The sequence below is a fragment of the Streptomyces sp. NPDC013455 genome, from assembly GCF_040632975.1.
Lineage (GTDB): Bacteria > Actinomycetota > Actinomycetes > Streptomycetales > Streptomycetaceae > Streptomyces.
Map to the genome: position 1 here is coordinate 115,343 of NZ_JBEYCX010000011.1, position 56,734 is coordinate 172,076.

The following is a 56,734-nucleotide window of genomic DNA, read 5'->3' on the forward strand; positions in this document are numbered from 1 at the left end:
AGTGCCGCCTCGTACTCGCCTGCCGCGTGCAGCACGACGGCGTGGGCGTACAGGAGGAATCCGTACGCCTGGGTCTCGCGGCTCCGGCTGTTCTCGCCGGCCCCGCCATCCTGGAAGGGACGGAGCGCCTCGTCCACGATGGCCTCGGCCCGCGACGTCGAGCCCTGTTCGAGCAGGGTCTCGGCGAGCCAGGGGATCACTGCGTACTGGTGCACCGGGGTGCGGGCGGTGGTGGCCAGACCGAGGGCCGCGTTCAGGTCGTCGGCGGCCTCCGCCAGGTCGCCGCGCTGCAGCCAGGCGAAGCCCCTGAATCCCCGCAGGGCGGACAGCGACAGCAGCGAACCCGTGGCGCGGGCGTCCGCGATGAGCGCGTCGCACACGGTCAGTCCCTCGTCCTGGTCGTGCACGACCAGGGGGAAGGCCGCGTTCATGAAGAGGAAGGCGCCGCTCGCGGCTGCCTGGCGCACCCGTGGATCGGCGAGGATCCGGCGGGAGTGCGCCACACAGCGGGGATCGCCCGCGTAGGCGTCGCAGACCGCGATCAGGCAGTCGAGGGCGAGGGACCCCAGGGTCCCCGTCGGGGGCAGGGCCCGTAGCCGGGGCAGTCGCTCCAGCAGTCCGGTCCAGCCCGGTGTCACCAGGGGCACGGCCAGCAGGATCGCCTCCAGCGTCCTGCGCAGGTCGTCGTCCTCGGCGGGCAGGCTCTCCAGGGCCTCCTCGACACCTGCGACGGTGTGGGCGGGGTCCCACATCCCCACCAGGTAGACCAGTTCGCGGATGGTGGCCAGCCGCCCCCGCGTCCGGGGATCCTCGGCGAGTCCGGCGGCCTCGTCCAGGTAGCGCTTGGCTGTGGGCAGGTCGATCAGGAAGGCGGCGGTGCCCGCATCGGTGAGCAGGGTGAAGCGCTCCGCTCGCGGCGGCGGCTCGTCCAGGGCGCGGCGCAGATAGGCGAGGGCGGCTTCGGCGGACCCGGTGGCGAGCGCCTGCCGGGCGGCTGCGCGCAGGGTGGTGACGGTGTCCGGGTCCATGGCGGGAGGCACGCGCAGCAGGTGCTCGGCGACCTGCTCGACGCGGGCTCCGGCCGCGTCGAGGAGGGCGGCCGCCCGCGCGTGCAGGTCGGCGAGCTGGGCGGGCGGGGTGGTGCGGTGGACCGTGGCGCGGACGAGGGGGTGTACGAAGTCGAGCGGCGCGGTGGGTTCGCACGGCACGGCCAGCAGGTGGGCGGTGTGGAGGTCGGGGAGGTGGCGGCCCAGGTGGACGGGGTCGAGGCCGGCGAGGCGTGCCGCGTGCGCCGGGTGCGCCTGGGGGGCGAGCACGGCGACGGCCCGGGCGAGGCGCACCGCCTCCGGCGGGAGACGGCCGAGTTCCCGTGCCACGCGGCGTTCCAGCGCCCGGGAGCCCAGGCGCTCGACGTGCGGCACGGTGTCCGCCGCGGGCGGCAGGCCCTCGGCGACCAGGGCGCGGCAGAGTTCGGCGAGGAGCAGCGGGTTGCCTCCGGTGGCCTCGTGGCAGGCACCGGCGAAGACCGCGTCCGGTTCGTGCCCGAACCAGGCTTCCAGTGCCCGGACGGCGGCGTCCGCGCTCAGCGGCCCGGGATGCAGGATCGTGCACTCCTGGTCGGCCAGCAGCAGGTCGATCAGGTGCTGGGCGGCGCCGGGTTCGTCGGGCCGCAACGCGGTGACGACCAGGAGCCTCAGGTCGGCCAGGCGCGGCAGCAGGTAGGCGAGGAACCGCAGCGAGGCCTCGTCGCCCCAGTGCGCGTCGTCCAGGATCAGGGCGACCGGGCGCTCCTGGCAGAGGTTGGAGGTGAGCCAGAAGAGGCTGTGCAGGACGGCGAACTCGCCGGGTGCGGCGCCGCGGGTACCGGCCGCGCGGCTTCCGGCTGCGCCGTTGCCGGCCTCGCCGTCTTCTGTTGCGTGTTCGCCGGTTCCGGCCTCGCCGCCTTCTGTTGCGTCCTCGCCGGTTCCGGCCTCACCGCCGTCGGTCGCGTCCTCGCCGGTTCCGGCCTCGCCGCCGTCGGTCGCGGCTCCGCCGTCGGTCGCGGCTCCGCCGTCCATCACGGCCGTACTCAGGACGGCCCCGGCCGGTCCGGCCGCGCCCGCGAGCCACCGTTCGCGCTCGGCCGGGGAGCCGCAGTGCAGCAGCGGTTCGTAGAGCTGCCGTACGAGTCCGAGGGAGTAGTCGCGTTCCAGTTCCGTCCCTCGGGCCGACAGCACGCGCAGACCCGCCTCGCGGGCCAGACGCTCGGCCTCCTGCAGCAGTCGGGTCTTGCCCATGCCGGCCGGCGCGGAGATCGCGAGGAAGCCGGGTGTTCCCGCCAGCGCGTCGGTGACGCCTTGCCGCAGCAGTGCAAGGTCTTTGTCCCGGTCCAGCAGGACACCAGCCATGCGCCCATTATGGGCTGGGGCCGAGGTGGAGGCAGGGCTGGGGCCCGGGTGCCGGGGTCGGGGCGGCGAGCCAGGGACAGGGGCGGGGCCGGGAGGGGACGGGCCGGAGCCGGGGGCCGGGGCGGGCCGGAGCCGGGGGCCGGGGCGGGCCGGAGCCGGGGGCCGGGGCGGGCCTGAGCCGGGGGCCGGGGCGGGCCTGAGCGGGGGGCCGGGGGCCGGGGGCCGTACCCAGGTTGGCCGGACGCGGGTCGCGGGCGCGGGAGCTCGGCACGGCTCGAGCGGAAGGTTGAGTAAGAGTTGCTGGCCGGCGCCCGTTCCGGCGCCCCTACGTTGGACCCGACGGCCGGCCGCCGTGGGCGTTCTCGACCGAGAACGACCGCCCCGGAGAGTGCTGCCCCTTCCCACACCGCGCGTGGTGCACCCGGTGTGCTGCACCCCGCGGTGCCGCGCGAGAAGGGGACTGTGTCCGGGCTTTGCCGCGCCTGCCCATGTCCCCTCGATTCGCCCCTCCCCTCGTCCCATCCCTCCCCCCGCCACTTCCGCACCTCGGAGACCGCGGGCACCGCCCCACTCCTGGAGAGAACCGTGTCCCCTCATTCCTCCTCTTCGACCGGCGTCGGCACACCCGGCCCCCGGCCCGCACCCCCCACCCGGAACACCATGGGCGGCGCAGGCGGCCGGCGCGGTCACGGTCCCTCCGGTCTGCGACTGGCCGTCGTGATCGCCTCCGCGCTCGCCGTCGTCCAACTGGTCGTCGTAATAGCCTTCTCGTGGCCCAACGCCCGGTCGGCGCCCCACGATGTGCCGGTGGTCATCGCCGGTCGGAGCCAGGCAGCGGCGACCGTCGCGGACCACATGGCGAAGGCGAAGCCCGGCGCGTTCGACACGACCACGGTGAGGGGGGAGGACGAGGCCCGTGAGGCCCTCCTCGACCGCGACGCCTACGCGGCGGTCGTGGCCGATCCGGCCGGGCCCAAGGTGCTGGTCTCGTCGGCGGCGAGCGCGGCGGTGACCGCCGCGTTCACGCAGATCGCCGCCGAGATCGAGGAGCGGAGCGGCAAGCCGGTCACGGTGGAGGACGTCCGGCCCGCCCCGGAGAAGGACCCGCGCGGCGCGGCCTTCGCCTCCTCACTGCTGCCGCTGGTCCTCACCGGCATGATCGGCGGCATCCTCATCGCGCTGAAGGTCACCGGCCTGCGCGACCGGCTGGTCGCGGCCACCGCGTTCGCCGTGGTGGCGGGGCTGTGCACCACGGCCGTCGTGCACGGCTGGATCGGCGCCCTGGACGGCGACTACCTCGCCGAGGCTCCGGCGGTCGTACTGATCGTGTTCGCCCTCACGGTCACGCTGGCCGGTCTGGGCTCGGCCCTGGGCCACCGCGGCATCGGACTGGGCGTCATCACCGTCCTGCTGTTGGGCAATCCGCTGTCCGGGGTGTCGACGGCACCGGAGATGCTGCCCGAACCGTGGGGTGCGCTCGGCCAGTTGCTGCCTCCGGGCGCCGGTGCCTCGCTGCTGCGCTCCGCCGGCTTCTTCGACGGCGCCGGTGCGGCCGGTCCGCTGACCGTGCTGCTCACCTGGGCCGCGCTCGGACTCGTCCTGCTCTGGGTGGCCAACGCCCGGGCCCGCGGTGCGAAGCGCCTCACCGCCGTCGGCTGACGGATCCGACCGCCCTGTGCCCGCGTCCCGACCGGACGCGGGCACACCCGTCTGCCCTGCCGTCCTCAGCCACGGGGGCCTGGGACGCAGGCGTGTTCGCGTACGGAGCACCTGCACCCGTACGAGGTCTGGGCAGTCGGCGTCAACGCGTGGGTCCGGAAGTGGCCGGGAGTCGGACTTCCAGCACGACTGCGGTGCCGGCCACGGTCCGGTCTTCGTGCATGGTGATCCGTTGGCCGGGCTTGACGTGCCGCCAGTGAGACGGGGTGAGAGGGACGAGGCGGACGGTGGCCCGCCCCCCGGGCTCCAGAGAGGGCATGTCTTCGACCCAGAGCCTGGCGATGTTCACCGAAGCCTCGCCGCCGGCCGAGACGTTGCCGATGTCCCACATGGGCCGCAGAACACCGTGGGCGGGAACGGGCGTCCTGCGTCGCGCCTCTGCGGCCGCACGGAGCGTCAGGTCCGCTCGGACCATCCCGTTGCGGACCTCGGAACACCGCCAGTGGCACCAAGCCGCGCTCCGTTCGAGGCGGAGCTGTTCAGCCGCCTCGGCAAGCTGCTCCCAGAAGGTCAACGGCAGGGTCTGCCCGTCCCCGAGTTCCTCCAACAGGCTCAGGGCGATCTGCCATTCGTCGTGGGCCAGGTAATCCCAGACGTCTCGTACCGTGATGTCGTTCACGGTGGCGACATCCTCCGGCACCAGGAGGGAAGCCGATTCGAGCAGCTCGATGACGTCCATCTGATCATTGTCGACGACGTGCCTGACCGCGGTGCAGGAGCGGTGAGACGGTCGGGACCCGTGGTGAGCCGTGGCCGAGCTGTCGTACCACTTGGCGCTCCGGCTTCGGGGGTCGGCTGCCGGCCGAGAGGACTTCGAGCTCGACTCGATGCAGGCGGAGGAGGGGGCCCCACCACGCCGCGACCCCGCCGCCCCGCCCGAGAAGGGCTTGACGACGGGGTGGCGGGGTGGGTGGGCCGGTCGAGCGGCAAGGTCAGGCCTCGGCGACGGCCGGCTCGTCGTGGGTGGCCGTGGCCGGCGGGGCGTCGGTCCGCGCTCCGGGCGCGGACCGGCGGCGCCCCGCCAGAGCGCAGCCGAGACAGCTGTGGTGCCCCGCCATCGAGTCCCGGACCCGCCAGTCCCATTCGGCGCGGGGCCGCGGACCGCTCGGCTTGCCCCAGCCCGTCAGGTGCAGGACCCAGGTCACGAGGACGGCGAGGACGACGATGCCCGCGCCGCCTCCCAGCGCCGCCACCGAGTCCAGGCACAGGCCGGCGCCGGCGACGGCACTTCCCAGGATCGCGATGGTGGTGCCGGTCCATCCCGCGACCGTGTGGCCCATGTCGACTTCGCCGTGCGCGCTCATGCTCTTCCGCTCTCCGCTCGTTCCCAGTGCTGGTACACGACGCTCTCATCGGTCTGCGGGTGGCACATGAGTAATTCGTGCTCTGCCGGGACCGGCTCCGGTGCCTGCTCCGGAGGCGGACGGGCGGCGCGAACCGAGCACGCGGACCGGTCGGCGCGAACCCTGCACGCGGACCGAGCGGCGCGGACCGAGCAGGCCGACCGAGCACGTGGGCCCGGAGCACGGTCATGCCCAGCGCGCCGACGCGGTGCCGCGGCGCCGGCAGGAGGCTGCGGCCCGCGCCCGGTCTCCGTGCAGCAGGAGCCGGGTGCTGTGCGCGCCGGGTGCTGTGCGCGCCGCGGCCCGCGCCGGCATCCGTCTCACAGTCCGGGATCGAACGCGGTGAGCCGTTCGCGGGCTGCCGCCAGGTGTTCGGCGGGCAGCGGGACCGCCTGCCGGGCCACCGTGTCGATGTGCACCCCGGTCACCGCCGTGACCGCGCACACCTCACCGCTGACGGCGTCCTCCATGACATGGCAGAACCGCAGGGACGTGGTCCCGGTGGACATGACGCCGGAGCGCACCACCACGACGTCGCCCGCGTGCACCTCGCGCCGGTAGGAGATCCGCTGGTCCACGGCGACCATGCCGCGCTGCCGCTCCCGCAGGTGGGCAGGGGTCAGCCCGATCGTCGCGAACAGCTGCCAGGTCGCCTCGTCGAACTTCCCCACGTACCACATGACGTTCATGTGGCCCATGTGGTCGCAGTGCCACGGGTAGACGGTTCCCCGGTAGGTGATCTCCAGGTCGGACACGGTCATCGGCTCCTTCGACGGGTTCATCCGGACAACAGCCGGCGCAGGTCCCTGCGGTCCGAGGCGCCGACTTTCTGATAGACGCGGTACAGGGTGTTGCTGACGGTGCGCGGCGAGACCACCAGCCGCTGGGCGATCTCCTTGTCGGTGAGCCCCTCCGCCGCCAGCCGCGCCACCGTCCGCTCCCGCGACGACAACGCCGCCGGGTCGCCCAGGAAGTGCAGGGCCGGTGTGATCACGTCACCGCAGTGCCGCAGCAGCGCCCGGGCCGTCACGGTCGACGCGGTGGCCGCGCGTTCCCTGCCGGCCCGGCGCTGCAGCCGGGCGAGTTCGGCGTATCCCTCGGCGGCGTACAGATGCGCGCCGGCGTCCGCCAGGGACCGGCAGACCCGGCCGAGGAGCTTGGCGTCGCCCGAGGAGACGGCCCGCGCGTAGTGCAGGCGGCTGCGCAGGTACGCGCCCTGCACGGGCAGGTCTTCGGCGGCGGCCGGGTGCCCGGGCAGGCCGAGCCGGGCGATCTCGTGCAGCAGGAGGACGGCGTCCCCGTGGCTGCCGGCCTCGAGCGCCGCGTCCACGGCGGTGTGCAGCAGGAGCCGGGCCCGCTCCTGCTCGCCCCGCCGGTGGGCCTGCCACGCTCGGGCGGCGGCGAGTTCCGCGCCGTACGGACCCTCGCCCGGGCCCTCCGGCAGGCCGTCCGCCCGGCCGTGCCACTCCGCGGCGAGGCAGTGCACCGCGATGGTGGTGTGGATGGCGGCCCGGATGTGCCAGGGCCGCCAGGCGGCCTGGTAGGCCGGGGAGAAGGAGAGGTAGGAGAGGGCCTCGCGGATCCGGCCGCGTTCCAGGAGGACGACCCCGAGGGTGAGGCCCCGCCGGGCGTCCACCCCGACCCGGTCGCACCGCAGGGCCGTCCGGTACTCACGCGAGAGGATGCCCTCGGCCTCGTCCAGGCGGCCGGCGTAGAGCTGGGCGAGCGCGTGCGCCTCCTCCACGGCGTCCGCCTCGAAGATGCAGCAGGGTTCCTCGCCGGGTCCGCGGGCGCCGGCGCCGGAGCGGAAGTCCGCATAGAGGTCGAGGGCGTCGTGTGGCCGCCCCATCCGCCCCAGGGACCCCATGGCGACCAGGGCGGACTCGGCGCGGCAGGGCGATGAGGGGTCGTGCAGGACGCTGCGCGCATGGTCCAGCGCTTCGGTGAAACGCCCGTGGAAGGCGGCCGCGAGCGCCGCGAAGGCGGAGCGCTGGGTGCCGGTCAGGCTCCGTGCGGCCCGGTCCGCCTCCTCCGGCCGGCCCTCGAAGAGGGCGGCGCGGGCCTGGACGGGGGCGAGCCGGTGCAGGTGCTCGGGGCGGTCGGCCGACGCCTTCTCGACGAAGGCGCGCAGATCCGCGAAGGCGCCGGCGGCGAACAGGGCGCGGGCGTGGAGTTCGGCCGCCTCGGGGCCGGGGTGCCCGTCCCAGGCGGCGGCGGACAACCGGATCGCCGCGGAGACGTCGTGGTCGTGCAGGGCGCACCGTACGCCGTCCCACAGCAGGTCCTCGCCCGGGAGGTCGCCGGAGTCCAGGTGCCACAGGGCCAGGCGTACCCGCTCGGCGGGTGACGCATCCTCGCGCGGCACCGCTCTCGTCCAGGTCCGCAGGTAGTGCCGGCGACGCAGCGGGCCGACGTCCTGACGCAGCACGTGACCGACATACGGGTGGGCGACGGCGGCCGAACGGGCGGTCCGCGGCACCGGTTCGGCCCGCGGGTCGGAGACCCGGACGAGCGCGGCGTCCTCCAGAGCGAGCAGGGTGTCCGCGCGGACGATGCCCTCCAGGACGTCCAGACGCGCCGGCTCCGCGAGCGCGATCAGCTCCAGCGCCCGGCGGGCCTCGTCCGGCAGGCCGGCGAGCTGTCGCGCGACCAGTTCCCGCAGCGCGTGCGAGACGGGCACTCCGTCGCCCAGCCGCCAGAGACGGCCGTCCCGCACGATCAGGTCCCGCGCGAGCGCCGCCCGCACCAGTTCCCGCAGCAGCAGCGGGTTGCCGTCCGCCATGGCGGCCAGCCGTACCACCCCGGCCTGGGCGAGCCGGTCCCCGAGCAGTGCGCTCGCCAGGCGCCGGGTGGAGAGCACGTCCAGCGGGCCCATCTCGACGCGCGTCAGGCGCTGGTCCTTCCACAGCGAGTGGAGCCACGGGGGTGCCTCGGCGCTGTTCATCACCAGGAGGAGTTTGTGCTCGCGCCGATGGGTCAGCTCGCGCAGGTTGTCGGCGGCGTCCGCGGACAGCAGGTGGGCGTCGTCGATCCACACAACGCGCGGGCGGGACGTCCCGGTCCGCAGCAGGCGCTGCACGCCGCTGATCACCGCGGGCGGGGACAGCCGCTGCACGGACCGCACCGCACCGCCGTCCCCGCCTTCGCCCCGGGAACCCGGTCCGGGCGCGCCGGTCACGGAGGACAAGGCGGCCACGATCTCCTCGCCTAGGCGGGTCTTGCCGGCGCCGGGCGCCCCGGCGACCAGGACACCGGCCGGTCCGGCGGCGGACCGGAGCACGCGCAGGGCCGTGCCGAGTTCACGGTCGCGTCCCACGAATACGGGCCGTGGGACCGGGATGAGCTCCTCGGTTTCCGCGAGGTGGCACGAGGCTGTGCGGGAGGCCGGGTACGCGGATGAGGCCATGGTGATTCCCCAAGCGTCGGATGGTGCTGAGCGTGTCTGGAGTCCGTCGGGCGCCTGCGGTCGATGCTCCGGCGCCGGCCGCGTGCTCCGCGTCGGGGCAGCACCCCAAGGTTTTCGTCGGAGCGCCAGGGGTGGGAGCGCCGGCCACGCCTTCACGACGAGCGACAGCGCCAGGGTGCCGGTCGGGACGCTCAGCGGGCGAAGACGGTGCTGGCCAGGGCCACGTGGACGGCGGTGCCGCCGAGGATGCTCAGCAGCGCGTTGCGGCGCCACAGGTGCAGGCCGACGCTGACGGCCAGGGCGATCAGCGGGGCCGCCGCGCGCGTGTGGGTGAGGGGGAGGTCGCGCAGGCAGTAGACGACCAGGATCAGCATGACGCCGGCGGGCATGCGGGTGCTGAGGTACTGGACGGTCGTGCTGTTGCGCAAGGGTACGAGGGCGGCGAAGGGCAGGGCGCGCAAGCCCCAGGTGACGGCGGCGGCGACGAGGACGGCGGCGATGACGTAGGGCGTGTCAGGCATGGCCCGGCTCCCGGTGGGTGGTGACGTGGCGGGCCAGGAGGCCGGCGGTGAAGAGGGCGAAGGCGGCCAGGAGCATCTGGCCCGGGAAGAGCAGCCGGGCAGCCAGGGCGCTGAGCAGGGCCAGCGCCGGGGTGGGCAGGTCGCCGCGCAGATTCCGTACGGCGTCGAGGGCGAGGACGGTGAACAGGGCGGTCAGCGCGAAGTCCAGGCCGGTGACGCTGTCCGGGAGGAGGGAGCCGAGCAGGGCGCCGGCGGTGGAGCTGCCGGCCCAGTACAGGTGCAGGAGGAACTGGAGCCACAGGATGCGCCGACCGGGCCAGGAACGGGCCTGCTCGTCCGTGGTCAGGGCGTACGCCTCGTCGCACAGGGCGTACGTGCTGTACGCCTTGCCCACGCGGCCGTTCACGCGGTGCAAGGGGAAGGACAGCGCGTAGAAGACGTGCCGGACGTTGACCATGAAGGCGGACAGGGCGATGGCCGCCAGCGGGGCGGCGGCGGTGACCAGTCCGATGAGCAGGAACTCGAACGATCCGCCGAAGGCGAGCGCCGCGGACAGCCCGGCCCACCACCACGGCAGCTCCGACTGCGTCACCAGTGCGCCGAAGGCGAGCCCGAGCGGCAGGAACGCCAGGCCCACACCGAGCGAGTCCTTGAACGCCGCGCGGGCCTCGGACCGCGTTGCGGGTCCGGGGGCGGCCGGCACGGATTCGGGGGCGGCCGACACGGGTTCGGGGGCGGCCGGCTCGGATTCGGGGGCGGCCGGCACGGACTGAAGCCGACCACCGGTAACGGCGGATCGTGTTCCCATGCGTGCAATTTTAGGTAAGACTTAGCATTATATGGTTGCGAGTTGTGGCGCTAAACTCCTCTGATGAGCAATGAACCGACCCTCGATGCCGTAGATCACGAAATTTTGTTTCAACTGCGTCAGGATGGACGGCTGACCAACGTCGAGCTGGCCAAGCGGGTCGGTCTGACCCCGCCGCCCTGCCTGCGGCGCGTCAAGCGGCTGGAAGAGGCCGGCGTGATCGCCGGGTACCGGGCCGTCATCGATCCCGAGGCTCTCGGCCGCGGCCTGCAGGTGCTGATCGACGTCGAGATCTACGCCCAGGACCGCAGGAGCTTCGAGGAGTTCGAGGACACCGTCGCCGCCTACGAGGAGGTCATCGAGTTCCGCCGCATGTACGGGCGCCCCGACTACTTCATCCGCGTAGCCGTCGCCGACCACGCCGCCTACGAGGCCTTCCTCACCGGCAAACTCAGCGGCCTGCCCGCCATCCGGCGTATCGAGTCCCACCTGACCATGAAGGCCATCAAGACCAGCGACTGATGCCTGTCCGGCGAGAGGATGCCTCACGTCCCGGCGCGCCGGAACTCACGGTTTGCGGGTTACCCAGAGCAGTTCCGCCGGCCAGCGGTGTGCCCAGTCGGGTGGGTCGGTCTCGTTGTAGCCGTTGGGCGTTCCGAGTTCGGGCCGCGGCTCGATGAGGTCGTCGATGATGAGACCCGCGCCGCGCAGGATCTTGACCCAGTCGCCGTAGGTGAGCTGATAGCTGGTCGCGCCGTCGTCTTCGGCGATGGCGGTCAGCCCGAAGTAGTCCTTCTGCAGCGTCGTGGTCACCCGGCCGGCGGCTTCGTCGTAGCAGACTTCGAACCATGGGCTGGCGACGTTGAACACCAGGCGCCCGCCTCGGCCCAAGACGCGTGCGGCCTCCGGGACGGCCAGGTGCGGGGGCGCCCAGCTGAGCCCACCGAAGTCGCAGAACACCAGGTCGAAGGTGTCGGCGGCGAAGGGGAGTTGTTCGGCGGCGCCTTGCACCAGCGGGTAGCGGGCCGCTCCCATTGCGTCGGTCGCTGCGGCGAGTTGGGCTTCGGACAGGTCGAGCCCGATCACGGTGGCGCCCTCGGCGGCGAGCGCCCTGGACCACTGGCCGGCGCCGCAGCCGAGTTCGAGGACGCGCTTGCCGGTGACGTCGCCCAGGGCGTGCAGGTGCGCGTCGGGGATGGAGTACATGCCCCACAGCCGGGGTGTGGCGCCAATTTGTGGGTCGTGCTCGTGCTGGTAGGCGCTGCTGATCCGGTTCCAGAGCCGCCGGTTGGCGGGGATGCTGTCCACGTGCCGACTCCAGCACTGCCTGCCGGCGGCGGTCAACACGATTTAGGCACTGGCCGGCCCTCGCCTCGGTCCGGCCCTCGCCTCGGTCCGGCCCTGGCCTCGGTCCGGCCCTGGCCTCGGTCCGGCCCGTGATCCGCCGGACGAGGCCTGGAACGACGCCGGGCAGCGGCGGCCTGAGCACCCCCGGCCGGCGGGATGTCATGGGGTCGGCATCCTGACCGAGCACGATCACCTCGATGTCAGACAGAACGGGTGCCCGGCCGGATCGGTGAGCACCCTGCTCTGGTCCCCGTTCGGCTGGTGGTCCGGCTTGCGCGCCCCCAGCTTCAGCAGGCGAGCCTCGGCCTCGTCCAAGTCATCGACCTGGAAACACAGGTGGAGTTGCTGGGGAACGGTCTGGTCGGGCCAGGTCGGTGCCCGGTAGCCGTCCACTCTCTGGAAGCCCATGAAGAGCCCGTCCTCCCGGTTGAGGCCCGCGAAGTCGGCGTCCGACCTGGGATGGGGGACGAGGCCGGTGGCCTGTTGGTAGAACGCCGCCAGAGCCAGCGGATCAGGACAGTCGAGCGTTATCGCTACCAGGTTCATCTCCATGGGCACAGGCACCTCCGGGCTGATTGGCGGACGGTCGTGAAGGAAGCTCGCACAGCACCGTTTCACGGTTGCCGACGGCCACGCACGACGTTTCAGCGCAGCGGGCCGCTGCCTCAGGGGACATGCTGCGATCGGGGCGTGCGGGGGCTGTCCCCCCCCCCGATCCGATCAGCCATGGGTGAGCGCCTCCTGGCGGACGGCGTCCTCGGCCTCGGTCACACGGCCGATGATCCGGTAGGCGATCGAGAACTGCAGCGGCCGCAGCTCCTCGAACTCCTCGGCCCTCTCCGTCTGCCTGGTCACGCCGGCTCCTCCCCCGCCCCGCCTGCCACGGACACCCGCATGGCCGTCACCTTCCTGTCGTCAGCGTCTGCCTTCACCTCCTGAGACAAGAGGGCCGGTCGATCTGTGACATGGGCGGCGAGATCTGCGCTGCACTCACCGGGCCCGAGAGGCTCCCCAGCCCATCGGGCGCATGGGGGCGGTCGCGGCGCTGGCAGCGCACCGACAGGCATCCTGGGACAAGATGGACGTAAGGGACGGCGAACTCGTGGAGGCGCGGTGATGCGGAGCAACGCCGGGGACGACGAGGTGGCTGGTCGGGAACCTGACGAGTACGACGGGGAACTCGACGCCGAGGACATCGCCGAGTACACCGAACCCGAGCCGTACGACTACGAGCCGGAGCCGTACGACAGGCCCGCCACGGACCGCGAGGGCACGGTCGCGCCCGGCGGTGGGACAGCCGGTGTCCCTGCGACGGCCGCTGCGGACCCCGACGTCTTCCTCGACGTTCCGGTGCTGAAGGTCGACGAGATCGACTTGGACGTCGAGGATCTGCGCGCGCATGTCTCGCTCCAGGCCGAGGTGCTCGACCTGGTGAAGCTGAACGTGGGCGCCGACGTGTCGCTGGGCCGCGTGCACCTGGGCATCTCGGGCGTGGAGGCGCAGGCCCAGCTCAGGGTGCGCCTCGACAACGTCGCCTCGATCATCAACCGCGTGCTCACCACGCTCGACCGCAATCCGGAGATCCTGCACGAGTTGGCGCGCGGTGTCGGGTCCGCCGTGCAGGACATCGGTGGCGGAGCCCGGCAGGCCGTCGGGGAGCTGGGTACGGGGGCCGGAAGGGCCGTCCAGGATGTCGGCCTGGGCGCTCGTGCCGCGGTTCAGGACGTCGGTCGCGGCGTCGGCTCGGCGGCTGAGGACCTCGGCCGCGGGGCCGGAAGCGCCGTCCGGGACGTGGGCGCCGGGGCCGGACGCGTGGTCGAGGACGTCGGCGCCGGGGCCGGACGTGCCGTGGGGGACGTCGGCGCCGGGGCCGGACGTGTGGTGGGGGACGTCGGCGCCGGGGCCGGACGCGTGGTGGAGGACGTGGGCGCCGGGGCCGGACGCGTGGTCGAGGACGTCGGCGGTGAGGCGGTCCGGGTGGTCGGCGAGACCGGTGCGGAGGTCGGTGACACCGCCGGCCAGGTGGTCGAGAGGGCTCCCGGCGTGACCGAAGCGGCGGGCGAAGCGGTGCGGGACGGCCGTCAGGCCGTCGGGGACGTCCCGGACTCGGCGGGTGGCGTCGCGCGCCGCCCCGAGCCGGCCGGACGGGGCGCGGTCCGCGAAGCCGGGGACCCGGGCAGGCGCCGGCCTGTCCGAAGTCAGGAAGGCACCCGTGCCCGACGCCGCGTGCGCACCGAGGACGGGAAGCCCGCACCCCGGCCCCGCCGCCGCACCGCCGAGGAGCGGGAGGAGCCGCCCTGAACGGCAGGTGCGGCAAGGGAGAGCCAGGCGTGGGACATATCGTTCCGGTCGACGGTCCGCGCCGAGCGCCTCCGTTTCACGGACGAACCCAGGACCGCCGTCCGCTTCTCCGGCACCGGAGAACGGGAGTCGACGAGCCGCAGCGACCGGACCCGCCTTCCCGACACGATCGTGCCCGGCCGGGAGTACCGCGACGTCACCGTCTCCTATCGCCTCGCCACTCGGCTCACCAGGCCGGAAAGCTGACCCCAGCGGCGCGCGCTGAGGACCGCGGCCCCCCGCGGGACGTGGCGCACCGCAGGCATCCGCTGCGCAGCCGGCCGGTGAGCGCGCGGCTCGGCACCCCGGCCGGGCCGAGCCCGGCCCTCTGCGACCGGCGCGAGCGTTGGCGCGGTCCCTCCTGTCGAGCTGACCGGATGCGGGGCCGCGCTGACCGGGGTGGCGGATCGGGGCCGATCGCCGGGTGCGGGGGGGGGGAGGCTGATCGCGGTATCAGGTGAGCGGACGGGTGATGAGCACTCGGAAGTCGGTGGTGCTCATCTCCTGCTGCATGTCCAGGCCCGGGGCCGGTGCGCTGAGCGTGGGCAGGTGGAGGGCTTCGGCGTCCGAGCGGGGGAAGTCGGATCGGGCGAGGCCGAGGGTGAGGTGCGGCCAGTAGCCGTCTTCGGCGATGTCCAGGCGTTGGGTGATGTCGGTCTGGATCTCACGGAGCTCGGCGGTGTGGTCGACGCCGAGGCGTACCTGTTCGCCTTGTTGCACGAGGTCGTCGCGGTAGTGGTAGTCCGGGTTCTTCTGCAGCTGCCAGCTGCCGTGCCGCACCTCGCCGGTCAGCCGGATGGTGGGTGTGGGCCAGGTGCGTGAGCTGATGACGGCCGCCGCGTCCGCCAGGCGCCCGGCGTCCGCCTGGTGCATGAAGCCCAGCGTGATGTGGAGGTGTTCGCGGGCCTGGGGGTCGATGAGGTCGCGGTGTTCCTTCTGGAGATCGACCAGGGCCTGGACGAGGTCGGAGGGGATGCGGAGGCTGAAGAAGATGTTGACCGTTGCACTGCTCGCCATGGAGGGGGTCCTTCCGGGCTCGGTCGGCGTGTGTCGGTGCCGTGGCCTGCGTGGCCGGGGCTCAGCCGGCGCGTTCCGACGGCGTCGCCCGCGTGGCCGGGGGGTCAGGTGAGGTTCTTCTCCAGTGCGGTCAGGTAGCTGTGCATGAAGTGGTCGCGGAAACCGTCACCGACGGGCGCGAACGGGTCCGCGGTCAGTCCTGCCGCGCGGTCGAGCAGCCCGCCGACCACCGGCATCGCATCGCGGACCTTGCCGTGGGAGTCGATGTAGCGCAGCGCGTCCACGTGGGTGTAGGCGGGCTCGGGCGGCATCTGGGGGACGATGTCGTTGTTGTTCACGAACCGGTACATCCGGCCCTTGAAGCCCTTGTTGTAGGCCTTGGCCAGGGTGGCGTCGCAGGTGCGGGGCTGGCCGTAGGTGTAGACGCCGTCGGCCGCCAGGCGCGGCTCCTCCAAGTACATGCGGGCGCCGGCGAGCATGGCGAGCGCTCCGCCCAGGCTGTGCCCGGTGAACCAGACGGTCTGCCCGTTGGTGCGCAGTTCGTCGTGGGTGTTCTTCACGTCGGGCCAGATGGACTCCAGCGCCTCACCGAAGCCGTCGTGGACGTAGCCGGTGCCGGCCGGACCATGCCGGGGCGGGGTCGTGGCGTCGGAGAGCCAGTCCTTGATCTGCTGCGGCTCCGTGCCGCGGAACGCCGTGACGATCATGTCGTCGCTGGCCATGGTGTAGGCCTGGGTGTCCTGCAGCGGGAACGGCGGGGTGAACCGTGTCTGGTGGTGCCGGACGGTGTCGAACCCCCACTGCCGGGCCTGCGCCTCGATGGTGGGCTCGTCCTTGTAGGCCAGGTCCGAGGCCAGCGCGAGCCAGTAGGCCCGCTTGAGGCTGTAGCCGGTGGAACGGTGATCAATCTGGACGGGAACAGCCATGGCGGCATCCTCCTGGCCCGGTCCGGGCATCGACCGGCCGGCCACTGCGGCAGTGGCCGGCCCTTGAGCGGAACGTGGACTCGTCCGAAGGCCTGTGCCTCCGGCACTACAGCCCTTCCACCCCGACACGCCGACGGCCTCAGGGTTCACCCGGATGGGGGTCGTAGGGCGTGGTCGGTCCGGCGGTTGTCGGGGGCCCCGGCCGCCCCTCCCGGGGCACGCCGAGACGGGCGACCGCTCGCGTCGTCGCGCCGCCTCCGCGAGTCCGTGGCCTTTGCCTACCCTTCTTGGTCCGGGGCTGCTTGGGGGAAGGAGTGCCGAATGCTTTCCAGGGAAGTGCGGCTCGAGTCGATGGAGCGGGTGAGTGTCCGGGTGAGCCGTCATCCCGGGGCGACGTTGTTCTCCATCGTGAAGGACGTCTTCGCCGACCGGCTCCACGGAGTGCCGGAACACTGGCGGAAAGCGGTGCGCGCGGCGGTTCCCGCGCACGCGGCCGCCGTCGTCGGCCCGGTGCTCGCCTCGCGCGATGCGTGGCTGCCCGACCGACTCGCGCTGATCGGCGATCTCGGTGCCTCGGCCATGCCCGAGGTCCTCACAGGGTTGGCCGAGACGGATCCCCATCAACTGGCCGAGGAGGTGGCTGCGTTCCACTCCCCTGCGGTCCCGAGCGGCTGGCGGCCGCTCATGGACGATCCGGTCGCCTTCCTCCGGGCCTACCGGCTGGTCGTCGAGGCGGCCTGGGAAGTGTTCGCCCCGTTGTGGCGGCACGCGGATCCCTACTTGGGCCGGGAGGCGGAACGGATCGGCTTCGCAGCCGTGACGGGCGGACTCGACGGACTGCTGACCGGTCTCGACAGCAAGGTCCGTTACGAGGAAGGTGTCCTGCGGCTGCCCCACGGCTGCCCCAGGCACCTCACCCGTCTCGGTGGACGGCCCCTGGTGCTGGTGCCCCTGGCTTCCGGACACCGGGCACGGATGTACGGCGCCGACCGCGAGGACGCGCTCTGGATCGGGTATCCGGTTCCCGGGTTCGACCACATCGCGGGTCGCTCCCGCCCGGGTTCGGCGCCGCCGGCCGGAGCGCCCGACGGGCTCACCGCGGTGCTGGGCGAGGTCCGGGCGGAGATCCTCAAGCGATTACCGCACTCACCGACCGTCAGCGAACTGGCCCGCCACCTGCACCTCGGCGTCAGCACCACGACGTACCACTGTCAGCACCTCGCAGCGGCCGGACTGCTGCTGCGTGAGCGTCATGGCCGGGAGGTGCGGCTGCTGCCCACGGAACGGGGAGTCGCGCTCGTACACCTGCTCACGGCACCTTTCCCGCGCGCACCGCGCCGGTGATCGCCGGACGCCTGGCGTCTGGCCTCTGCCGTCTGCCGTCTGGCCTCTGCCGTCCGGCGTCCGGCGTCCGCAGCGGAACACGCGGTGCGGAGCGCGTCCCTTTCGAAGATCGTCGAAATGCCTGGGCAACCGGCGGCGGCCGCACGAGGATGTGCGTGATCGCACTCACGTGCACGTCAACTTCCAGGAGGGGCTATGAGATTGCGTGCTGTCACCGGACGGCTCGGGGCCGCCGCCACCACGGCCATGGCCATAGGGGCGCTGGCCCTCACCGGCACGCCGGCGCAGGCGTCGACGACCGCCGGAACGGTCCACGGTTGCCCGTCCGGGGCATTCTGCATCTACCCGCAGAACGCCGGGTGGAACAACGACCGCCCCTCGTACGTCTACTGGTCCGGCGTCTACAACCTCGACAACCAGATCGGCAACCACACGGTCTTCAACAACCAGACGGACGGGTGGGTCGTCGACCTGTGCATCGGGTCCGACGGCAACGACTGCCGTTGGTACATGATCGAGGGCGCGTACTCGACTCTCGACCTCACCAGCATCAACTCGGTCGTCCTGCGCCCGTGACGCGCCGCCTGGCGAGCCCCGCCCGACGGTAGGCCGTATCGCGTTCTCGCGGGCCCCCAGCCGGTCGTCGCCTGCGAGAACCACGGCCGTCGACCGGTGGCCCGGAACGCGCGGGGCTGCCTCGCCCGATCACCTGTGGGCGGGGGCGAGGCCGCCCGTGCCGGCAACTATGCTCCCGTCCATGAGCGATGCGGGCAGCGACAACAGCGGCAGACGGGTTGTCGACGGGCGGTTCGAGCTGGAGAGACGGCTCGGCGGTGGGGGCATGGGAACGGTCTGGCTGGCCCGGGACCTGGTGCTGCACCGGGGCGTGGCCGTCAAGGAGGTCCGTCCGCCCGACCCGGATTTCGCCGAGTACGACCCGGAAGCCGCGCGGATGCTGCGGGAGCGGGTCCTGCGGGAGGCCCGGGCGCTGGCCCGGGTCGACCACCCCAACGTGGTGACCATCCACCACATCGTGGACGGCGGCCCGGGGACCTACCCCTGGATCGTCATGGAACTGGTCACCGGTGGTTCCCTGGCCGATCGTCTCGCCCGCGGGCCCATGGACCCGCGGGAAGCCGCGCTTCTCGGGCGCGAGGTACTGGCCGCCCTGCGCGCGGCGCACGAGGTCGGCGTCCAGCACCGCGATGTGAAACCGGCCAACGTCCTCCTGCGTCCCGACGGCCGCCCCGTGCTCACCGACTTCGGTATCGCCGCGATCCGCGAGTCGACCGCCCTCACGGCCACCGGGTCGATCATCGGCACCCCCGACTACATGGCGCCGGAACGCGTCTCGGGCCACGAAGGCGGCCCCTCCTCGGACCTGTGGTCGCTGGCGATGATGCTCTACACCGCTGTGGAGGGTCATCACCCGCTGCGCCGGAACACGACGCTCGCGACGCTCGCCGCCGTCCTGAGCGAAGAGATTCCGCCACCGGTCCGGGCGGGCGCGCTGACGGACGTCCTCACCCTGGTCCTCGTCCGCGACGCCGCGGCGCGCCCCGACGCCGCGGAGCTGGAGCGGATGCTGGACGCCGCGTCCCGCGAGGCCGTCACGCCCACGTCGTACCCACTGCTCCCCCCGCTCGGCGGACAGCGTTCCGTCCCCGGGCCGCAGACGTCTGCGACACCGCCTCCGGGCACCGGGCCGGCGGTGCCCGGCGTGCCTGCGCACGGCGACACGACCGGGTCGGAGGGTTTCGGTCCGGCACCCGTGATGGTTCAGGGACCCTACGACAGGCGCCCGGGGCAGACCGTGTCGCCCGGCACCGGCCCGGGCACCGCACGGCCCGGGTCCACCACCGTGGCGGTACGCCGGAGCCACCGGCGCTGGATACGGGTCGGCCTGCCCGTCGCGGGAGTGGCGCTCGCGGGCACGCTCGTCTGGACGCTGCGGCCGGACGGAGGATCCCCCGCCTCCGGCGCGTCCGGCCCCTCGCGTTCCGCCGGCGCCACCGCTGGGGCGACGCCGTCCGGCGGGTCGTCCCCCTTCTCGGCCTCACCGGCCGGGAAGGAACGGACCGGCGGCGCCGACATGCTGACACCGGCGGGTATCCGCACCGCCGTCCAGGCGCTGAAGAAGGAGACCGGCAGGGACCGCTTCGGAGGGCTCACGGTCTATCCGGAGTACGTCTCCGCCGACCTGATGGTCAAGGGCAGCGACACCAAGTACGACACCTACACCTACCGTCCCGGGCAGGCCGTCCAGAAGGGCATCATCAGCTCGACGCTGTTCCCGGGCGACAAGCCCGTCACCCTCGACGGCTTCGACTGGGACGTGGTGCCGGCGCTGCTGCGCGACGCCGAGAAGAAGCTGAACGTCGATCAGGTGACCACCCGCTACCTCGTTCTGCGACTGGCGGACCCCGACTTCGGTACGCCCGACGGAATGGCCGTGTACCTCAGCAACGCCTACAGCGAGACCGGCTACCTCCAGACGGACACCAAGGGCAAGGTGGTCAGGGTCATGGCCAACGACAAGTGAGGGCGCCGGCGCCGCTCCGACCCGGCTCACGAGGACCGGCGGGGCTCCGGCCCAGCCCGATGGCCGGCGTCTCACCGGCACGACGTGACGTGTTCACTCGTCAGGATGACGCGGCGACTGACGGTCCGCGGGTCCGGGCAGGCATCGGCTGACCTCGGCTTCTCTCGGCGATCGGACGATCTCATGCCCATGCGCACCACCACTGCCGCCGTCACGGCCAAGGGCCACATCTTCGCCATGCTGGACGTGGACGGCGACGGTGTGATCTCGCGGCAGGAGTACCTCGCTCGTCCCGCACGCGCGGCGGCGGTGCTCGGACGGAACGGGGACGATCCTCTGGTGCTGGCCGCGCTCGCGGCTCACGAGCGGGTGTACACGTCCATGGACGCGGACGGCGACGGCAAGGTGACCTTCGACGAGTACGCGGCGTGGGCGGGCGCCGGCGCTTTCGACGACGTCTGCCGGCAGGCGCTGGGATCGCTGTTCGACCTCGCCGGCACCGAAGTCGACGGCACTTTGAGCCGACCGGAGTTCGTCCGGCTGCGTGTGGCCCTCGGCAACCGCGCCGACCACGCCGAGAAGGCGTTCGACGCGCTGGACACCGACGGCGACGGGCGTATCGACCGCGAAGCGTACCTCGGTTCGATCCGCTCCTACGTGATCGACGGCGCGTCCCCCATGGCCGAGACCCTCCACACCGGCGACACCCGCTGAGACGGACGCCGGACCGGGAGGGAGCCGCGGGCTCGAGCGGCAGGGAGACGGGAAGCGGTGCCGCTCCCCCGGGGCCGCCCTGTTCGCGCGTGCGGCTTCTCGCCTAGAGTCGGCTGTATGACGCAGGCACCGGCCCGGGACCGCGGCGCACGGTCCCGCGACGCGATCCTCGACACCGCCGGCGAGCTGATGTCGCGGTACGGCTATGCCGCCACGTCCATTTCCATGATCTCCACCGCGTGCGGTCTGCCGGCCAGCTCCCTCTACTGGCACTTCGGCAGCAAGGACGGGATCTACGTCGCGGTGCTGGAGCGCGCCAGGACGGCGCTGCTGGCGGCCCTGCCCCCGGCCGGGGCGCAGGGTGCCGACGTGGGGCGGCGCCTGAACGCCTTCCTCGTGGAGGTCGAGGGGGCCTTCCGGCGCCACCCGCACGGTCTGAAGCTGCTGCTGGGGCTGGGCATGGTGCAGCAGGACGCCAGCGCGGCGGCCGTGGCCGAGGTACACCACTACCGCAACGCGCTGGTGGCCTGGGCCGAGGAGTCACTGAGCGCCGTCTTCGGGCTGGCCGACCGCCCGGAGGTCGCGGAGGAACTGGCGCGCTTCACCCTTCGGATGGCGAGCGGCACCGCCGTCGCCCGCTGGTTCGCGCCGGACACCGTCCTGGACACCGGTCCGCTGCACGTCGCCCTGCTGGCGCTCGCGGCTCACCACGGCGTTCCGGTCCACGGGGCCCCGGGCGGGGGCGCCGGTCCAAGCTGACGTACACGTACGGCACTCGGCGGGGCATCCCCGTGCGCGCTCGGCGGACCGGCCGGCCGCGCTCGCGTCGTGCGGCACCGTCCTCGCAGGTCTCCCCCGCGAAGTGCCTGCGGGAAGCCGGAATGTCATGACGCGTGCTCGTAGGCGCCGATGTCGCAGGCGGCGCCCTGCGGGCGGGCCACCCCGCGCTGATCGGTGGCCGGGCAGTCGGCCGCCGCGTCCAGGGCGGGGCTGCCCGGCAGCAGCGCGGCGGTGTCCGTGGGGCCGCCGTTGTCGGCGAGCGGACCGATCAGCGGCGTACGGCTGGGCAGGTCGCCCGCGGCGGTGAGCCGGCAGCTTCCGTCACCGTCGATGTTGTGGCCCTGCGAGGCGATGGTGGCGAACGCCTTCTTGCAGTCGGCGGCCTCGCCGTCGACGGTGTTGCCGGCGACGACGGAATTGCGCAACGTCAGTCGGCCCAGCGGCAGATCGATGACGTCGGGGAGCGGGAAGGGCAGGCTGTCGAGGTAGGCGGGCGCGATGTTGATGCCGCCTCCGCCGTCACTCGAACTGTTCCCGGTGACGGTCGAGTTGAGGATCTCCACGGGGCCCCGGCCACGGATGTCGATCCCGCCGCCGTAGCCGGCGAGGCTGCCGGGGCGGTCGCCCGGGTTCGTCACCCGGTTGCCGGCGACCGTCGAGTTGGTGACGGTTCCGGTGTCGTCGAACCGGATGCCCCCGGCCTCTCCGGCGACGTTCCCGCTGACGGTGCTGTCGATCAGGTCCAGGTGCGAGCCGGGGACGTTGAAGATGCCGCCGCCGTAGCCCGCGGAGTTCCCGGTCACGGCGACCCGGCGCAGCGTCATGTGGTGTCCGTTGGCGATGCCGCCGCCCCCGGTGTCGGTGATGGGCAGTTCGCGCTCCTTGGCCGTTCCCCCGGTGATCGTCAGATCGGACAGCCGGGTGTCCGCCTGCATGCGGAAGGCGCGGTCCAGGTGGTTGGCGTCGATGACGGTGGTGCGTGCGCCGGAGCCCCGGATCGTGGTGGGCGCGCTGACGTTCAGGTCTCCCGTGGCCGGGTCGGGGTGCTCTCCGACGACCTTGTCGGGATCGGGCGGGACGGTCAGCCGGTAGTGGCCCGGGGGCAGCGTGATGGTGCTGCCCGGGCGGGCGTTGGCCGCCATCACGGCGGCGCGCAGGCTGCATGCGCCCGTCGTGGTGCGGCACAGGCCGTCCGACGGGTCGGCATCGACCGCGTCGGAGGTGGTGTCCACGGTGAACTCCGCCGGTTCGGCGGCCGCCTCGGCGACGGCTTCGGCCCCGGGGGCGGCGAGTGCCGCTGCCGTGGCCAGGACGACGACGGTGAGTGCCGCGGGGCTGGTGCGGACGTACATGAGTGAGCTCCTTACGGCGAGGAAGGGAGGCGGAACTCGGCCGGCGCCGGTGACTTCCTGCGTGCAGAGGTGCGACTCGTGCGCGGGAGGCGGCGCCGGACGGCGTCCGGTGGGACGGTCGAGCGGCGCGGCCGGCCGGGGCGGGCCCGGCGGGATGCGAACGGCACGTGAACCGCCCGCAGTCTGTAGGGAGCGTTCCATTCAGGGCGGACCGTGTCTACCGGCCGGTAGGGGAATGGCCGGATAGGGCCGTGTCCACACACGGGGAGGCCCCCGGCCGTCTCGTACGGCCGGGGGCCTCCCCGTGTCCTCGACCCGCTCGTCTGCTCGACCGGGGCAGCGGTCAGCCGCCGCTCGTCTGCTCGACCGGGGGCGGCGGTCAGCCGGGGTTGAGGAGGCCGGCTCCCACGACGGCGCGGCCGAAGGGGCTCGCGAGTTCGGCCAGACGGTCACAGTCGGCGTCGCCCAGGGCGGTGTAGGCGGGCAGGGCCAGTCGGTCGGTGCGGTCCTCGATGTGCGCGCGCAGCCGTACGCCTTCCGCGCTGAGCAAGTCGCCGTCGAGCAGGTTCCGTTCGCGCAGTCGCTCCACGGTCGCGGCCCACCGGTCCTCCGGCCAGGCGCGGCTCGCCTTGAGGAAGTCGACGGGGACCTCACCGGTGGCGGCGTGCAGGACCAGGGCCTCCAGGCCCCCGACACCCTCGCTCAGCAGGCACGCCACATGGCCGTCCCCACGGAACTCCCTGAGCAGCGTCTGGGCGTGCCACAGCCGCAGCACCGGCTCCTCCGGCCACGGCAGCGCGGCGTGCGCGGCGAACAACGGGCGGCCCTGCGCGTGGTCGCAGGCCGCCTCGGCCGCCCGGCGGGCCAACGCCAGGACGTCGTCCAGATGCGGCAGTTCGTGGATGCCCGCCCGCCGCAAGGCTTCGCCCGCCGCGGCGTACCGCGCGTCCAGCACCCGCTGCGGCGTCGTCACGTCCCAGGTCCCGGCGACCGACCGGCGTACGACGTCGGGGTTGAAGTTGTAGAAGGTCGAGATGACCAGCTCGGGGGAGGCTTCGCCGAAGGCGGCGCTACGCGAGGCGAAGTACCCGGCGCGTCCGCCGAGTCCGAGCTCCGCGTACCGTCGCTTCGCCTCGGGAGCGAAGTAGATCATGGCGTGGACGGGCTCCAGGCGGCGCCAGGCCGCACGCGCTGTCTTCATGGGTCACCTCTTCGGGGGGTCGTCGAGCGGTGTGTGCGCCGCGGTCGCGAACTCGTCGTGCGTGCGCAGGTGTTCCAGCAGCAGACCGCTCAGCGTTTCGGGTGCCTCTTCGGGGACCCAGTGGCTGACGCCCTGGAGGATCTCGAACCGGTACGGCCCGTCGACCCACTGCCGGGTATCCCGGGCGGCGGCCGGGCCGAAGGCGCTGTCCTGCGTGCTCCACACGTACAGCGTGGGCACGTCGACGACGCCGATCGGACCGTCGGGGCGGCCGGCCCGGTACCAGTTCAGCGCCGCGGTGAGAGCGCCCGGCCGGGACAGGTGCCGTACGTAGGCCTCGGCACTGTCCCGGGGGACCTTGCCGGCGTAGAACGCGCGGAGTTCCTGAGCGTCGTGGGCGAGCATGCGCTCTTCGGTCGCGGGTGTCTCGCGCCAGTCGATCATGTAGCGCGAGCGTGCGCGCTGGTCCTGGTCGGTGCGCAGGGTGGCGGCCAGGGCGCCGGGGTGAGGGGTCGAGACCACGGTCAGGGTGCGCACGCGGCCGGGGTGGGCATGCGCGGTCCACCAGGCCACCGCGCCTCCCCAGTCGTGGCCGACCAGGTCGAACGCCGCCCAGCCCAGTTGCCCGGTGATCGCGATGACGTCGTCGACGAGGTGGTTCACGCGGTAGTCGTCGGGCCGCTGGGGGCGGACGCGAGGCGAGTATCCGCGCTGGTCGGGCGCGACCACCCGGCAGCCGTGCGCGGCCAGTGCCGCGATCTGCCGTCGCCACACCAGTCCCGTCTGCGGGAAGCCGTGCAGGAGCAGCACGGGGCGGCCATCGGGCGGACCGGCCACCAGCGCGTCGAACACGCCCGCGGCCGTGGGAATGCTCAGCTCGGTCACGACCCACCTCTCATACCGACTGGTCGGTAGCCTCCAGGCTCCGGTGACCGGTTGTCAAGGTCGCGAAAGGGCCCCGGCCAGCCGGCGACGAGCATCCTCCGACCTCGCCGGCAGCCGGACCGAGCGCCGGCGACCGCCTCAGCGTGACTGCTCGTGCCGGGTCAAGGCGGCCACCAGGGGGTGGACCGTGTCGCCGGCGGAGTCGGTCCCGTGCGTGTCGGCGGCCTGGGAGGCGGCGGCCTCGGCGCTGCGCGGGAACATGCCCTGCTCGTATGCGGTGAGCGCGGCCTCGACGTCGTCGGGGTGCGCGGCGAGGGCCTGGCCGAGTTCGGCGCCGTCGAGCATGGCCAGGTTGGCGCCTTCACCGTTCGGGGCCGCGAGGTGGGCCGCGTCGCCGATCAGGGTCACCCCCGGCACCCGCTCCCACCGGTGCCCGGCCGGCAGGGCGTACAGGGGGCGCAGGACCGGCGCGACGTCGCTGTCGGTGATCAGCGCGGTGAGCTCCGGCGCCCAGCCCGCGAACTCCTGCGCGATCCGCGCGGTGGCCGCGGCGGCGTCGGCGAAATCGATGGCGGTGAACCAGTCCCGCGGCTCGGACAGCCCGATGTAGGCGTGCAGCGTGTCGCCCTTTTCCCGGTGGGCGAAGAGCTCCCTGCCCGGTGTGAGCGCCATCATCGACCCGCCGCCGACCGTTTCGGCGGCTTCCGGATGCCGGGTGTCGGCGTCGAACAGGTACGTCTCCACGACGGACTTGCCGGTGTACGCGGGTACGGCGGTGGTGAGCAGCGGCCGGACCCGTGACCATGCGCCGTCCGCGCCGACCAGCAGGCTGGTGACGACGGTGCTGCCGTCGGCGAACGTCACTTCGTGGCTGCCCTCGCCGAGGGTGCGGGTGCTCCTTGCCTTGTGCCCCCACCGGACGGTGCCGGCCGGGAGTGAGTCGAGCAGGACCTGCCGCAGCTCGCCGCGCATCACCTCGGGGCGTCCGCCCGTGCCGTCGTCGGCTTCCTCGAACAGGACGGTCCCGTCCGTGTCGAGGACCCGCATCGCCTGGCGGCCCTCCAGGACGAGGGCGTGGAACGCGTCCGTCAGGCCGGCCGCTTCCAGAGCGAGCTGCCCGTTGTAGTCGTGGATGTCGAGCATCCCGCCCTGCGAGCGCGCAGCCGGGGACGGCTCCGCCTCGTGGACCGTGGCCGGTATTCCGTGGACGTGCAGGACGCGGGCGAGCGTGAGGCCGCCGAGTCCGGCGCCGAGGATCGTGACGTCGGTGAGCATGAGGGCTTCCCTTCGGATCATGGACCGCCGACCGCCCCGGCGCTCACGCCGGGGTGCCGTCGCGGTACGCCGGGACGATGTGATGCCGGTGGCCGGTGCCGGCCGGCTCCGGCCACCTCCAATGTCCCGGCCGGCGCCGACAGACCACCGACAGATCACCGACCGCCGCCGACAACCACCCGACACCGGCCCCGGCCGTACCGACGGCCTCACGCGCGGGCAAGCGGTCCGGGCGGGACGCCGCCGGGCCGGCCGGCCCCCCCCACCCCGCGTGGCTCGGTCCGTTCCGCGCCGACGCCCCGCCCCCCACCGGGCCGCGCCACCGGGCGACGGCGAGCCGTGCGACGGGTGCGAGGATGTGCTGCCGTGGCCGCCGGGTGAGGAGTGGCCGCGAGTCGGGCCCGGGAGGGATGTGGGGATGGGTACGGTGCGGCTGGACGAGCTGTTCCCCTCTGTGCGCGTCCACCTGCCGGCCGGAGCGCAGATGGACGCGGATGCTCTGGCCGAGCCACAGGCGGTCGTGGCCGTCGCGATGCTGCTGCGCCGCGTGCAGTTGCGGCTGAGCAGGTCGGCGCGCGACCTGGAGCAGTTCACCCATGCGCTGTTGGGCGACATCGAGCGCCTGGAGACAGCCGGGCACAAGGTCACGGAGCCGGCGCGGGTGGTGCTGGCCATGCTGGTGTGCTGGGTTCCGGCCCGGCGGGGGTTCGAGTACGCGCAGCCGCTGGTGATGTGGCGGTGGCTGCACAGTGCGTTCGGTCCTCCGGTGCCCGCGGACGCCGTGGACGCCGGGATCGATCTCCGACCGCTGGACCGTGCCCTGCGGGACGAGGGTTTCGGGGTGGTGGCGCACACGGCCGTGGTCATGCTGGCACCCGTGCTGTTCTACCTGAACAACAACGCTCGGTCGGCGGATCACCTGGCCGAACGGCTCAGCCCGGTCGTGTTCGCCGTGTGCCGGGAAGATCTCGCCGAGGGCCCCGAGCCGAGGGTGGAGGCGGCGGCCCATCTGGTGACCTATCTGCTGCGGCACCGGCGGCACGGGGAGGCCCGCGTACTGGGCCACCAGCTGGAGACGTGCCTGCACGAGCATCCCGACCGTGCCTCCGCCGGTGGGCTCGCGGTCCTGCTCGCCGGTGCGCGGCCTGCGATCACCCGGCGTCGGCCGGTGTCGATCGCCCGGTGGGCGCTGGACCGCTTGCGGGTGAACCCGTTCACCACGCTGTCCTTGAAGACGATCCTGGCGGCAGGGATGGACACCGGGGAGCGGGCCCGGTTCTTCCCCGAGGTCCTCGCCCAGCTGGAGGCCGTGGCCGGTCTGGTGGAGGAGGAGCAGGTCGCGGCGCAGCTGTCCCGGGACCGGGGCACGTTGCTCTCCATGACCGGGCCGCTGGTGCACGCGCTGCTGCGGGAGGGTGATGACGAACGCCTGATGCAGTGGCTGTCCGTCTGGCACGGGGTCGCGGCGGGCGACCGGCGCCACGACCGGTGCGTCGTTCTCGCCGCCGGGGGCAGCCGCGCCTGGTACCGGCCGCGGACGGCTCCCGAGGGTGACGGCGAGGTGCCGCTCGCGCGGCTGACCGCAGCGTTCAACGCGGCCCTGGGCCGCAGTCTCATATCGGACGGACTGACCGACGCCGCGCTGACCGTGCCCGCCACCGGCCGCCTGGACGGCGCGCACGCTCCCGAGCTCGAAGCAGCGCTGGAGGCCTACCTCGACACCGCCGACCTGGAGCGGTTCGCCCGTGCCGAGCACGCGAAGGCGTTCGTCTCCCTGCTGCCGGCTCTGACACCGGTCCAGGCCCTGCTGGCGCGTCGGCGGGGTCCGGTGCCGCCGCTCGCCGTCAGCCTGCGCGCGCCGCTGCCGGACCGGCCTGTCGGATCCGTTCAGCTGTGGTGCGGGGAGGCGCCCTTCACGCGTGCCGAGGCCGACGTGCTGGAGAAGGTCTTCTCCTTCGTGGGCATCCGGTGCGACGTCGTGGGCCCCGACGAGGTGACCGGGAAGAACTTCCTGGCCGCGTACCAGCAGGACGAACACGACGTCATCTGGGTGGCGGCGCACGGGCGGCACCCGCTGCTCGACCCGGACGACTCCGCGATCGCGCTGGGTCCCACCGAGCAGGTGCCGCTGGACGAGCTCGTGACCGCGTCCGTTCCCGTCAGGGCCGAGCGGCGCCTGCTCGTCCTCAACACGTGCGACAGTGCGGCGGCCAACGCCCAGGGGCCGTACGACGACTTCGGCCTGGCCCGCTCGGTCGCGGGACCGGGGCAAGCCGTCATCGGGCATCTGTGGCCGGTGCCCGGCGGCGCGGCCGTGGTCTTCGGTGCGCTCCTGGCCTGCGAGCTGGCCGACGGCAGCGGCTTCGGCGAAGCCTTCGCGGCGGCGCTGTGCGCTTTGCAGGAGGGGTGGCACGACCTGGCACGCCGATTCCAGGACCGCGGTATCGGTGCCGAGGTCGCCGAAGCCCTGCACGATTTCCGCGACCCCACACTCCTGGAGTGGGGCAGCCCCGTATTCCTGGAGTAGCCGGCCAGTCCGGTGCTGCGCGGGCGCCGTCCCCATGGTGTTACGCGTGCAATCCTTGAACGGGAAACAGCCACGCGCCAAAGGGTTCACCAGCTGGGTGGCGACACTTACCCAGCGGTCGTTGACGGGGCAAATACCGGAGACGTCGCAGTAAATGGTTGACTAGCTCGGGGGGTTGTGATAAAAGCGCGCACGGGTGTTTACTGTAAAGGATTGTTCAACATGACATAGGACGTCATGACCGGGGGTCTCCATCATGATGCGAAACGTGCGCGCGCGAGCGTGGATGGAAATCGTCGCCGCTACTGTCAGCGGGATCCTATTCATCGTCACCCTTCTCTGGCGTGACTGGATCGAGCGTCTTTTCGGCGTCGATCCCGACATGGGAAGCGGCGCGCTGGAATGGACGATCGTCCTGGTCGCGCTGATTGCCACGGTCGGCTTCTCCCTGCTCGCACGCAGCGAATGGCGCAGGGCCGGGGCGCCCCGGACCGAATGAACGACTCCGGCGGATCCTCGGGGTCCGCGGCCTGTCCCGGACACCATGACATCCCGACCGAGGAGGCTCCCCATGCCGAACGAACCGCGCAGCAGCCGGGAATACGAAGCCGAAGACGCGGCCCTGACCCAGGCCGGTCCGGCGCAGTCGCACTCCGACCTCGAGGGGGCACCCCGGTCCGCGGTCCCGCCCGAGGACCGGCAGCGGATGCTCGACGAGCGTGAACAGAGGTTCGCCGGGCGGCGCAAGCCCATGGGGCCCACTCCAGGCGGGACACCCGAGAGCATTCCGGAAGACGTCAGTCCCGACGAACAGCCCAGTACCACGCCGGAACCCGACGAGCCGTAGGCCCGCCGCGATGATGCGACATCCCTGAAGGACGGCAGCCATGGCATCAGTTCGCCTCATTCAGAACATCGGCCTGGACGACCGTGCGACGGGCACCCAGACCAGCACCATCAACGAGACCACCGCCGCGGCGGCCGGCGGTGAAATCTTCGTCACCGGCAACTGGTTCGCCAGCCGCAGTACCACCACCGGCAAGGACTGGGAACTGGTCGACCCCTTCTCGGTCCTCCCGTCCGCAGCCGGTGGGTTCTGCTGCGACCAGATCGTCCTGCACGACGCCGGCCGCGACATCTGGATCTGGATACTGCAATACATCGTGCGCGACGACACACACACCGGCGTCCGCAACAACGTCTTCCGGGTCGCGGTCTCCCCGGGAACCGATCCAGCCACCTTCCACTGGTGGGACATCGCCCCCGTCTCACTGGATCCCGCATGGACGGACCTGTGGTTCGACTACCCGGATGCGGCGACCAGCGCGAACCACCTCTACCTCACCTTCAACGCCTTCGATTCCGCCGACGACTGGCAGCGGGCCTTCGTCTTCAAATTCCCCCTGGACACCCTCCGGTCGGGGAACTCCCTGGGCTACCAGTGGTGGTCCACGACGCAACTCGGTTCGCTGAGGCTCACCCAGGGGGCGGGCGGCAGCATGTTCTTCGCCGGCCACAACAGCGGCACGGTCCTACGGGTCCACGGCTGGCCCGACGGCTCGAACACCATCGGTTGGTTCGACGTCACCGTCAGCCCCTGGAGTGCCGGGCCCTACCGCTCTCGGGGGCCCGACGGCAAGGACTGGCTCGCCAAGCGCGTCGATTCCAGGATCACCGGCGCCTGGGTGAGCGGGACCCGCGCCGGCTTCCTGTGGACCGCCGCGGAACGCGCCGGGCGCCCGGTGCCGTACGTCAAAGCCGCGGTCGTCGACGTCACGACGCAGGCCCTGGTCGAGGAGCCGGACATCTGGAACCAGCAGTCCGCCTACGCCTACCCGGCGGCATGTCCCAACGCCCAGGGGATCATCGGTGTGAGCCTGTTCCTGGGCGGCGGTCCCGTGCACCCGAGCCACGTCGTCGGCTTCCGTGACGGCGCCGAATGGCGTCTGGCCTTCACCCGTCACAGCACGCAGGGTCCGGACACCGGCACCTGGGGCGACTACCTCACCTGCCACCGGCACCACCCGGCGGAGTCCGAGTGGGTGGCCTCCGGTTACACGCTCCAAGGGGGCGGGGAGCGCAGATTCGTGGAACCGCAGTACGTCCACTTCGGCATCGGCTGATCCCGCCCCCGCCCCGGGTGGGACCGCGGAGCTGCCACGAGCGGGGCGGTGGCGGTCGCGTCGGCGGACGGGATCCATCGACGGGATGCAGTCGGCGGACGGAATCCACTGACGGGATTCACTCGGGTGGTCGTGCGGGCGGGCGCGCGGCCGCGGTGTACGCGTCCCAGTCCGCGCGGCCGCCGGCCCCCAGCACACCCGTGTCCGCGCCGAGTTGCGTGCCGGAGCGGGCCATCAGCTCATGACGCGTGATCCGGCCGACGAGCGCGGGGAAGAGCGGCCGCAGCGGCTGGCACCAGCGCAGCCACGGGGGCGCGTAGATGTAGTGGGACCGGTGGACGATCCCGGTGGTGAGCCAGTCGGCCACCTGCGCGGGTGCGTGCACGCGGCGCGCGAACCACGGCTGGTGCCGGCGCAGTGCGCGCAGCACGGGATGGTCGTCGATGCCGCTGATCATGTCGGTGCCGGTCCAGTGCAGGTAGGCGATGCCGACGCCGACACCCTCGGGGGCCACCTCGCCGCGCAGTGCCTGCGCGAAGGATTCCGCACCCGCCTTGGACGCGCAGTACGCACTCATCATGGGCGCGGAGCCGAACGCGGCGGTGGAGGCGATCTGCAGGAAGTAGCCACCGGTACGGGTCAGCTGCGGCAGGAAGGCCCTGGCCGTGTTGGCGGATCCGACCAGGTTGACGTCGATGACCCGCTGCCACAGGTCGGCCGCCGTCCGGCTGAAGGGCCCGCCGACGGCGATGCCCGCGTTGGCGACGACCACGCTCGCGGGGCCGAATCGCTCGGCGACCTGCTCGGCGGCACGGTCCAGCGCGGCGCGGTCGGTGACGTCTGCCTCGACGCAGACAGTCGGGGACGGCAGCGCGGCCGCCGCTCGGTGCAGGGTCTCCGCTTCACGGCCCAGCAGGGCGACCCGCATGCCGGTGCGGGAGAGGCGGCCGGCGAGCGCCTCACCGATCCCGCGGGCCGCCCCGGTGACCACGGCGACGCGTCCGCGCAGCGGACTCCCGCGACCGCCGGCCTCTGCACCGGTGCCTGCCATGGCCGTCCTCCGTCCTGGATGCGGGCGCTCTTCCGTCTCCACGTTCGCACTGCCGTCCCACCCGCGCGCGTCACGCTGATCGCCCCCGGTGCTCCCCGGGATGCGCACGGCGCGTGCTGCCGCGAGGGTGGACAGGAAGCGTCACCGCCGTCGCGACCGACCCGGAGAGTGTGACCATGAACAAAGCGCAGCTCATCGGCATGACGGCGCGCCGCGCCGCCGAGCTCCCCGGCGGCCGGCAGCTCGCCCCGGAGGACATCGACCGGGTCCTGGAGACCCTCTTCGGCACCGTGGAGCACCCCGGGACCATCGCCGAGGCGCTCAAGGCCGACGAGACGGTCGACCTGGGCAGCTTCGGCAGCTTCCACACCGCTGACGGCACGGCCGCTTTCCGACCGGGCAGGGCGCTGTCCGAATACCTCCAGGACCAGGTGGGATGAGGCTCGCGGTGCGCGAGCCGAAGCCGTGCGGCCGAGCGCACCGAGATCTCCCGGCAGTCCCCGGCCCCGGGACCGGCCCGCACGGTGGCCGCCAACGGACCGGTTGGGCGGGGTTGGTTCAGGGTCGTACCGGCCAGGGCATCGCGACGACTTCAGTGAAGGACTAGTAAATGAAAATGATTATCGCTAGCGTGTGGGCGCGCGGCCCCGTCCCTCCCCGCGGAGGGTTCTCCGGGCTGCCCTGACGTCTGAACCGCCGCACGAAAAGGGGAGTCGTGGCTCATCTGCTGATGGTCGAGAGCTGGGTCGGGTCGATGAGCAGACTGCTGCCACGGGCGATCCGGGAGGGCGGGCACGAGTTCACGTTCCTCACCCGCGACCTGCACCACTACCTGCGCTCGGCCCCCGACGGAACGGCGCATCCGCTGCTCGGCGCCCGCAACCTGATCACCGCCGACACCAACGATCCCGACACCCTGCTGCCGGAGATCGAGCGGCTGCACGCGGTACTGCGCTTCGACGGCGTGCTCACCTCCTGCGACTACTACCTCCCGACCGTGGCCCGGATCGCCGAACGGCTGGGGCTGCCGGGCTCGCCCCCGGCTGCGGTGCGGGACGCCTGCCGCAAGGACGCCACCCGACGTGTCCTCGCCGGCGCGGCAGTCGCCGGGCCGCGCTTCGCGGTGCACGAGGAGTGGGCCGACATCGCCCGGGCGGCACGGGAGATCGGCTACCCGCTGGTCGTCAAACCGGTCGACCTGTGCGCGGGCATGTACGTACGGCGCGTGGACGACGAGGGACAACTCGCCGCGTGCGTACGGGCCCTGGCCGGCTTCCCCGTCAACGCCCGCGGACAGCGCCGACAGCCCGCCGTGCTGCTGGAAGAACTGCTGGACGGCCCCGAGGTGAGCGTCGAGACGGTGTCGCACGCGGGCGCGGTCCACGTCGTGGGCGTGACCGACAAGAGCATCGGCGGAGCGCCCGCGTTCATCGAGACCGGCCACATGTTCCCGGCCGCTCTGCCGGCCGCCGACGCCGAGGCCGCCGCGCAGACCGCCCTCGCCGCGCTCAAGGCCCTCGGCCTGACCGAAGGCGTCGTGGCGCACACCGAGGTCAAGCTGACCTCCGCCGGTCCGCGCGTGGTCGAGGTCAATCCGCGGCCCGCCGGGAACCGCATCACCGAACTGGTCCGCCACGTGACCGGCATCGACCTGGCGGCGGCCCTCGTGGAGGTGTCCCTCGGCCGCGCGCCCGACCTGCGGGGCAGGGACACGGGGCTGCGCAGCGCGGCCATCGGCTTCCTCGTGCCGGAGACCTCGGGCACGCTCGAGTCGCTCGGCGGTCACGGGCTGCCGGACGCGCCGGGTCTGCTGGAGGTGCAGCTCGCCGAGCCCGGCGGTCGGGTGACGGCGGCGGGCAGCAACAACGAGTATCTCGGGCACGTCATGGCGGGTGACGCCGAGGGCCTGGGCGCCCGCGACCACGTCGAGGCCCTGCTCGACGAGCTGCGCTCCACGTTGGTGATCCGATGAGCGCCCCGGCCGGCACGGCCCGCCGGGCCGCGTTCGCGACCCACGCGTCGTACGACGAGCTCGTCGCGCACGTCCGCGCCGGTGGGCTGGGTCCGGATCCGGCCACGCAGCGGATCGCCGTGGCCTTCACCACGCGGCAGAGCGTTCGGCACGACGGGCGCGCTTCCGGCTACCGCAACGAGGTGCTCAGCCTGCGTCTCGCCAGGGCCGTCGGCTCGTGTGCGGTCGAGCCCGGCGCACTGCCCGACCGTGCGGTCGAGGACTGCGTCGGCGCCGATGTGGCCCGGCTGCTGGAGCATCCGCTGCTGCCGGTGCGGGTGGCCGCGCTCGACGCCTATCTGATGCACGTCACCCCGCACACGCCCGGCAACGGCGCCCGTCCCTTCCCGCTGCCCGCCGGGACATCGCTGGAGAGGTCCCGGGCCCGCGCGAAGGCCGTCGTCGAGCTGCTCGACCTGCCGACGAGCGCGACCGTACTGGTGGTGGGTGTCGTCAACTCCCTGCTCGAAGCGCTGCGTTCGCGCGGGCTGCACTACGTGCCCTGCGATCTCAAGGGCGGGCTGACCGAGTGGGGCGAGACGGTCGTCACCGACGCCCTCGCGGCCGCGGAGCCCTGTGACGCGCTGCTGGTCTCCGGCATGACCCTCGGCAACGGCACCTTCGAGCCGCTGCGGCGGCACGCGCTGCGGCACGGCAAACAGCTGGTGGTGTTCGCCCAGACCGGCAGCGCCGTGCTGCCGCGCTTCCTCGGCCACGGGGTGAGCGCGGTGTGCGCGGAGCCGTACCCCTTCTTCTGGCTCGACGGCGGTCCCGGCACCGTCCACCGCTACGGCGGCCCGTGTCCGGAGGGCGGTCGATGACCACCACGGTCGTACGCCCGCTCGCCCGCCCGGAGTTGCTCGCCCTGCTCGGCCGCACGCCACTGGTCCGCATCACGTCCGACCTGCCCGGCCCGCACCCGGGGTTCTGGGCCAAACTCGAAGGGCTCGCGGCGGGCGGCATGAAGGCGCGGGCCGCCGTGTCGATGCTGCTGGGCGCCCGTGAGCGCGGCGAACTGCGGCCCGGCGCGCCGGTGGTGGAGTCCACCTCGGGGACGCTCGGCATCGGGCTGGCGTTCGCGGGACAGGCCCTCGGCCACCCCGTCGTGTTGGTCGGCGACAGTGAACTGGAGCCGTCCATGCGGCAGCTGCTGCGCGCCCACGGGGTGCGGCTGGAGATCGTGGACCGCCCGGCGGCCCGGGGCGGCTGGCAGGCCGCGCGCCTGGACCGGCTGCGGGAGCTGCTCGCCGTCCTGCCCGGCGCGTACTGGCCGGACCAGTACAACAACCCCGACAACAGAGCCGGTTACGCCTCCCTCGCCGCCGAACTCGTCGATCACTTGGACCACCTGGACATCCTGGTGTGCAGCGTCGGCACCGGCGGCCACAGCGCGGGCGTCATCGGCCCGCTGCGCCGCCGCTGGCCCGCGCTGCGGCTGATCGGCGTCGACTCGACCGGCTCCACCATCTTCGGCCAGCCCGCCCGGCCCCGGCTGATGCGTGGCCTGGGCAGCAGCATCCATCCGCGCAACGTCGCCTACGACGCCTTCGACGAGGTCCACTGGGTCGGCCCGGCCGAAGCCGTGGACAGCTGCCGCCGGCTGGCCCGCGACAGCTTCGTCAGCGGCGGCTGGAGCACGGGCGCCGCCGCCCGGGTCGCCGCCTGGGCCGCCCGCGTCCACCCCGGCGCGGTCGTCGCCACCGTCTTCCCCGACGGCCCGCACCGCTACCTCGGCACCGTCTACGACGACGACTTCGCCGCGGCCCACGGCCTCGACCCGGCCACGGCGGCCACCCGCCCGGTCCAGATCGCGCACCCCCGCGCGGCCGAGGCCACCGGCTGGGTGCGCTGCACCCGCGTCACCGACCCCCTGACGGCCGTACCCGACCCGGAAAGGACCCCGTGAAGGCCAGCCTGCGCACCGTACGCCTCGAACTCCAAGAGCCGCTGCGCATCTCCCGCTCCGTCATGACAGCCCGCGATGCCGTGTGGCTGACCGTGGAACACGACGGCGTCACCGGCCACGGCGAGGCCGTCACCAGCGTCTACTACGGGCTCGACGCCGCCACCCTGCAACGGGTGCTCACCTGCGCCGGCGCGGACCTCGCCCGCTTCTCCGACCCCGAGAGCGCCCTGGCGGCCCTGCGGGCGGGCGGGTCGGCCGGGGTCGGCACTCCGGCGGCGGTGACCGCCGCCGTGGAGGCCGCGCTGTTGGACCTCGTCGGCAAGCGGGCGGGACGCCCCGTGCACCGGCTGCTCGGTGCCGCCGCACCTCCGGTCGCGGCCACGGCCCGCACCATCGGCATCACCTCCCTCGCCCACGCGGCGGCCGACGCCCGCCGTCTCGCGGCGAGCGGCTTCGACGTCATCAAGGTCAAGGCGGGCAGTCCCGACCCGGAGGACGACGTGGAGCGCGTCCGTGTCATCCGCGACGCCGCGCCCCTGGCCCGGCTGCTCCTCGATCCCAACGGGGCCTGGACCGCGGCGCGGGCCGAGGCGCTGCTGCACCGGTTCGCCGAGCTCGGCGTCGAGGCCGTCGAGCAACCCCTCGCGCCAGGCGACCCGGAGGCGCTCGGCACGTTCGCCGAACGCTCACCGCTGCCGGTCATCGCCGACGAGGACGCCGTGGACCTGGAGGACGTACGCCGCCTGGCCGGGCGCGTCCAGGGCGTCAACGTCAAGCTCGCCAAGTGCGGTGGTGTGCACGCCGCTCTGCGCATCGCCGAAGCGGTCGAGGGCAGTGGCACGGACCTGATGCTGGGCTGCCTGACCGCCAGCAGCCTCGGCCTCGCACCCGCCGTCCACCTCGCCGACCGGGCCCGCTGGGCCGATCTCGACGGACACCTGCTGCTCGCGCACGACCCGTGGACCGGAATCGGCGGCGAGGACGGGACCGTACGTGCGAACGGCCTCGCCGGCCTGGGAGTGCGGGAGGTGGGGGCACATGAGGACGTTGCGTGAGGTGCGCCGCTTCCCGCTCGCGGTCCAGCTCCTGCTGGTCAACCAGCTCGGCGTCAACACCGGCTTCTACCTCCTCATCCCCTACCTCGCCACCCACCTCACCGACGACCTGGGCATGTCGGCGGCCGTCGTCGGCGTCGTGCTCGGCGTGCGCAACCTCAGCCAGCAGGGACTGTTCATCATCGGCGGCTCCGCGTCCGACCGGCTCGGCGCGCGCGGCGTCATCATCGCCGGCTGCGCGCTGCGCACCGCCGGGTTCGCCCTGTTCGCGCTCGGCGACGGCCTGGCCGTGCTGCTCGCCGCGTCCGTACTCAGCGGGCTCGCCGGGGCCCTGTTCAACCCCGCCGTACGCAGCTACGTCGCCCAGGAGGCGGACGAGCGCCGCGCCGAGGCGTTCGCCCTGTTCAACGTGTTCGCCACCACCGGCGCCCTGATCGGCCCGCTGCTGGGCGGTGCGTTGCTGCTGGTGGACTTCCGCACGTCCGCGCTGACCGCCTCCGCGATCTTCGCCGCCCTCACCGTCGCGCAGGCCCTCGTGCTGCCGGCCCGGGGCGTCGGGCCCGGCAGGGGCACGGTCCTCGGGGAGTGGCGCGAGGTCCTGGGCAACCGGGCCTTCCTCGCCTTCGCGCTCGCCATGGTCGGCATGTTCACCCTGGAGAACCAGCTGTACCTGCTGCTGCCCGACGGAGCGCGGCGGGCCACCGGCTGGAACGGCGCCGCCGGTCTCGTCTTCCTCGTCGGCACCCTCACCAACCTGGCGTTCCAGCTGCGCATCACCCGCGCCCTCACGAAGCGGGGGAAGCGCGCCCACTGGATCGCGACCGGCCTGGGGCTCATGGCGGTGGCGTTCCTGCCGCCCGCCGTGGCCGCGGCCGGCTCCGGCGGTCCGGACGGCTGGGCCGACGCGGCGCTGCGCGCCCTGCCCGTTCTGGCCGGCGCCCTGCTGCTCCACCTCGGCGTGATGGTCGCCCAGCCGTTCGTGATGGAGCTGATCCCCGGCTTCGGCCGGTCCGAGCTGACCGGCACCTACTTCGGGACCTTCTACGTGGTCTCCGGCATCGCCGCCGCCGTCGGAAACACCGTCGTCGGCTGGGCCATGGACACCGGGGAGCGGGGCGGGGCCGGCTGGCTGCCGTGGGCGTGCTGCGCCCTGTTCGGCTCCGCCTCCGCGCTGGGTGTGGCCTGGCTGCACCGGCTCGGGTCGCTGCCGGAGCCGTCGGTGGCGAAGCCCGTCGTATCCGCCGCGGCCTGAGGAGGGACACGGTATGACCGCCACGACCGTTCGGCGCAACCTGCTCACCGACAACCCCGAGCTGTACGAGGCACGCTTCCCCGACCCCGAACGGCTGGCCGGGCGCTGGACGGAGGACTGCCTGCGACGGCACGGCGCGGGACCCCGCGTGCTCGACATGGGCTGCGGTACCGGCCGCGACGCAGCGCACCTCCACGGCGCCGGCCGCAGCGTGACGGGCGCCGACCTCTCCGAGACGATGATCACCCACGCCCGCGCCCACCACCCCGGCCCCGAGTACGTCCACGCCGACCTGCACGGCTTCGACCTCGGACAGGGTGTGTTCGACGCCGTCGTGTGCCTGGACAGCGCCCTGCTGTACTGCCACACCAACGACCAGCTCGACGCCTTCCTCGCCTCCTGCCGTCGCGCCCTCGCCCCCGGCGGTCTCCTGGTGGCGGAGATGCGCAACGGCGCCTACTTCCTCGGCCGTACCGACCTGCTGGAGACGCCCACCGTCGACGAGTTCAGGTGGCGGGGCACCGGCTACCGGTCCACCACCACGCTCACCGTGGACCGTACGGCCCAGCTCCTGCGCCGGGTGCGCGTGTGGACGGCGGACGACGGGTCGGAGCCGGTCGAGCAGCGTTCCGCCTGGCGGCTGCTGTTCCCGCAGGAGCTGCACCACCTGCTGGCCGCGCACGGCTTCGAGGTCCTCGAACTCCACGACGGGCCCGGACCGCGCACCGAGCCGCCATGGCGGGAAGGCCGGTCGCCCGGCGACACGACGGACGCGGACCGGCTGCACGTCGTCGCCCGCCTCACCACCCACTGATCGTCCGCCTTCTTCACACACCAAGGGATCCCATGCACGACGAACGTTTCCCCGGCCTGCCCCGGCGTGGTTTCCTCGCCGCCACGGGCGCCGCCTCGCTCAGCGCGCTCGCCCTCACCGGATGCGGTGGCTCCGGCACCGAGGGCTCCGACGCCAAGGGCGAGGGGACTCCGAAGAGGGGCGGGCGGCTGCGCGCCGCGTTCGCGGGCGGCGGCGCCGGCGAGACCCTCGACCCGCACCTGGCCAACCTCTTCGCCGACGCCGCCCGCGCCAAGGCGCTGTACGACAAGCTCGCGGACTACGGCGCCGACCTCTCCGCACAGCCCCGCCTCGCCGAGAAGTGGGAGCCGAACAAGACCCTGGACCGCTGGCAGGTGACCCTGCGCAAGGCGACGTTCCACGACGGGAAGCCGGTCACCGCCGCCGACGTCCTGCACAGCTACCGCCGTATCGCCGACCCCGAGCAGGCGTTCCGCGCCAAGGCGTCCCTCGAACCCATCGACCTGGACGCCAGCCGCGCCACCGGCGAGCGGAGCATCGAGTTCGTCCTCAAGCGGCCCACCGCCGAATTCCCGAACGTCCTGGCCGCGTTCGGCGCCTACATCGTCCCGGAGAACGCCTCCGACTTCGACACGAAGCCGGTCGGCTCCGGCCCCTTCCGGTTCGTCTCCTTCGCCCCCGGCCGCTCCGCCGTCTTCCGCCGCCACGACGACTACTGGGAGGGCGCCCCGCACCTCGACGAGCTCGAGATCGTCGTCGCCAACGAGGAGTCCGCCCGCGTCAACGCGCTCCTCGGCGGCCAGGTCGAGTACGCCCACGAGCTCAACCCCGCCACCGCCCGCGCCCACGAGGGCGGGGGACGGATCGAGATCGTGCGGCTGCGGGGCAGCGTCATGCAGGCGTTCTGCATGAAGACCGACCGGCCTCCCTTCGACGACAGACGGGTACGCGAGGCGTTCTTCCTCATCGCCGACCGCAGGGAACTCGTCGACGGCGCCCTGTCCGGGGCGGGTGTGATCGGCAACGACCTGTTCGGCAAGGGCTACGAGTACTACGCCGACGGCCTCCCCCAGCGCGAACAGGACCTGGACCGCGCCCGCGCCCTGCTGAAGCAGGCCGGCGCCGAGAAACTCGAGGTCACCCTCGACACCTCGGCCGTCGCCGCCGGCTTCACCGAGGCCGCGAGCATCTTCCGCGACCAGGCCCGGAAGGCGGGCGTCACCGTCGACGTGAAGATGGGCAGCAAGGACTCCTACTGGGCCGACATCCTCGACAACGGCACCTTGTGCTGTTACCGCTCCGGCGCCATGCCCATCGAGGCCCACATCTCCCAGCGCCTGCTCACCGACTCCGCCACCAACGCCACCCAGTGGAAGCACAAGGACTTCGACGCCCTCTACCGGCAGGCCCAGTCCACCCGCGACAAGACCGCACGGGCCGCGGTCTACCAGCGGATGCAGCGCCGCCTGTACACCGAGGGCGGGTTCCTCGTCTGGGGGTTCGCCGACTGGATCCTCGCAACCGCCCGCCATGTGAGGGGGGTTGCGGCGGACGCTCCTGCCAACACGCTCGACTGGGCCCGCTTCGACAAGGTCTGGCTCGCGTGAGCGGACTGCGCTCCTTCGTCGCCCGGCGGCTGCTCCTCGGCGTCGCGCAGACCGTGGCCGTGGTGCTGCTGGTCTTCGCGCTCACCGAGGCGCTGCCGGGCGACGCCGCCGTCGCGCTCGCCGGCGACCAGCCCGATCCCGCCCGGATCGCCGCCATCCGCGAGGCCATGCACCTCGACCGGCCCGCACACGAGCGGCTGGCGGACTGGGCGGTGGGCCTGCTCCGGGGTGACCTCGGCACCTCCCTGACCTCCGGCCGCCCGGTCGGCCGGTACATCGCCGACGGCTTCGGCCCGACCCTGCTGCTGGCCACGCTCACCGTGGCCCTGCTCGTTCCGACCGGCTTCGGCCTCGGCGTGCTCGCCGCCCGCCGCGAGGGGCGCCTCGCCGACCGGCTGATCAGCTCGGTCACGCTCGCCGTGTACGCGGTGCCCGAGTTCGCCCTCGGCATGCTGCTGGTGACCGTGCTCGCGCTCCGGCTGGGCTGGGTGCCGCCGACCGCCGTCGGCTACGGCACCGACCTGCTCGGCCACCCGTCCGCGCTCGTCCTGCCCGTCCTCGTGCTGCTGTCCCGGCCCGTCTGCTCCCTGTCCCGCCTCGTGCGGGCCGGCATGATCGACGCGCTCGCCTCCCCCTACGTGGCCCAGGCACGGCGCTACGGCGTTCCGGGCACCCGCATCCGCTACACGCACGCCCTGCCGAACGCCCTCGCCCCCGCCGTCCAGCAACTCGCCCGCACCATCGACTGGCTGCTGGGCGGCGTCATCGTCGTGGAGGCGCTGTACGTGATCCCGGGACTCGGCACCGTCCTGATCAACGCCGTCGCCGAACGGGACCTGCCGGTCGTCCAGGGTCTCGCCGTGGTGTTCGGCCTGTTGACCGTCGTACTGAATCTCGGCGCGGATCTCGTCGCCCACCGTCTCGCACCCCGGACGGGGGTGGCCGCGTGACGGAGCCGCGCACCGGCCGCTTCGCCCTCGGCGTGACGGTCGTCGCCGTACCCCTCGTGCTCGCCCTGCTCGGTCCGCTGTTCGCGGGCGAACCGGGTCGGCGTACGGCGTCCTTCACCCTCGGCGAGGGCCACTGGCTCGGCACCGACTTCGTGGGCCGGGACGTATGGCGGCAGGTGCTGCACGGCGGCCGGCCGGTCGTGCTGACCGCGCTCGCCGCCACCGCCCTGTCGTACCTCGTCGCGCTCCCGGTCGGCCTGGCCGGCGCGCTCACCCGTCGCCGCCGGCTGGAAGAACTGCTGATGCGCCCCCTGGACGTCCTGCTCGCCGTCCCGTCGCTGCTGCTGATCCTGCTGGCCGCCACCGTGTTCTCCCCCGGCCCCGCCGGTCTCACGCTGCTGGTGACGCTGGTCAACGTGCCCGACGCGGCCCGGCTCGTACGCGCCGCCGCCACGGAGGCCGCCGCCCGACCCGCCGTCGAGGCGCTGCGCATGCAGGGCGAGACGTGGTGGCGCACGGCCGTCGGCTACGTCGGCCGTAGCATGCTGCGGACCCTGGCCGCCGACGCCGGGACCCGGCTGACCGGTGTGCTGTATCTGGTCGCCACGGCCGCGTTCCTCGGCGTCGGGGTCGCCCCGGACGCCGCCGACTGGGCGGTCATGGTCGACCGCAACCGCACCGGCCTGTTCGTCCAGCCGTGGGCCGTGGTCGTCCCCGCCCTGCTGATCGTCGCCCTGACGATGGGCACCAACCTCCTCTTCGACGCCGCGCTCGCGGGCGGCCGACGAGGCGGACGCGCCCGGGACGTGGCGCTCCCGGGAGCGACGAGGACCACCCGCGGCCGGAAAGGGAGCGAGGCACGCCCGTGACCCACGCGGACGACACGACAGACGCGGTCGGCAGCTCCGCCGACGCCGGTGACACGGTCGGGGTGCCCGTGGCCGAGATCCGCGACCTGCGCGTCGAGGTCGGCGGCAGGGCGATCGTCGACGGAGTGAGCCTCCAGGCCCGCCCCGGCACGGTCACCGCTCTGGTCGGCGCATCCGGCAGCGGCAAGACCACCACCGGCCTCGCCCTGCTCGGCGCGTACCCGCCCGGTGCCCAGGTCACCGGCGAGGTGCGCCTGGCGGCCGGCGGCCCGGTCGGCTACATACCCCAGCATCCGGCGGCCGTGCTCAACCCCGCCCGCCGCATCACCGCCCTCCTCACCGACATCGCCCGCGCCCAGGTGCGCCACCTGCCCCGAGGCGCACGGCGGGTGGCCGCCCGCGAACGCGTCCTGCACGCCCTCGCCGAGGCCCAGGTGCCGGACGCCGAGACCCTGCTGCGCCGCTATCCGCACCAGCTCTCCGGCGGTCAGCAGCAACGCGTCGTCCTCGCCCAGGCGCTGCTGCTCGGGGCCCGGGTCGTCGTCGCCGACGAGCCCACCACCGGTCAGGACGCCCTGACCAAGAGCCGTGTCGTCGACCAGCTGGCGGCCGTGGCGGCACGTGGCGTCGCCGTCGTCCTCCTCAGCCACGACCTGGACGTCGTACGGTCCCTCGCCGACGAGGTGATCGTCATGCGGGCGGGCCGCGTCGTGGAGTCGGGCCCGGCCGAACGCGTGCTGCTCGCACCCCGCCACCCATGGACCCGCCAACTGCTGGCCGGAACCCCGGAGTTCACGGAGCCGGAGGGTGTGGCCGGCACCGGCGGGCCCGTCCTGAGGATCCGCGGCCTGACCGCCCGCCACCGCAACGACACACGCGGCGCCGCCGAAGTACTGCACCTTTCCCGGCTCGACCTGCGCGGGGGCGAAAGCCTGGCCGTCGTCGGCCGCTCCGGCAGCGGCAAGACCACCCTCGGCCGCTGTCTGGCCGGACTCCACCGCGACCACGAGGGGGAGATCCTCCTCGACGGCACACCGCTGCCGCGCAGCCTGCGCGACCGCGACCGCGCGCAGCTGGCGGCCGTGCAGTACGTCTTCCAGGACGCTCGCGCCGCCTTCGACGAACACCGTCCCGTCCTGCACCAGGTCGCCCGCACCGCGATACGGCTGCGCGGCACCCGGACCTCCGCCGCGACACGGGAGGCCCTTGCCACCCTGGCCGGCCTCGGTCTCCCGGAGGACCTGGTCGCCGGACGGCCCGGGCAGCTCTCCGGCGGCGAACTGCAGCGCGCGGCCCTCGCCCGCGCCCTGCTCGCCCGGCCGCGTGTCCTCATCTGCGACGAGATCACCTCCGGCCTCGACCCGATCACCCGCCGGGGCATCCTCGGCACCCTCACCACCCTGCTGCGGGAGCACGACGACCTGTCCCTGGTCCTGATCACCCACGACCTGGACACCGCCGCCCTGGCCCACCGCATCGCGGTCCTGGACGCCGGCGGACTCGTCGAACAGGGGCCGGCCCGGCGAGTCCTCACCTCGCCGGGCCATCCGTTCACCGTGTCGCTCGTGGAGAGCACGACACGGCTGGGGCAGCGCCTGTGAGGGAGTGCGGCGGCCCGTGGGAGAGGAGGCGGCGGACCTGTCAGGGACTGCCCGGGTGCACCGGTGTGCTGGAGCCCGGCGGGTGTCCCCACACCTTGAGGCCTTGTGGCGGCCGGTAGTCCGCCCCTAGCCCCATCCGGGTCACCAGTTCGAGCAGGAGCAGCTCGAAGATCGGTTCCTGGTCGGTGATCAGCGGGGTCAGGTGCTCGTACACCTCCAGGGCCACCTGCCCGTACAGGGCGCGCCAGCACGTCAGCATGACGACCAGGGCACCGAGCGGTATCTCCACGCCCGTGGCGGCGCGGTAGTCGGCGATCTGCCGGCGCACCCGTGGGTCGAGGTGCTCGTCGGCCAGGATCGGATAGGGCCGGGCCGCCCACAGCCGCACGTGCTCGGCACCCCAGATGGCGGCGAGTTCCCGGACCCACTCGGCGGTCACGTCGGTGTGTGCCACACCGGCGGCCACGGTGGGCGTGCCGAAGAGGAGACGGAACTCCTGGCGGTGTGACAGGGCCCAGCGACGGAACACCCGGGACGGGGCGATCAGGCGGGCGGCGTGGTCCGTTTCGCGTTCCCCCTCGATCGCCGCCCGCAACTGGTCCGTGAGCTCGGCGACGATGTCCCGGGCCGTGTGGCGCACGATGTCCCCGAGGTCGTGGAAGTGCCGGTAGAGGGCGGCCGGGGTCACCCCGACCCGGCGGGCGATGCCGGCGAGTGTCAGCGCCTCCACGCCCTGCCGGGTGATGACCTCCCGCGCCGCCGCGCGGACGTCTCGCGACATCTGCCGGCGCTGCCGTTCCCGGCGTGTGGGTGCGGGCACCGGGTCGCCGCCCTCCTCCGGACGCTCCGGCAGCACGACGAACACGTTGAAGGTCTTCACGTCACCACCGCCGGTGATGTACTGGGTGCCGCCGCCGTGCGCCGCGTTGCTCTGCCCCGGGACCGGCGCCGTTCCGGGACTGCCGTGCCTCACCTCGCCGCTCACCGCCGGCCCCGGTCGTCCCGGCCGACGTGGACGTCCCCGCTCAGGGTGATGTGCTGGGTCCCGCCCTCGCGGGCGGTGTTGTGCTGAACGCAGGTGCGCCGCGCCGCGGGCCGGTGCGCGGCCTCCCGGTCCGCCCCTCCCGCGGGCCCCCCTTCCGGGCCGAGCAGACCCGTGAACCACACGCGTGCCGACCGCCAGACGTCTGCCGCCACCGCTCCCGCCATCGCCGTTCCGCCGGCCGCCGCCAGGCCCCACAACGCCGTCGACAACACCGTTCCTCCCGTCGCCCCCGCGGCACCGCGTGTGCCGGTAACCGGGCAACGTTCGCAGGCGTCACCAAGTAACGGGTCGTTACTTTGCTCGTGCCCGTTACCGGTGTGCGAGGAGCGCGCCCGCCGGCCCGGCGTGCGCCGGCGGCCCGCGGTGGGCGTGCGCAGGCGGCCGATGGCCGGATCTGACAGAACATGGTCATTGCGGCCACCGCGTCAGGGCGAAATGATCGACGCATGCTCCAACCGCACAGGGTCGTCATCGCCGCCTTCCAGGGCGTCGAGCTGCTCGACATCACAGGTCCGGCCGAGGTGTTCTCGGTCGCCACGCGCGTCGCCGACGCCGGTGCCGGCATCGGTACTCGCACCAGCACCAGCACGGATGCGCGTACCGGCACCAGCGCCCGCACCGGCACCGGCACCGGCACCGGCACCGGCACCGGCACCGGCCGGCCCGGATACACCGTCCGCATCGCGACCGCCGACGGTGGCCCGGTGACCACCTCCAGCGGTGTCCAGCTGACGGCCGACCTGACGCTGGACGAGGTGATCGGCAACGTGGACACCCTGCTGGTGTCGGGCGCCATCCACGTCGACGGCCACGGCGTCCAGCCGGTGCTCGACAAAACGATCATCGACTGGCTGCGGGACACGGCACCCGGAATCCACCGCACGGGCTCCATCTGCGCCGGCGCGCACCTGCTGGCCGCGGCCGGCCTGCTGGACGGCCTGACCGCCACGACCCACTGGCTCACGGCCGCACGGCTGGCCGCCGACCACCCCCGCGTCACCGTCGATCCGGACCCGATCTTCATCCGGGCCGGCCGGCTGTGGACCTGCGCCGGTATCACCTCCGGGATGGACATGGCTCTGGCGATGGTCGGCGAGGACCACGGCAGTGAACTCGCCCTGGCCACCGCCCGCACCATGGTGATGTACGTCAAACGCGCGGGCGGCCAGAGCCAGTTCAGCGTCCCCCTCGCCGTGCCGACCGACACCGGCGACCGCATCGACGAGCTGCGGGTGTGGATCGGCGAGCACCTCACCGAGGACCTGTCCGCCGACGTGCTCGCCGAGCGGCTGCACCTGAGCGTGCGCCACTTCTCCCGGCTGTTCCGCCGGCGCACCTCCACCACCCCGGCCGCCTACGTCGAGTCCGTCCGGCTCGAAGCCGCCCGCCAGTTGCTCCAGAACAGCGACCTCGCCCTGCAGGACGTCGCCGCCAGGAGCGGCCTCGGCTCCGTGGAGAGCCTGCACCGCTCCTTCCGGCGCCGCCTGGGGACCACCCCGGCCGCATACCGGCGCCGCTTCCTCTGATCCCCCCGGCACACCGGCGCCGCGCCCCCACCCCCGGCACACCGGCGCCGCGCCCCCTCCCCCATCGGCCCCAGCCGGCGCCGCTTCCTCCGACGGCCCGCCCGTCCCCCGCCCCCGACCGCCCGCGGACCACCACCCGGGCGGAACACGGCCATGCCCACAGCCGGGCACCGCACGACACACCACGGAGAAAACGATGTCCCGAACCAAGGTCGTCCCCATCCCCGTCATGGGCCGGCACAACATCAACGCCTACCTGCTGCTGGGCCGCCGGCCCGTCATCGTCGACGCGGGCGTGCCCGGCAGTGGCCGGAAGATCCACGAGCAGATCACCGCACACGGTGTGGACCCCGGCGACGTGTCGCTGATCGTCATCACCCACGGCCACATCGACCACTTCGGCTCCGCCGCCGAACTGCACCGCCTCACCGGCGCACCGGTGGCCGGGCACGTCGCCGACCTCGGCCCGTTCCGCAGCGGCCGCGCCCGCGAACCGTACCGGCCCACGGGCTTGATGGGCCGTCTCATGGCCAGGAACAAGAACCTGCACCTCAAGGTCGAACCCGTCGAGCCCGACCTGCTCCTGCGCGGTGAGACGGACCTGGACGACTTCGGGATCGAGGCACGCGTCATGCCCACCCCCGGACACACGGCCGGCTCGGTGTCCGTCCTCACCAACCGGGGAGACCTCGTCGCCGGCGACCTGGTCGCCAACTCCCTCTTCGGCCTCGTCCCGGGCAGACCGGCCAACCCGCCCTTCCACGACGACCCGCTGGGCAACCTCGCCAGCCTGCGGAGGATGCTCGCCCTCGACCCCGTCAGGCTCCACGTCGGACACGGCACCCCGCTGGAGCCCGACCGCGTCCGGCGCTGGGCCGCCCGGGAGCACAGGCGGCTCTCGCGGCTTCAGGCAACCGGGCGCTTGTCCCCGCGCGCGCAGGACGACACGGCCTGACCGACGGAGCGGGAAGGGCGCTGCCCGCCTCATGAGGCCTGCGGCCACCCCGCCCTCTCGATCGCACGACGGGGGACCGACCGGCCCGGCCCGGCGAACCGGCCGGGGCCGCTCGTCGCCCCGCCCCGGTCGCGCCCCCGGCGGCGCCCCGGATGCCGGGGCGCGAGTGCCGTGTTTTCCTGGTGCTGCTCGCGGAGCCAGGGAGACGCACGCTCACCGAGAGGCCACCATGTCGCATCACCTCAGCGGACCCGACCTGCGCTCGCCGAAGGAAGACGCCCGCCTGGACCTGACGGACGTCTTCGTCTTCCCTGCGGCGGACAGCGGGCGCACCGTTCTGATCATGAACGTGAACCCGTTCGCCCCGACCCAGGGTGAGGCGTTCCACCCGGAGGCCGTGTACCGGATCAACATCGACACCGACGGGGACGATGTTGCCGATCTGGCCTACAGTTTCACTTTCTCCAGCCCCTCGGACGGTCGCCAGACGGCCACGGTCCACCGGGCGGCCGGCGCGGACGCGCGGAGTCACGCACCCGGCGGCGAGGCCATCGTCTCAGGCGCCGAGGTGGCCTTCGGGGCGGAACCCCTCGTCGTGGAGAGCGACGGCTACCGCTTCTCCGCCGGCCTGCGCAGCGATCCCTTCTTCGCCGACCTGGACGGCATCGTCAACGGCTTCCAGTGGACCGGCAACGACTTCGGGATCGACAAGAACGTCTTCGGGATCGTGCTGGAGGTCCCCGACGAGGAACTCGGCGAAGGTCCCATCGGCGTGTGGGCCCGCGTCAGCCTGTGGGAGGACGACCGGCTGGTGTCCGTCGACCGTGGGGCCCATCCCTCCCTGACGGCGTACTTCAACGCGGAGGAAGCCAAGGAGAAGTACAACGAGGGCGAGCCCGCCGATGACTGGGACACCTATCTGCGGCCATGGACCGCCGTCCTCGCCCACACCGGCGGCTACACCCCCGAGGACGCCGAGGAGACGCTGCGGACCGTCCTGCCGGACGTGCTGCGCTACGACCGCACCAAGCCGGCCGCCTACCCCAACGGCCGCACCCTCACCGACGACGTCACCTCAGCCCGACTGGCCATGGTCTCCGGCGGCAAGATCTCGGACGACCACATCGGCCCGCACACCGACCTGCTGCCCGGGTTCCCCTACCTCGGACACCCGCACCCGCTCTCCTGACCACCCGCCCGGACCGTCCGCCCCACAGCGCGGCAGGCCTCGCCCCACCCGGCGGTCCGGCCCGGCGGGGCGAGCCGAAAACCCGTCGCGTCTGCCCGCACCGCCCGGTACGGTCTCGGCGTGTCGCCGCGTGCGGGTGGTCCGGCAGGCCCGCGTGTGGCCGGCCCGGGAGTTCCGACACGGGGAGTGGGTTCGTCAATGGCATGTCGTATCGGTGAGCTCGTGCTCGGTTGCCGCGAGCCCGAGGTGCTGGCGCGGTTCTGGTGCGAGGTCCTGGACTTCGTCGTCCTGGGCCGCGAGGAAGACGGCAGCATCGAGATCGGACCGCGCGAGGGGTTCGGCGGCGCGCAGCCGACGCTCTTCCTCAGCCGCAGGGACGAGCCGGAACCGGGGAAGTCCCGGCTGCACATCGACGTCAACGCCACCGACCGCGATCAGGACGCCGAGCTCGAACGCCTGCTGAAGCTCGGGGCGCGCCCGGCCGACATCGGCCAGAGCGGCGACGAGTCCTGGCACGTGCTCGCCGATCCCGAGGGCAATGAGTTCTGCCTGCTCAAGGCCCGCCTCAACCCTCTCTGACGGCTCCGCTCCCCGGTGCGGCCCCGCGGGCGCCGCATCAGGCGTGCGGCGCCGCCGGGATGGCGGGCCTGGTGGCAGCCGGCGCCCGGTTCCCGGGACCGGCCGCGGCTCGTCGCCTTCACGGCAGGCGGGCGGTGATGGTGCTCAGTCGCTTGGTGGCCCGGGTGAGGGCGACGTACAGGTCGCGTTCGCCCGCGGGGCGGGCGGCGGTGATGCCGTCCGGGTCGACCACCACGGCGGCGTCGAACTCCAGGCCGCGCGCCTGTGAGGCCGGCACCAGTCGGGCGTACCGCTCGACCCCCGCGGCCGTGAGGTCCTCCGTCCTGTCGTCGGCGCAGATCACGCCGATCAACTCGCCGGGGTGCGCGGCCCCTTGTTCCCGCAGCTCGCGCACGAGGGTGGTGACGAGCGTCTCCGGGGTCGCGGCGAGGGTTCGGGGCGCCTCACCGCGCCGGATCGACCGGATAGGTGGCCGGCCGGGGGCGATCCGGGCGAGCAGGTCCTCCGTGGCGGCGAGGATCTCCTGTGTGGTCCGGTAGCTGACGGTCAGGGTGCGCAGGTCGAAGCGCCGTCCGAGGTGCGGGCCGAGTGCCTCCGTCCAGTCCCGGGCCGTCGTCGCCGGGCCCGCCTGGGCGAAGTCGCCGACCAGTGTCATCGACCGGCCCGGGCAGCGCCGTACGATCATCCGCCACTGCATGGCGGTGAGCTCCTGTGCCTCGTCGACGACGACGTGTCCGAAGGTGTGCTCGGGCGGGCCGTCGACCAGGCCCGCCGCCTCGTCCAGGAGCGGCACGTCGGCGTCCGTCCAGGGCGATCCGGGCGTACGCCGGAGCAGGGCCCGCTGCTCGTCGGTGAACTCGCCCAGGTACCCGGCCGGCGCTTCGGCGTCCGTCAGCAGGGCGCGGACCACGTCGCCGGGGGTGAGCCGGGGCCACAGGTCCTCGACGGCCCGGTCGAGCATGGCGTCGTCCAGGAGTTCGGCGCGCATGGCGTCGGCGTCGAAGTCGTCCGTTCCTGTGCCGGGCGCGTCGTCGACACCCATGCGGCGCAGGTCCGCTGCCGCGACCCGGTCGAGGTCGAGGCCGGTCAGTTGCGCGACCTGGGCGTCGATGCGTTCGAGCTCCTCGGCCGAGCTGCGGGCGAGCTCGCGGACCAGGGCGTCGACGAGCAGCTCCTTGAACAGTCCCCGCGCCCTGTTGTGCGCGAGGCCGCTGGTCCGCGCCGACTCCCGCGCCTGGGCGACCTGGCTGTCGTGCAGGCGGATCCATTCCTGCCCGACCCGGACTTCGAAGTTCCCGCCCGGGGCCTGCCGTGAGCGGACAACGGCGGCCAGCGCGCCGGCCAGTGCGGCACTCCCCTTCAGGCGCGCCATCTCGGAGGGGTCCGCGGCGCCCGGGACGACGCCGGCCAGTTCCTCACAGGTCGCCAGGACGACATCGTTCTCCCCGAGCGAGGGCAGGACCTGGCAGATGTAGTCGAGGAAGCGCGCGTTGGGACCCAGTACGAGCACACCGCGCTCGGCCGCCTTCGGGAACGCGTACAGCACGTACGCGGCGCGGTGCAGGGCCACCACCGTCTTGCCGGTGCCCGGCCCGCCCTGCACCACGGTCACCCCTCGGTGCGGGGACCGCACGATCGCGTCCTGCTCGGCCTGGAGCGTGGCCACCGCCGTACCCATCCGCCCCGTGCGCCTTTCCCGCAGCGCCGCCGTCAGCGGACCGTCGCCGAGCACGTCCTGCCCGGTGGGCGCGGAGCCGTCGAGCAGTTCATCGCTCAGCCCGACCACCGTGCGGCCCGCCAGGCGCAGGTGGCGGCGGCGCCGAAGCCCCATGGGATGGACCGGCGTCGCCTCGTAGAAGGGGCGCGCGGCCTCGGCCCGCCAGTCCACCAGCAGCGGCAGTTCGTCGGCGTCCCTGTGCAGTCCCATCCGCCCGATCCGCAGGACGGTCCCGTCCGTCGAGTCGATCCGGCCGAAGACCAGTCCCTCCTCGGCTGCCTCCAGTCGGCGGATCTCCCCCGTCAGCCGCCCGGCCGCCACCTCCCTCTCGTACGCCTCGCCCGCGCCGTCGGACGGCGACGCGAGTACGCGCGCCAGTTGCTCCCGCGCCCCGGCCAGCCGCTCGTCGAGCACATCGCCCAGGACGGAGACGTGAGCTCGCTCGAGCTCCACCTCGCGCGCGGCGACATCGTTGATCTGAGACAAGGAAAGGCCCTCTCGGCTCAACCCACTTCGCCATTTCGAGGCGCCACTATGCAGAGCCGTTCCGGGAAAGTAAATATTGACCAAACCGGATCGATCGTGTCCTCGTACGCACGCGAGCAACGACCGCGGGGGCGCCCCCGGGGCTCCGCGCGACTGCCGCCGGAGACCTGCGGCGAGGGCGGGGCTGTAGTCCGTACCGGCGGGAGGGGACAGGTGCCGGGCGTGTGGCGCCCTCCGGGCCGGGAAGCGCTGACACCCTCGTGGTCCATGGATGTCAGCGCCTTCTACGCCCTCTTCTCCGCCACCTGCTTCACCCTGGTGGGCCTGTGGTGGAACGTCGTACAGAGCCATGACGACTGGATGCGCGAACCGGCCCTGCGCCGCGTCGTCGGCGGGGTCTACCTGTCGTTCCTGCTGCCCGCCCTGATGGGTCTGTTCGCCCAGGTCGGCGGCACGGAACAGCCGCAGATCTGGCGGGCTGCCTTCTTCGCCCTCTCCGTGGTCGGCTGCGGGTCCACCCTGCGGCTGCTGGCCCGCACCCGCGGCGACTTCGTCATCATCTGGCAGCAGGCCGCCGCCACCCTGCTCTACGCCCTGATCGCCGTCGTCGGCGCCTTCCCCGAACTGGTACGTCCGGCCGGGCTGCGCCCCATCCAGGCCGAAGCCCTCATGCTGATCGCCCTCATCGTCCTGGGGCACACCCTGGTCTGGCGGTTCATGGCGGGCGAGGGCCGCCCCGGCAAGGACGTGCCCGAGGACTAGGGGGTGTCTCACCCCTAGGGCGCCCCGCCCCCCGGTGGCCTTCGTTCACGGCCTTGCGCCGTGGAAGGTCTGGGCGCCGCTGTACCGGCGGGAGGCGTCCCGGATCTCGTAGTCGAGGGTGAGGCTGGTGACCCGGTCACCGGTGACGGTGTCGGCGCGGAGGGTCCAGGTGCGGGTGCCGGAGGTGCCGCGGAAGGTGCCCCGCGCGGTACGGCGGAGGGTGACGGCGGGAATGTCGGCGAAGCCGGTCATGCGCAGCGTGCAGTCCCCGCCGGCGCACGCTGAGCGCAGGGTCAGCCGGTGGTCACCGCGGTAGAAGGCGGCCAGGAAGTCGATGTCCCGCTGCAAGGGCTGGGTCTGCGCGGGCGCCTCCGGCCTAAAGGCCGCCCGTGTCGCGCCCTCGTCCAGCACGAGGGTGTAGCGGCCGGCGAACCGGGCCGCGGTCGCCGGGGTGCCCGGCGGCTGTGAGGGGGCGCCCGACCGCAGGGGGCCGGGGGGCGGGATGCTCGCGCTGGAGGGGAGGGCGGCGCGCGCGGCGCCCTCGGGGCGGTCGCAGACCGGGCGGAACGCGGCGCCCGGGGCGTACCGTTCCCATTCCGCGCGTGTCATGGGGCGTCCGGCCGCGGCGCAGACCGCGGCGAGGAGGTCGTCCGGCTCGGCCACCCGCCACACCTCCAGGGTGCGGACGTCGGTGATCGCGGCGAGGGCTTGCCGGCCGGGCAGGAAGGTCAGGGCGCGGACGGTCTCGAACGGGCCGGTGAACGGCACGCCGAGCGGGGTGCGGGTCGCGGTGTCCCACAGCCGCACGGTGCCGTCGCGGCCGGCGGAGGCGAGGGTGCCGCCGTCGCCGCTGAACGCGACGGCGGACACTTCGTCGGTGTGGCCCTCCAGTGGACGGCCGACGGGCCGTCGGCGGGCGGTGTCCCACAGCCGTACGGTGCCGTCGGCTCCGGTGACGGCGAGGAGGCGGCCGTCGGGGCTGAACGCGACGGCGTCGACCCGCTCGTCGTGCCCCCGCATGGGCTCGCCGAGGGCGTGCCCGTGGTCCAGTTCCCACAGCCGTACGGACCGCCCCTCCGAGACCGTCGCGAGGGTGCGCAGGTCGGGGGCGAAGGTGAGGTGGCCGAGGGACGCCAGCGGGTCCCCCGGGGGCACGTCGGGTGTGAGGGTGCGCAGCAGGCGGCCGCTGCGCGCGTCCCAGCGCCGTACGGTGAAGCCCGCCTCGCTCGCCGCGGTCCACAGCGACCGGCCGTCGGCTGACCAGGCGAGTGCCTGCACCGGTCCGGTGCCGGCCAGGGTGGTCAGTCCCCGGCCGCTAACGGTGTCCCACGTGCGGACACGGCCGTCGGTGGCGGCCGCCACCGTGTGGCCGTCGGGGCTGAAGGCGAGGGCGCCGGTCCAGTCGCCGAGCCCGCCGAGTGCGGTGTCGCGGCCGGTGGTGACGTCCCAGAGCCTGATGCGCCAGTCGCCGTTGCCGGGGGCGCCCGCGGCGACGTAGCGTCCGTCCGCGGAGGCCGCGACGGGCCCGTCCCGGTCGGCGAGCGAGGTCAGCCGCGGATCTCCGACGTGCCACAGCCGTACGTCCGGGCCGCTTTCCCCGGCCGTGGCCAGCATCGAGCCGTCGGGGCTGAAGGAGAGGGCGGTGGGCCGGCCGCCGGCTGTCAGGCCGCCGAGCAGCCGGCGGCCTGACAGGGTCCGCAGGGTGACCGTGCCGTTCCGGCAGCCGGTCGCGACGGCCATGCCGGCCGGGGCGACGGCGAGGGCGTCCGGCGCGGTGTCCTCCCCGCACCCGGGCCGGTCGCCGATCCACTGCCGGCCGGCCAGATCCCGGAGGCGGAGGCGTCCCGAGGTCCCCGTGGCGAGGAGGTGGGCGCCGTCGGACGTGAAGGCGAGCGGGCCGGAGACACCGGTGAGGGTGGGGCCGGCCTGGCGCTGTATGGCGGTGTCCCACAGCCGTACGCGCCGTTCGGTGTCGGCGGTGGCGAGCAGCCGTCCGTCGGGACTGAAGACGGCGTGGCTCACCTGGGTGTCCAGCGGGTCGCCGAGGGGTTTGCCGGAGGCGGTGTCCCACAGCCGCGTCCCGCTGAAGAACGTGGTGCCGCCCGGGCCGAGCACGATCGGACCGGTGTCCCGGGCGGCGATCACCGCGCCGGGCCGGGGCCGCGACCGGTCCCCGCTCAGGTCCCAGCGCCGTACGGTGCGGTCGTCGCCCGCGCCGGTCAGGGTGCGGCCGTCGGGGCTGAACGCCAGCGCTGTCACGGTGCCGGTGGGCCCGGCGAGGGGTTTGCCGACCGGGCGGTGGGAGGCCGCGTCCCAGAGCCTGATCAGGGAGTCCGTGCCGCCGGTGGCGATCGTGCGGCCGTCGGGGCTGTGGGCGATCGCGGACACGGCGCCGTGGCCGGTGAGGGTGCCGCGCAGCGGGCCCGCGAGGACGGCGCGCAGACTGTGCCGGGCCTCGTCGGTCGGGGCCACCCGCCAGGCCGCGGCCGCGAGCAGCGCCGCCTCGACGGGGTCGGCGTGCTGGGCGCTGCTCCGGGCGAGGGTCCGGGAGAGTTCCGCGTCGCGTTCGCTGTCGAGTGTGCCGCGCGTCATGACGACGAGGACGCCGGCGATCAGTGCGGCCACCACCGCGAGCGCCGCCGCCGCGATGAGCGTACGGCGGCGGCGCGCCCGCGCGGTCTCGGCGGCGGCGGACGCGTCGAGGAACTCCCGCTGCCGTCCCTCCGGGCTGGGGAACCTGCCGGGATCGGCGAGCCACCGCCGTTCCGCCGCGCGCATCGCCTCCAGCAGCGGGCCCTGATACAGGTGGGCCGGGTTCCGCTGGTCGTGCGCCCATCGTTCGGCGTCCTGGGCGAGGCGGCCGTGCCGTCGCCATTCCTCGGTGTCGGTGCCGAGCCATTCGCGCAGCCGGGGCCATGCGTCGAGCAGCGTTTGATGGGCGGGCTCCGCGTACTCGTCCGTCACCACGACCAGCCGCCGCTCGTCGAACTTGCGGAGTACTGCGGGCGCTTGCGCGGGCAGGTCCCGCAGCGGGACGCGGCGGCTGACGGGTGCCGTGTCCGGGCCGATGAGGGCGAGCCTGCGCAGGGCGCCCGCGGCGACGTCCCGCTCGCCCGGCGTCAGGGCCGCGTACACCTGCTCCGCGCTCGTCGCGACGGCGCCGCGCACCCCGCCCGACAGTTCGTAGGCACGGTCGGTGAGCCAGGTTCCCTCGCGGCGCTCCCAGGTGAGCAGCATCGCCTGGGACAGCAGCGGCAGTGCGCCTCCGCCGAACCCGCCACCCGAGAGGGAGAGGTCACCGGAACGCAGGTCGGTGAGGATCCTCTCGACGAGCCGCGGCTCCACCTGGAGGCCGGCGGCCGCCGCCTGGTCGGTGATCACCCGGCGCAGATCCGGCTCCTCCATCGGGCCCAGGATGAACTCGTTGTGCTGGAGTGCCTGCCGCAGCACCTCGTAGCGGGAGCAGTTGTCCTGCTGGTCCCCGCGCATGCCGATGACCACCAGCGCGGGCGGGCTGCCGTGCCCCGCGGCCGGGGTGGCGGCGGACTGCAGGGCGGTGACGAAGGCCGCGGCCCGGCGGGTGTCGGGGGTGCCCACGCCGAACAGTTCCTCGAACTGGTCGACAACCAGGACGAGTCGCAGCCCGTCGCCCGGTGCGCCGTCCCGCTGGCGGTCGAGCCGGTCGGAGAGCAGCGCCTGCCGGACGTACCGGCCCGTGCTCGCGGGATCGGCCGTCAACTGGTCGCGCAGGACGTGCTGGTCGCCGCCGCGGAGGGTGGACGCGAGGTGGAGGGCGAGGGTGGCCAGCGGGTCGCCGTACTGCCTGGGTCTCATGACGATCCGGCGCCACCGCGCCGTCCGCGGTGGCAGTCCGCCGGACCCTGCGGCCAGGGCGGGGAGCAGCCCGGCGTGCAGCAGCGAGGACTTGCCGACGCCCGGGGCGCCGGTGACCATCACCATGGCGGGGCCCGTGTGGTCGTCGGCGAGCACGCGGGCGGTGAGCGTGACCAGTTGCTCGACGGCCCGCGCCCGGCCGTGGAACAGTGCGGCGTCCCCCTCGCGGAAGGCCGCCAGGCCCCGGTACGGGCAGTCTCCCACCCACAGGGGCCGGGGCGCCGGCGCCGGGGTGCGCCCAGGGCGGCCGCCGAGCGCGGCCATGCCCTCCAGGACGCGTTCGGTGACGGCCGTCTGCCGGCTCACCGCGTCGAAGATCCGCTCGTGCTGCACGCTGTGCCGGTCGGCGCTGCTGCGCAGCTCGTCCAGGGCGGGATGGATTGCGGCGAGCTCCTGGAAGTGCGTGGCGAGTTCGCGGAGGCCGTCGATCAGTGCGCCGCCCGCACCCCTTCGGTCGTCCGACTGCGTGCCGAGGAGTTCACCGATGGCGCGGCTGTCCCGCAGCAGCCAGGCGACGGTGGCGCGCACCACCGCCGCCCGGTCGCCGTTCTCGGCGAGCACCTCCTCGATGCGCCGCTGGAGTTCGTCCTCCGCCTCCTCGCGCGAGGCGTCGGGCCGCAGGTGGTCCACGGCCTTGGTGACGAAGTCGGTGAGGACGTTCCCGCCGACCGAGCTGAGCACGCCGATGCTGGTCGGCACGAGGGCCCCCTCGGGGCCCAGCAGCGAGCCGAACGCCCCGGCGGCCAAGGCGGCCAGCAGCAGGCGCGGGGTCCAGCGTCGCACCCCCGGCACGGACGCTTCCGCGGACCGGCGCAGCCTGCCGCTCATCCCGGCCAGCATCCGCCGGCGCGTCTCGTCCTGCCCGCCGCCCGCCTCGTCCTCGTCCACCACCCGGCCCCGTCAGCTGA

The 56,734-nt window shown here is 73.4% G+C and carries 49 protein-coding genes and 1 pseudogene (2 of these 50 cut by a window edge); 28 read left to right on the top strand and 22 right to left on the bottom strand.

Features of this window, described 5'->3' with window-relative positions; all coding sequences use genetic code 11:
* Window positions 1-2,387: the 5' portion of a LuxR C-terminal-related transcriptional regulator gene (locus ABZ576_RS19500; protein ID WP_360741751.1), read on the bottom strand. 664 nt of this gene lie to the left of the window's left edge; only the first 2,387 of its 3,051 coding nucleotides appear in the window; it begins with the start codon at window positions 2,385-2,387; the stop codon falls past the left edge of the window.
* A 660-nt stretch (window positions 2,388-3,047) separates the two neighbouring features.
* On the opposite strand from ABZ576_RS19500, the gene ABZ576_RS19505 reads away from it, so the two are divergent.
* Window positions 3,048-4,046 (top strand): ABC transporter permease, encoded by a 999-nt coding sequence (locus ABZ576_RS19505; protein WP_360741754.1) that lies wholly within the window; start codon window positions 3,048-3,050, stop codon window positions 4,044-4,046.
* Between the two features lie 142 nt (window positions 4,047-4,188).
* Here the strand turns inward: ABZ576_RS19505 and ABZ576_RS19510 are convergent, their stop codons facing one another.
* The 6 genes from ABZ576_RS19510 to ABZ576_RS19535 all read right to left on the bottom strand — a co-directional run bounded on the left by ABZ576_RS19510 (window position 4,189) and on the right by ABZ576_RS19535 (window position 10,184).
* Complete coding sequence (locus tag ABZ576_RS19510; protein ID WP_360741757.1) at window positions 4,189-4,785, bottom strand: hypothetical protein; 597 nt, start codon at window positions 4,783-4,785, stop codon at window positions 4,189-4,191.
* Between the two features lie 253 nt (window positions 4,786-5,038).
* The gene (locus ABZ576_RS19515) at window positions 5,039-5,410 is read right to left on the bottom strand and encodes an HGxxPAAW family protein (protein WP_360741760.1); all 372 of its coding nucleotides are present in this window, start codon (window positions 5,408-5,410) and stop codon (window positions 5,039-5,041) included.
* A gap of 359 nt (window positions 5,411-5,769) precedes the next feature.
* Window positions 5,770-6,210 carry a thioesterase family protein gene (locus ABZ576_RS19520; RefSeq protein ID WP_360741763.1) on the bottom strand — a complete coding sequence of 147 codons (441 nt, stop codon included), beginning with the start codon at window positions 6,208-6,210 and terminating at the stop codon, window positions 5,770-5,772.
* Window positions 6,211-6,227: 17 nt separating this feature from the next.
* Window positions 6,228-8,765 (bottom strand): LuxR C-terminal-related transcriptional regulator, encoded by a 2,538-nt coding sequence (locus ABZ576_RS19525; protein WP_360741766.1) that lies wholly within the window; start codon window positions 8,763-8,765, stop codon window positions 6,228-6,230.
* A gap of 281 nt (window positions 8,766-9,046) precedes the next feature.
* Window positions 9,047-9,376, bottom strand: a complete 330-nt coding sequence (locus tag ABZ576_RS19530; protein WP_360741768.1) for an AzlD domain-containing protein — start codon at window positions 9,374-9,376, stop codon at window positions 9,047-9,049.
* On the bottom strand, window positions 9,369-10,184 hold the full coding sequence (locus tag ABZ576_RS19535) for an AzlC family ABC transporter permease (RefSeq protein ID WP_360741771.1): 816 nt from the start codon (window positions 10,182-10,184) through the stop codon (window positions 9,369-9,371). Before ABZ576_RS19535 ends, ABZ576_RS19530 begins: the two co-directional genes overlap by 8 nt.
* A gap of 63 nt (window positions 10,185-10,247) precedes the next feature.
* On the opposite strand from ABZ576_RS19535, the gene ABZ576_RS19540 reads away from it, so the two are divergent.
* Window positions 10,248-10,706, top strand: a complete 459-nt coding sequence (locus ABZ576_RS19540; protein ID WP_360741773.1) for an Lrp/AsnC family transcriptional regulator — start codon at window positions 10,248-10,250, stop codon at window positions 10,704-10,706.
* A gap of 45 nt (window positions 10,707-10,751) precedes the next feature.
* On the opposite strand, the gene ABZ576_RS19545 is transcribed toward ABZ576_RS19540, so the two are convergent.
* The 3 genes and pseudogenes from ABZ576_RS19545 to ABZ576_RS19555 all read right to left on the bottom strand — a co-directional run.
* On the bottom strand, window positions 10,752-11,492 hold the full coding sequence (locus ABZ576_RS19545) for a class I SAM-dependent methyltransferase (protein ID WP_360741776.1): 741 nt from the start codon (window positions 11,490-11,492) through the stop codon (window positions 10,752-10,754).
* 228 nt (window positions 11,493-11,720) lie between these two features.
* Window positions 11,721-12,089 carry a VOC family protein gene (locus ABZ576_RS19550; protein ID WP_360742116.1) on the bottom strand — a complete coding sequence of 123 codons (369 nt, stop codon included), beginning with the start codon at window positions 12,087-12,089 and terminating at the stop codon, window positions 11,721-11,723.
* Window positions 12,090-12,272: 183 nt separating this feature from the next.
* A pseudogene (locus tag ABZ576_RS19555) lies at window positions 12,273-12,386 on the bottom strand (RNA polymerase subunit sigma-24); the annotation flags it as partial.
* 261 nt (window positions 12,387-12,647) lie between these two features.
* Here ABZ576_RS19555 and ABZ576_RS19560 point away from each other — a divergent pair.
* Window positions 12,648-13,832, top strand: coding sequence for a hypothetical protein (locus ABZ576_RS19560; protein WP_360741778.1), 1,185 nt, complete (start codon window positions 12,648-12,650; stop codon window positions 13,830-13,832).
* A gap of 492 nt (window positions 13,833-14,324) precedes the next feature.
* Here the strand turns inward: ABZ576_RS19560 and ABZ576_RS19565 are convergent, their stop codons facing one another.
* Both ABZ576_RS19565 and ABZ576_RS19570 read right to left on the bottom strand, forming a co-directional pair.
* Window positions 14,325-14,888, bottom strand: coding sequence for a hypothetical protein (locus ABZ576_RS19565; RefSeq protein WP_360741781.1), 564 nt, complete (start codon window positions 14,886-14,888; stop codon window positions 14,325-14,327).
* 104 nt (window positions 14,889-14,992) lie between these two features.
* Window positions 14,993-15,814: a lipase family protein gene (locus ABZ576_RS19570; protein WP_360741784.1), complete on the bottom strand. Its 822-nt coding sequence runs from the start codon at window positions 15,812-15,814 to the stop codon at window positions 14,993-14,995.
* Window positions 15,815-16,135: 321 nt separating this feature from the next.
* Between ABZ576_RS19570 and ABZ576_RS19575 the strand changes: the two genes are divergently transcribed.
* The 5 genes from ABZ576_RS19575 to ABZ576_RS19595 all read left to right on the top strand — a co-directional run bounded on the left by ABZ576_RS19575 (window position 16,136) and on the right by ABZ576_RS19595 (window position 21,173).
* Window positions 16,136-17,158: a winged helix-turn-helix domain-containing protein gene (locus tag ABZ576_RS19575; RefSeq protein ID WP_360741786.1), complete on the top strand. Its 1,023-nt coding sequence runs from the start codon at window positions 16,136-16,138 to the stop codon at window positions 17,156-17,158.
* 195 nt (window positions 17,159-17,353) lie between these two features.
* A complete protein-coding gene (locus ABZ576_RS19580) occupies window positions 17,354-17,734 on the top strand; it encodes a hypothetical protein (RefSeq protein ID WP_360741789.1) in 381 nt (126 codons plus the stop codon).
* A 181-nt stretch (window positions 17,735-17,915) separates the two neighbouring features.
* On the top strand, window positions 17,916-19,700 hold the full coding sequence (locus ABZ576_RS19585) for a protein kinase (protein ID WP_360741792.1): 1,785 nt from the start codon (window positions 17,916-17,918) through the stop codon (window positions 19,698-19,700).
* Between the two features lie 189 nt (window positions 19,701-19,889).
* Window positions 19,890-20,414, top strand: a complete 525-nt coding sequence (locus ABZ576_RS19590; protein WP_360741795.1) for an EF-hand domain-containing protein — start codon at window positions 19,890-19,892, stop codon at window positions 20,412-20,414.
* Between the two features lie 117 nt (window positions 20,415-20,531).
* A complete protein-coding gene (locus tag ABZ576_RS19595) occupies window positions 20,532-21,173 on the top strand; it encodes a TetR/AcrR family transcriptional regulator (RefSeq protein ID WP_360741798.1) in 642 nt (213 codons plus the stop codon).
* Between the two features lie 125 nt (window positions 21,174-21,298).
* Here the strand turns inward: ABZ576_RS19595 and ABZ576_RS19600 are convergent, their stop codons facing one another.
* From ABZ576_RS19600 to ABZ576_RS19615, 4 genes are all read right to left on the bottom strand, one after another.
* Window positions 21,299-22,546 carry a choice-of-anchor Q domain-containing protein gene (locus ABZ576_RS19600; RefSeq protein WP_360741801.1) on the bottom strand — a complete coding sequence of 416 codons (1,248 nt, stop codon included), beginning with the start codon at window positions 22,544-22,546 and terminating at the stop codon, window positions 21,299-21,301.
* A gap of 379 nt (window positions 22,547-22,925) precedes the next feature.
* Window positions 22,926-23,747 carry a hypothetical protein gene (locus ABZ576_RS19605; protein WP_360741804.1) on the bottom strand — a complete coding sequence of 274 codons (822 nt, stop codon included), beginning with the start codon at window positions 23,745-23,747 and terminating at the stop codon, window positions 22,926-22,928.
* Between the two features lie 3 nt (window positions 23,748-23,750).
* Window positions 23,751-24,632, bottom strand: a complete 882-nt coding sequence (locus tag ABZ576_RS19610) for an alpha/beta hydrolase (RefSeq protein ID WP_360741807.1) — start codon at window positions 24,630-24,632, stop codon at window positions 23,751-23,753.
* 138 nt (window positions 24,633-24,770) lie between these two features.
* Window positions 24,771-25,907 (bottom strand): NAD(P)/FAD-dependent oxidoreductase, encoded by a 1,137-nt coding sequence (locus ABZ576_RS19615; protein WP_360741810.1) that lies wholly within the window; start codon window positions 25,905-25,907, stop codon window positions 24,771-24,773.
* Window positions 25,908-26,325: 418 nt separating this feature from the next.
* Here ABZ576_RS19615 and ABZ576_RS19620 point away from each other — a divergent pair, with 418 nt between their 5' ends.
* The 4 genes from ABZ576_RS19620 (at window position 26,326) to ABZ576_RS19635 (ending at window position 30,557) form a co-directional block, all read left to right on the top strand.
* The gene (locus ABZ576_RS19620; RefSeq protein ID WP_360741813.1) at window positions 26,326-28,434 is read left to right on the top strand and encodes a CHAT domain-containing protein; all 2,109 of its coding nucleotides are present in this window, start codon (window positions 26,326-26,328) and stop codon (window positions 28,432-28,434) included.
* A gap of 259 nt (window positions 28,435-28,693) precedes the next feature.
* Window positions 28,694-28,933, top strand: coding sequence for an ABC transporter permease (locus ABZ576_RS19625; protein WP_360742119.1), 240 nt, complete (start codon window positions 28,694-28,696; stop codon window positions 28,931-28,933).
* 72 nt (window positions 28,934-29,005) lie between these two features.
* Window positions 29,006-29,281: a hypothetical protein gene (locus ABZ576_RS19630; RefSeq protein ID WP_360741816.1), complete on the top strand. Its 276-nt coding sequence runs from the start codon at window positions 29,006-29,008 to the stop codon at window positions 29,279-29,281.
* 40 nt (window positions 29,282-29,321) lie between these two features.
* Complete coding sequence (locus ABZ576_RS19635; RefSeq protein WP_360741819.1) at window positions 29,322-30,557, top strand: hypothetical protein; 1,236 nt, start codon at window positions 29,322-29,324, stop codon at window positions 30,555-30,557.
* A 118-nt stretch (window positions 30,558-30,675) separates the two neighbouring features.
* On the opposite strand, the gene ABZ576_RS19640 is transcribed toward ABZ576_RS19635, so the two are convergent.
* The gene (locus tag ABZ576_RS19640; RefSeq protein WP_360741822.1) at window positions 30,676-31,608 is read right to left on the bottom strand and encodes an SDR family oxidoreductase; all 933 of its coding nucleotides are present in this window, start codon (window positions 31,606-31,608) and stop codon (window positions 30,676-30,678) included.
* Between the two features lie 176 nt (window positions 31,609-31,784).
* Here ABZ576_RS19640 and ABZ576_RS19645 point away from each other — a divergent pair, with 176 nt between their 5' ends.
* From ABZ576_RS19645 to ABZ576_RS19695, 11 genes are all read left to right on the top strand, one after another.
* Window positions 31,785-32,048 carry a hypothetical protein gene (locus tag ABZ576_RS19645; protein ID WP_360741825.1) on the top strand — a complete coding sequence of 88 codons (264 nt, stop codon included), beginning with the start codon at window positions 31,785-31,787 and terminating at the stop codon, window positions 32,046-32,048.
* A gap of 275 nt (window positions 32,049-32,323) precedes the next feature.
* Window positions 32,324-33,580, top strand: coding sequence for an ATP-grasp domain-containing protein (locus ABZ576_RS19650; RefSeq protein ID WP_360741828.1), 1,257 nt, complete (start codon window positions 32,324-32,326; stop codon window positions 33,578-33,580).
* Window positions 33,577-34,440, top strand: a complete 864-nt coding sequence (locus ABZ576_RS19655; RefSeq protein WP_360741831.1) for a DUF364 domain-containing protein — start codon at window positions 33,577-33,579, stop codon at window positions 34,438-34,440. Before ABZ576_RS19650 ends, ABZ576_RS19655 begins: the two co-directional genes overlap by 4 nt.
* Window positions 34,437-35,525 carry a pyridoxal-phosphate dependent enzyme gene (locus tag ABZ576_RS19660; RefSeq protein WP_360741834.1) on the top strand — a complete coding sequence of 363 codons (1,089 nt, stop codon included), beginning with the start codon at window positions 34,437-34,439 and terminating at the stop codon, window positions 35,523-35,525. The genes ABZ576_RS19655 and ABZ576_RS19660 overlap by 4 nt, the downstream gene beginning before the upstream one ends.
* Complete coding sequence (locus ABZ576_RS19665) at window positions 35,522-36,580, top strand: dipeptide epimerase (protein WP_360741837.1); 1,059 nt, start codon at window positions 35,522-35,524, stop codon at window positions 36,578-36,580. The genes ABZ576_RS19660 and ABZ576_RS19665 overlap by 4 nt, the downstream gene beginning before the upstream one ends.
* Window positions 36,564-37,832, top strand: a complete 1,269-nt coding sequence (locus tag ABZ576_RS19670; RefSeq protein ID WP_360741840.1) for an MFS transporter — start codon at window positions 36,564-36,566, stop codon at window positions 37,830-37,832. The genes ABZ576_RS19665 and ABZ576_RS19670 overlap by 17 nt, the downstream gene beginning before the upstream one ends.
* A 13-nt stretch (window positions 37,833-37,845) precedes the next feature.
* Entirely contained in the window at window positions 37,846-38,646 is an 801-nt protein-coding gene (locus ABZ576_RS19675) for a class I SAM-dependent methyltransferase (RefSeq protein ID WP_360741842.1), read from the top strand.
* Window positions 38,647-38,678: 32 nt separating this feature from the next.
* Window positions 38,679-40,253, top strand: a complete 1,575-nt coding sequence (locus ABZ576_RS19680) for an ABC transporter substrate-binding protein (RefSeq protein ID WP_360741845.1) — start codon at window positions 38,679-38,681, stop codon at window positions 40,251-40,253.
* Window positions 40,250-41,203: an ABC transporter permease gene (locus ABZ576_RS19685; protein ID WP_360741848.1), complete on the top strand. Its 954-nt coding sequence runs from the start codon at window positions 40,250-40,252 to the stop codon at window positions 41,201-41,203. Before ABZ576_RS19680 ends, ABZ576_RS19685 begins: the two co-directional genes overlap by 4 nt.
* On the top strand, window positions 41,200-42,072 hold the full coding sequence (locus tag ABZ576_RS19690; RefSeq protein ID WP_360741851.1) for an ABC transporter permease: 873 nt from the start codon (window positions 41,200-41,202) through the stop codon (window positions 42,070-42,072). Before ABZ576_RS19685 ends, ABZ576_RS19690 begins: the two co-directional genes overlap by 4 nt.
* A gap of 68 nt (window positions 42,073-42,140) precedes the next feature.
* On the top strand, window positions 42,141-43,673 hold the full coding sequence (locus ABZ576_RS19695) for an ATP-binding cassette domain-containing protein (RefSeq protein WP_360742122.1): 1,533 nt from the start codon (window positions 42,141-42,143) through the stop codon (window positions 43,671-43,673).
* A gap of 40 nt (window positions 43,674-43,713) precedes the next feature.
* Here ABZ576_RS19695 and ABZ576_RS19700 read toward each other — a convergent pair whose 3' ends face one another.
* Both ABZ576_RS19700 and ABZ576_RS19705 read right to left on the bottom strand, forming a co-directional pair.
* Window positions 43,714-44,646 (bottom strand): TetR/AcrR family transcriptional regulator, encoded by a 933-nt coding sequence (locus tag ABZ576_RS19700; RefSeq protein WP_360741854.1) that lies wholly within the window; start codon window positions 44,644-44,646, stop codon window positions 43,714-43,716.
* 8 nt (window positions 44,647-44,654) lie between these two features.
* Window positions 44,655-44,927: a hypothetical protein gene (locus tag ABZ576_RS19705; protein ID WP_360741857.1), complete on the bottom strand. Its 273-nt coding sequence runs from the start codon at window positions 44,925-44,927 to the stop codon at window positions 44,655-44,657.
* Window positions 44,928-45,164: 237 nt separating this feature from the next.
* On the opposite strand from ABZ576_RS19705, the gene ABZ576_RS19710 reads away from it, so the two are divergent.
* From ABZ576_RS19710 to ABZ576_RS19725, 4 genes are all read left to right on the top strand, one after another.
* A complete protein-coding gene (locus ABZ576_RS19710) occupies window positions 45,165-46,244 on the top strand; it encodes a helix-turn-helix domain-containing protein (RefSeq protein ID WP_360741860.1) in 1,080 nt (359 codons plus the stop codon).
* 196 nt (window positions 46,245-46,440) lie between these two features.
* A complete protein-coding gene (locus ABZ576_RS19715) occupies window positions 46,441-47,199 on the top strand; it encodes an MBL fold metallo-hydrolase (protein ID WP_360741863.1) in 759 nt (252 codons plus the stop codon).
* Window positions 47,200-47,428: 229 nt separating this feature from the next.
* Window positions 47,429-48,388 (top strand): DUF4331 family protein, encoded by a 960-nt coding sequence (locus tag ABZ576_RS19720; RefSeq protein ID WP_360741866.1) that lies wholly within the window; start codon window positions 47,429-47,431, stop codon window positions 48,386-48,388.
* A 198-nt stretch (window positions 48,389-48,586) separates the two neighbouring features.
* Window positions 48,587-48,967: a VOC family protein gene (locus tag ABZ576_RS19725; RefSeq protein WP_360741869.1), complete on the top strand. Its 381-nt coding sequence runs from the start codon at window positions 48,587-48,589 to the stop codon at window positions 48,965-48,967.
* A 118-nt stretch (window positions 48,968-49,085) separates the two neighbouring features.
* On the opposite strand, the gene ABZ576_RS19730 is transcribed toward ABZ576_RS19725, so the two are convergent.
* A complete protein-coding gene (locus ABZ576_RS19730; protein WP_360741872.1) occupies window positions 49,086-51,170 on the bottom strand; it encodes an ATP-dependent DNA helicase in 2,085 nt (694 codons plus the stop codon).
* 267 nt (window positions 51,171-51,437) lie between these two features.
* On the opposite strand from ABZ576_RS19730, the gene ABZ576_RS19735 reads away from it, so the two are divergent.
* Window positions 51,438-51,932 carry a hypothetical protein gene (locus tag ABZ576_RS19735; protein ID WP_360741875.1) on the top strand — a complete coding sequence of 165 codons (495 nt, stop codon included), beginning with the start codon at window positions 51,438-51,440 and terminating at the stop codon, window positions 51,930-51,932.
* Window positions 51,933-51,977: 45 nt separating this feature from the next.
* On the opposite strand, the gene ABZ576_RS19740 is transcribed toward ABZ576_RS19735, so the two are convergent.
* Window positions 51,978-56,714 carry a hypothetical protein gene (locus ABZ576_RS19740; RefSeq protein ID WP_360741878.1) on the bottom strand — a complete coding sequence of 1,579 codons (4,737 nt, stop codon included), beginning with the start codon at window positions 56,712-56,714 and terminating at the stop codon, window positions 51,978-51,980.
* Between the two features lie 12 nt (window positions 56,715-56,726).
* Window positions 56,727-56,734 carry the end of a hypothetical protein gene (locus ABZ576_RS19745; RefSeq protein WP_360741881.1) on the bottom strand. It continues 571 nt past the right edge of the window, so 8 of the gene's 579 nt are visible here — the last part of the coding sequence; its start codon lies beyond the right edge, outside the window; it ends in the stop codon at window positions 56,727-56,729.

Bases quoted from the DNA above. Each gene is read 5' to 3' on its own strand.
- ABZ576_RS19505 (WP_360741754.1), top strand. From the start codon at position 3,048: ATGGGCGGCGCAGGCGGCCGGCGCGGTCACGGTCCCTCCGGTCTGCGA.
- ABZ576_RS19510 (WP_360741757.1), bottom strand. From the start codon at position 4,785: ATGGACGTCATCGAGCTGCTCGAATCGGCTTCCCTCCTGGTGCCGGAG.
- ABZ576_RS19515 (WP_360741760.1), bottom strand. From the start codon at position 5,410: ATGAGCGCGCACGGCGAAGTCGACATGGGCCACACGGTCGCGGGATGG.
- ABZ576_RS19520 (WP_360741763.1), bottom strand. From the start codon at position 6,210: ATGACCGTGTCCGACCTGGAGATCACCTACCGGGGAACCGTCTACCCG.
- ABZ576_RS19530 (WP_360741768.1), bottom strand. From the start codon at position 9,376: ATGCCTGACACGCCCTACGTCATCGCCGCCGTCCTCGTCGCCGCCGCC.
- ABZ576_RS19535 (WP_360741771.1), bottom strand. From the start codon at position 10,184: ATGGGAACACGATCCGCCGTTACCGGTGGTCGGCTTCAGTCCGTGCCG.
- ABZ576_RS19540 (WP_360741773.1), top strand. From the start codon at position 10,248: ATGAGCAATGAACCGACCCTCGATGCCGTAGATCACGAAATTTTGTTT.
- ABZ576_RS19560 (WP_360741778.1), top strand. From the start codon at position 12,648: ATGCGGAGCAACGCCGGGGACGACGAGGTGGCTGGTCGGGAACCTGAC.
- ABZ576_RS19565 (WP_360741781.1), bottom strand. From the start codon at position 14,888: ATGGCGAGCAGTGCAACGGTCAACATCTTCTTCAGCCTCCGCATCCCC.
- ABZ576_RS19570 (WP_360741784.1), bottom strand. From the start codon at position 15,814: ATGGCTGTTCCCGTCCAGATTGATCACCGTTCCACCGGCTACAGCCTC.
- ABZ576_RS19575 (WP_360741786.1), top strand. From the start codon at position 16,136: ATGCTTTCCAGGGAAGTGCGGCTCGAGTCGATGGAGCGGGTGAGTGTC.
- ABZ576_RS19580 (WP_360741789.1), top strand. From the start codon at position 17,354: ATGAGATTGCGTGCTGTCACCGGACGGCTCGGGGCCGCCGCCACCACG.
- ABZ576_RS19585 (WP_360741792.1), top strand. From the start codon at position 17,916: ATGAGCGATGCGGGCAGCGACAACAGCGGCAGACGGGTTGTCGACGGG.
- ABZ576_RS19590 (WP_360741795.1), top strand. From the start codon at position 19,890: ATGCGCACCACCACTGCCGCCGTCACGGCCAAGGGCCACATCTTCGCC.
- ABZ576_RS19595 (WP_360741798.1), top strand. From the start codon at position 20,532: ATGACGCAGGCACCGGCCCGGGACCGCGGCGCACGGTCCCGCGACGCG.
- ABZ576_RS19600 (WP_360741801.1), bottom strand. From the start codon at position 22,546: ATGTACGTCCGCACCAGCCCCGCGGCACTCACCGTCGTCGTCCTGGCC.
- ABZ576_RS19605 (WP_360741804.1), bottom strand. From the start codon at position 23,747: ATGAAGACAGCGCGTGCGGCCTGGCGCCGCCTGGAGCCCGTCCACGCC.
- ABZ576_RS19615 (WP_360741810.1), bottom strand. From the start codon at position 25,907: ATGCTCACCGACGTCACGATCCTCGGCGCCGGACTCGGCGGCCTCACG.
- ABZ576_RS19620 (WP_360741813.1), top strand. From the start codon at position 26,326: ATGGGTACGGTGCGGCTGGACGAGCTGTTCCCCTCTGTGCGCGTCCAC.
- ABZ576_RS19625 (WP_360742119.1), top strand. From the start codon at position 28,694: ATGCGAAACGTGCGCGCGCGAGCGTGGATGGAAATCGTCGCCGCTACT.
- ABZ576_RS19630 (WP_360741816.1), top strand. From the start codon at position 29,006: ATGCCGAACGAACCGCGCAGCAGCCGGGAATACGAAGCCGAAGACGCG.
- ABZ576_RS19635 (WP_360741819.1), top strand. From the start codon at position 29,322: ATGGCATCAGTTCGCCTCATTCAGAACATCGGCCTGGACGACCGTGCG.
- ABZ576_RS19640 (WP_360741822.1), bottom strand. From the start codon at position 31,608: ATGGCAGGCACCGGTGCAGAGGCCGGCGGTCGCGGGAGTCCGCTGCGC.
- ABZ576_RS19645 (WP_360741825.1), top strand. From the start codon at position 31,785: ATGAACAAAGCGCAGCTCATCGGCATGACGGCGCGCCGCGCCGCCGAG.
- ABZ576_RS19655 (WP_360741831.1), top strand. From the start codon at position 33,577: ATGAGCGCCCCGGCCGGCACGGCCCGCCGGGCCGCGTTCGCGACCCAC.
- ABZ576_RS19660 (WP_360741834.1), top strand. From the start codon at position 34,437: ATGACCACCACGGTCGTACGCCCGCTCGCCCGCCCGGAGTTGCTCGCC.
- ABZ576_RS19670 (WP_360741840.1), top strand. From the start codon at position 36,564: ATGAGGACGTTGCGTGAGGTGCGCCGCTTCCCGCTCGCGGTCCAGCTC.
- ABZ576_RS19675 (WP_360741842.1), top strand. From the start codon at position 37,846: ATGACCGCCACGACCGTTCGGCGCAACCTGCTCACCGACAACCCCGAG.
- ABZ576_RS19680 (WP_360741845.1), top strand. From the start codon at position 38,679: ATGCACGACGAACGTTTCCCCGGCCTGCCCCGGCGTGGTTTCCTCGCC.
- ABZ576_RS19710 (WP_360741860.1), top strand. From the start codon at position 45,165: ATGCTCCAACCGCACAGGGTCGTCATCGCCGCCTTCCAGGGCGTCGAG.
- ABZ576_RS19715 (WP_360741863.1), top strand. From the start codon at position 46,441: ATGTCCCGAACCAAGGTCGTCCCCATCCCCGTCATGGGCCGGCACAAC.
- ABZ576_RS19720 (WP_360741866.1), top strand. From the start codon at position 47,429: ATGTCGCATCACCTCAGCGGACCCGACCTGCGCTCGCCGAAGGAAGAC.
- ABZ576_RS19725 (WP_360741869.1), top strand. From the start codon at position 48,587: ATGGCATGTCGTATCGGTGAGCTCGTGCTCGGTTGCCGCGAGCCCGAG.
- ABZ576_RS19735 (WP_360741875.1), top strand. From the start codon at position 51,438: ATGGATGTCAGCGCCTTCTACGCCCTCTTCTCCGCCACCTGCTTCACC.